General features: G+C 69.0%; 28 protein-coding genes (1 of these 28 cut by a window edge). 12 read left to right on the forward strand and 16 right to left on the reverse strand.

The features are described 5' to 3' along the window. The 3 genes from ACN469_RS37020 to ACN469_RS37030 form a co-directional block, all read left to right on the forward strand. A protein-coding gene (locus ACN469_RS37020; RefSeq protein WP_498775992.1) for a PIG-L family deacetylase crosses the window boundary here: on the forward strand, positions 1-1,790 show its 3' portion. The gene continues 661 nt to the left of window position 1, outside the view; the window shows 1,790 of its 2,451 coding nt (coding positions 662-2,451); the start codon falls outside the window, past its left edge; its stop codon occupies positions 1,788-1,790. 163 nt (positions 1,791-1,953) lie between these two features. After that, the gene (locus ACN469_RS37025) at positions 1,954-3,666 is read left to right on the forward strand and encodes a sodium:solute symporter family protein (RefSeq protein ID WP_498775994.1); all 1,713 of its coding nucleotides are present in this window, start codon (positions 1,954-1,956) and stop codon (positions 3,664-3,666) included. A gap of 172 nt (positions 3,667-3,838) precedes the next feature. Beyond that, entirely contained in the window at positions 3,839-6,169 is a 2,331-nt protein-coding gene (locus ACN469_RS37030; RefSeq protein WP_498775996.1) for a hypothetical protein, read from the forward strand. Between the two features lie 58 nt (positions 6,170-6,227). Here ACN469_RS37030 and ACN469_RS37035 read toward each other — a convergent pair whose 3' ends face one another. Further along, on the reverse strand, positions 6,228-7,154 hold the full coding sequence (locus tag ACN469_RS37035; RefSeq protein ID WP_498775998.1) for an FG-GAP repeat domain-containing protein: 927 nt from the start codon (positions 7,152-7,154) through the stop codon (positions 6,228-6,230). Between the two features lie 104 nt (positions 7,155-7,258). Further along, a complete protein-coding gene (locus ACN469_RS37040) occupies positions 7,259-8,314 on the reverse strand; it encodes an FG-GAP repeat domain-containing protein (RefSeq protein ID WP_498775999.1) in 1,056 nt (351 codons plus the stop codon). A gap of 218 nt (positions 8,315-8,532) precedes the next feature. Here ACN469_RS37040 and ACN469_RS37045 point away from each other — a divergent pair, with 218 nt between their 5' ends. The 3 genes from ACN469_RS37045 to ACN469_RS37055 all read left to right on the forward strand — a co-directional run bounded on the left by ACN469_RS37045 (position 8,533) and on the right by ACN469_RS37055 (position 11,046). Continuing rightward, positions 8,533-9,633, forward strand: coding sequence for a trypsin-like serine protease (locus tag ACN469_RS37045; RefSeq protein WP_498776001.1), 1,101 nt, complete (start codon positions 8,533-8,535; stop codon positions 9,631-9,633). A gap of 100 nt (positions 9,634-9,733) precedes the next feature. Continuing rightward, positions 9,734-10,165, forward strand: a complete 432-nt coding sequence (locus ACN469_RS37050; RefSeq protein ID WP_498776003.1) for an ArsR/SmtB family transcription factor — start codon at positions 9,734-9,736, stop codon at positions 10,163-10,165. Continuing rightward, on the forward strand, positions 10,162-11,046 hold the full coding sequence (locus ACN469_RS37055) for an SRPBCC family protein (protein ID WP_498776005.1): 885 nt from the start codon (positions 10,162-10,164) through the stop codon (positions 11,044-11,046). Before ACN469_RS37050 ends, ACN469_RS37055 begins: the two co-directional genes overlap by 4 nt. Before the next feature lie 81 nt (positions 11,047-11,127). Here the strand turns inward: ACN469_RS37055 and ACN469_RS37060 are convergent, their stop codons facing one another. The 6 genes from ACN469_RS37060 to ACN469_RS37085 form a co-directional block, all read right to left on the reverse strand. Then, complete coding sequence (locus ACN469_RS37060; protein WP_498776007.1) at positions 11,128-12,843, reverse strand: esterase/lipase family protein; 1,716 nt, start codon at positions 12,841-12,843, stop codon at positions 11,128-11,130. Between the two features lie 391 nt (positions 12,844-13,234). Next, positions 13,235-14,002 carry a hypothetical protein gene (locus tag ACN469_RS37065; RefSeq protein WP_498776009.1) on the reverse strand — a complete coding sequence of 256 codons (768 nt, stop codon included), beginning with the start codon at positions 14,000-14,002 and terminating at the stop codon, positions 13,235-13,237. A gap of 85 nt (positions 14,003-14,087) precedes the next feature. After that, positions 14,088-14,960: an AraC family ligand binding domain-containing protein gene (locus ACN469_RS37070; protein ID WP_498776011.1), complete on the reverse strand. Its 873-nt coding sequence runs from the start codon at positions 14,958-14,960 to the stop codon at positions 14,088-14,090. Positions 14,961-15,178: 218 nt separating this feature from the next. Next, the gene (locus tag ACN469_RS37075) at positions 15,179-16,585 is read right to left on the reverse strand and encodes a family 2B encapsulin nanocompartment shell protein (RefSeq protein WP_498776013.1); all 1,407 of its coding nucleotides are present in this window, start codon (positions 16,583-16,585) and stop codon (positions 15,179-15,181) included. Positions 16,586-16,600: 15 nt separating this feature from the next. Further along, a complete protein-coding gene (locus ACN469_RS37080; RefSeq protein WP_498776014.1) occupies positions 16,601-18,010 on the reverse strand; it encodes a family 2B encapsulin nanocompartment shell protein in 1,410 nt (469 codons plus the stop codon). Positions 18,011-18,069: 59 nt separating this feature from the next. Beyond that, the gene (locus ACN469_RS37085; RefSeq protein WP_498776016.1) at positions 18,070-20,328 is read right to left on the reverse strand and encodes a family 2 encapsulin nanocompartment cargo protein terpene cyclase; all 2,259 of its coding nucleotides are present in this window, start codon (positions 20,326-20,328) and stop codon (positions 18,070-18,072) included. 291 nt (positions 20,329-20,619) lie between these two features. Here ACN469_RS37085 and ACN469_RS37090 point away from each other — a divergent pair, with 291 nt between their 5' ends. The 5 genes from ACN469_RS37090 to ACN469_RS37110 all read left to right on the forward strand — a co-directional run bounded on the left by ACN469_RS37090 (position 20,620) and on the right by ACN469_RS37110 (position 32,516). Next, on the forward strand, positions 20,620-21,111 hold the full coding sequence (locus ACN469_RS37090; protein WP_498776018.1) for a GNAT family N-acetyltransferase: 492 nt from the start codon (positions 20,620-20,622) through the stop codon (positions 21,109-21,111). 75 nt (positions 21,112-21,186) lie between these two features. Further along, a complete protein-coding gene (locus tag ACN469_RS37095) occupies positions 21,187-22,485 on the forward strand; it encodes a serine/threonine-protein kinase (protein WP_498776020.1) in 1,299 nt (432 codons plus the stop codon). A 306-nt stretch (positions 22,486-22,791) separates the two neighbouring features. Further along, positions 22,792-28,767, forward strand: coding sequence for an alpha-2-macroglobulin family protein (locus ACN469_RS37100; RefSeq protein WP_498776022.1), 5,976 nt, complete (start codon positions 22,792-22,794; stop codon positions 28,765-28,767). Next, the gene (pbpC, locus tag ACN469_RS37105; protein WP_498776023.1) at positions 28,764-31,076 is read left to right on the forward strand and encodes a penicillin-binding protein 1C; all 2,313 of its coding nucleotides are present in this window, start codon (positions 28,764-28,766) and stop codon (positions 31,074-31,076) included. The genes ACN469_RS37100 and pbpC overlap by 4 nt, the downstream gene beginning before the upstream one ends. Before the next feature lie 33 nt (positions 31,077-31,109). Further along, a complete protein-coding gene (locus tag ACN469_RS37110) occupies positions 31,110-32,516 on the forward strand; it encodes a hypothetical protein (RefSeq protein ID WP_498776025.1) in 1,407 nt (468 codons plus the stop codon). Positions 32,517-32,518: 2 nt separating this feature from the next. Here the strand turns inward: ACN469_RS37110 and ACN469_RS37115 are convergent, their stop codons facing one another. The 3 genes from ACN469_RS37115 to ACN469_RS37125 form a co-directional block, all read right to left on the reverse strand. After that, positions 32,519-34,660, reverse strand: coding sequence for a catalase (locus ACN469_RS37115; protein WP_498776026.1), 2,142 nt, complete (start codon positions 34,658-34,660; stop codon positions 32,519-32,521). Between the two features lie 254 nt (positions 34,661-34,914). Beyond that, positions 34,915-35,592: an SRPBCC family protein gene (locus ACN469_RS37120; RefSeq protein ID WP_498776027.1), complete on the reverse strand. Its 678-nt coding sequence runs from the start codon at positions 35,590-35,592 to the stop codon at positions 34,915-34,917. 208 nt (positions 35,593-35,800) lie between these two features. Then, entirely contained in the window at positions 35,801-39,175 is a 3,375-nt protein-coding gene (locus ACN469_RS37125) for a DUF4082 domain-containing protein (RefSeq protein ID WP_498776029.1), read from the reverse strand. A gap of 847 nt (positions 39,176-40,022) precedes the next feature. On the opposite strand from ACN469_RS37125, the gene ACN469_RS37130 reads away from it, so the two are divergent. Then, positions 40,023-41,474 carry a TcdA/TcdB catalytic glycosyltransferase domain-containing protein gene (locus tag ACN469_RS37130; protein WP_498776030.1) on the forward strand — a complete coding sequence of 484 codons (1,452 nt, stop codon included), beginning with the start codon at positions 40,023-40,025 and terminating at the stop codon, positions 41,472-41,474. A gap of 211 nt (positions 41,475-41,685) precedes the next feature. On the opposite strand, the gene ACN469_RS37135 is transcribed toward ACN469_RS37130, so the two are convergent. The 5 genes from ACN469_RS37135 to ACN469_RS37155 form a co-directional block, all read right to left on the reverse strand. Continuing rightward, on the reverse strand, positions 41,686-42,507 hold the full coding sequence (locus tag ACN469_RS37135; RefSeq protein ID WP_498776032.1) for a carbonic anhydrase: 822 nt from the start codon (positions 42,505-42,507) through the stop codon (positions 41,686-41,688). A gap of 329 nt (positions 42,508-42,836) precedes the next feature. Beyond that, a complete protein-coding gene (locus ACN469_RS37140; protein ID WP_498776033.1) occupies positions 42,837-43,127 on the reverse strand; it encodes a hypothetical protein in 291 nt (96 codons plus the stop codon). Positions 43,128-43,131: 4 nt separating this feature from the next. Further along, positions 43,132-44,658, reverse strand: coding sequence for a DUF4331 domain-containing protein (locus ACN469_RS37145; protein WP_498776035.1), 1,527 nt, complete (start codon positions 44,656-44,658; stop codon positions 43,132-43,134). 105 nt (positions 44,659-44,763) lie between these two features. Beyond that, entirely contained in the window at positions 44,764-45,888 is a 1,125-nt protein-coding gene (locus ACN469_RS37150) for a HupE/UreJ family protein (protein WP_498776036.1), read from the reverse strand. Further along, positions 45,885-47,054 (reverse strand): tetratricopeptide repeat protein, encoded by a 1,170-nt coding sequence (locus ACN469_RS37155; RefSeq protein WP_498776037.1) that lies wholly within the window; start codon positions 47,052-47,054, stop codon positions 45,885-45,887. The genes ACN469_RS37150 and ACN469_RS37155 overlap by 4 nt, the downstream gene beginning before the upstream one ends. Between the last annotated feature and the right edge of the window lie 318 nt (positions 47,055-47,372).

Here is a 47,372-nt window from a genome sequence, read left to right on the forward strand (position 1 = left end):
ACGCGCTGCTCGGCCGCTCCTGGGGAGAAATCTCCGCGGAGAGCCGCAGCCAGCACAAGAGCCAGGGCTTCGGTGTCCCGGCCGAGCGCGGTCCGCTGCTGGAGTACTTCACGCCGCTCGACGGCACGAGCCCGAAGGCCGACGTGTTCGAGGGCCTGGACCTGTCCTGGCGTCGCTGGAAGGGCACGGAGGCCGTGGCCCGCGCGGTGGACGACGCGGTGAAGGGCTTCGATGCGCGCGCCCCCTCTCGCACCGTGCCCGCGCTGCTGCGCGTGCATGAGGCGCTGTCCGCGCTGCCCCAGGACAACCCGTGGAAGGCGCTCAAGCTGCGCGAGACGGAGGCGCTCATCGCCGCGTGCGCGGGGCTGTTCCTGGAGGCGCGCGCTCCGGAAGCCACGGGCGTGCCGGGCGCTCCGGTGTCACTGAGCCTGTTCGCGCTGAACCGCTCGCCCGCCGCGCTTCGACTGGTGAGCGTGACGCTCCCAGGCGGAGAGAACGTGCCGGTGAACGCGGCGCTCGCCGAGCACACGCCCTTCAAGCTGGAGAAGAAGGTGACGTTGCCGGAGGACGCGGCCATCACCACGCCGTATTGGCTGCGCAAGCCCATCTCTGGAGGACTCTTCGCGCTGGAGGACTCGGACCGCGCGCTGACGGGGTTGCCCGAGGGTGGCCCCGCGTTGACGGTGACCTTCGTCTATGAGGCCGGAGGCCGGCGCATCACCGTGACGCGGCCGGTGGTGCATGTGTGGACGGACCCGGTGCGTGGCGAGCTGTACCGGGCTTTCGAAGTCGTGCCCGCCGTCACCGCGACGCTGGAGCGCGACAGGGTGATGTTCCCCAACGGGACGCCGCAGGCCATCTCCGTGGTGCTGGGGGCAGGCCGCGCGGAGGCCACGGGCAAGGTGCGGCTGGAGCTGCCCCAGGGCTGGCGCTCGGAGCCGGTGGAGCACGCCTTCCAGCTCGCCGCGCGCGGTGACGAGCGCACCGTCCAGTTCCGGGTGACGCCGCCCAAGGGCGCCACGGAGAAGGGCCGCCTGCGCGTCGTCGTGGACAGCGGAGCTCGCTCCGAGTCGTGGCGCGTGCGCAACGTCGCCTACGAGCACCTGCCGCCCCTCGCGGTGCGCCAGCCCTCCGAGGCGACGCTGATTCCCTTCGCGCTCGCGACGAAGGTGAAGCGCCTGGGCTACATCCCCGGCCCCGGTGACCGCGTGGCGGAGAGCCTGGCTGCGGTGGGCTACGAGGTGACGGTGCTCCCCGAGGAGCGGCTCGGCTCCGAGAAGCTGGAGCGCTTCGACGCCATCCTCGTCGGCGTGCGTGCCTTCAACGCGAACCCCCGCCTCGCCGTGCACCGCGAGCGGCTGCTCGACTACGTGAAGCAGGGAGGGCGCCTGGTGGTGCAGTACAACACCAACAGCCGCGTGGGCCCGCTGGCCGCCTTCGTCGGGCCGTACCCGCTGGAGATTGGCCGCGAGCGCGTGACGGACGAGACGGCGGTGATGACGCCCGTGTCACCGGACGAGCCGCTGTTGCGCACGCCCAACCGACTCACGGCCGCGGACTTCGACGGCTGGGTCCAGGAGCGCGGTCTCTACTTCGCGTCGAAGTGGGATGACCACTACCGCCCGGTGTTCGAGCTGAACGACGCGGGTGAAGCGCCCCTGCGTGGCTCGCTGCTCGTCACCCGTCACGGCAAGGGCGTGTTCGTCTACACGGGCCTGGCCTTCTTCCGTCAGCTCCCCGCCGGAGTCCCCGGCGCCTACCGCCTCCTGGCGAACGTCCTCGCGCAATGAGCCTTCCTCCGAACCCGTCTCCCTCCCCGACACCGCCCGAGAAGAGGCCCGAATTGGATGACGCGCCGCCGCTGCTCGGCTCGTGGCGCAACGTCTACCTGCTGGTGTTCGGCGCCTTCGTCCTGTTCCTCGCGCTGTCGTCGCTGCTCACCTGGGTGTACTCGTGACCTTGCTCGATTGGGTCGTGCTCGTCGGTACGATTGCGTTCATCGTCATCTGGGGCATGTGGAAGTCCCGGGGCGCGAAGAGCACCGAGGACTATCTGCGTGGCGCGCGCGAGCTGAAGTGGCCCACGATTGGTCTGGCGGTGATGGCCACGCAGGCGAGCGCCATCACCTTCTTGTCCGTTCCCGGGCAGGCATACGAAGACGGCATGCGCTTCGTGCAGTTCTACTTCGGACTGCCGTTCGCGATGATTCTCATCAGCGCGGTCTTCGTCCCCATCTACTACCGGCTGAACGTCATCACCGCGTACCAGTACCTGGAGTCCCGCTTCGATTTGAAGACGCGCCTGTTGGGCGCCTTCCTCTTCCTGGTGCAGCGGGGCCTTGCGGCGGGCATCACCATCTACGCCCCGTCCATCATCCTCTCCACCATCCTCGGCTGGCCGCTGGAGCCCACCGTCGTCGCCATGGGCGCGCTGGTCATCCTCTACACGGTGACGGGCGGCTCCAGCGCCGTCAGCCAGACGCAGAAGCAGCAGATGGTGGTGATGATGGGCGGCATGGTGGTGGCCGCGCTCGTCATCCTCTGGCGGCTGCCCAAGCACGTGTCGTTCGGCGACGCGGTGGACGTCGCGGGCGCGTTCGGCCGGATGAACGTGGTGAGCTTCGACTTCAACGTGCAGGACCGCTACAACTTCTGGTCCGGCATCACCGGTGGCTTCTTCCTGGCGCTGTCCTACTTCGGCACGGACCAGTCGCAGGTGGGTCGCTACCTGACGGCGCGCTCCATCACCGAGAGCCGGCTGGGACTGCTGTTCAACGGCGTCCTCAAGCTGCCGATGCAGTTCCTCATCCTCTTCGTCGGCATCCTCGTCTTCGTCTTCTACCAGTTCAGCACTCCGCCCCTGCTCTTCAACGACACGCTGGGCGAGCGCATGCGCGCGTCGACGCAGGCGGGGGAGTACGCGGCGCTGGAGGCGAAGTGGGAGCAGGTGCAGTCCGGCAAGCGCGCGGAGGTGGAGCGCTACCTGGCGGCGGGTGACTCCGGAGACGCCACCACGCAAGCGGGAGTCCGGGAGGCCCTGCGTGCCTCCTTGGGTGAGGCCAGCGCGGTCCGCAAGGAGGCCAAGGCCCTGGTGTCGCGCGCGCTGCCCGGCGCGGAGACCAAGGACTCCGACTACATCTTCATCGGCTTCGTGAAGCGGTGGCTGCCCAGCGGGCTCTTCGGGTTGCTCATCGCGGTCATCCTGTCGGCGGCCATGAGCTCCATCGCCAGCGAGCTGAACGCGCTGGGTGCCACCACCACGGTGGACTTCTATCGGCGCGTGTTCCGTCCGGAGGCGTCGGACCGGCATGTCCTCATCGCCTCCAAGCTGTTCACCGTGTTCTGGGGCCTGGTGGCCGTGGGCTTCGCGAGCTTCGCGTCGCTGCTCGACAACCTCATCCAGGCGGTGAACATCCTGGGCTCCATCTTCTACGGCACGGTGCTGGGCATCTTCCTGGTCGCCTTCTTTCTCAAGCACGTGCGGGGACACGCCGTCTTCACCGCCGCTGTCATCTCCCAGTGCACTGTGATTGGCCTCTTCATGCTCAGCGACATCGGCTACCTCTGGTTCAACGTCATCGGCTGCGCGCTCGTCGTCTCGCTCAGCCTGGCGCTCCAGGTGGTCATGCCGCGTGGGCCACAGGCCGCGCCGGCCGCTGGGGCATAGGGCTCCGAGTGGTTTCCGGGTGGGTGGGAACCGGAGGACGACGCGGGCCGTGAGCGGGTGTTCCGGGCTCCCACCCTGAGCTGATCCCCGTTCGGCAACATTTCCCCGCGTCGTCCCATAATCCCAGAGCGGCGCGTGGAGCGTTCCACGTCCGCCTCTCCGGGAGCGACTCATGACGGCGCGCGTTACAGGTGGTGGTGTCCAGACGGGAACCGCCCCGGGAAGCAACGAGGCGGCGGAGGCCTCCCGCCGCGCCGCCGAAGCCGCCCGCCGCGCCGCCGAGGAGGCCCAACGCAAGGCCCAGGAGGCCGCCGCCGCCGCGCAGCGTGCCCGCGCGGAGAGCTCCAGCTTGAAGGGCGCGGGGCCACTGAAGCAGGACCCGAAGGTGACGGTCGCCGAGACGAAGGCGAAGAAGCTCGACACCGACGCGCGCAAGGCCACCGAGCGCGCCAATGCCTCCGCGTTGGCCGCCGGCCAGCCGCTGCCATTCCCCCAGAGCGCCGCGCCCTCCGCTCGCAACACGCTGCTGTTGGACGGCGGTGACTTCTCCGCGCGCACGAAGACGTCGCTCTTCGGCAACCCCACGCTGGGCGCTGAGCCCATGAGGCTGGACGCGGAGACTCGCGCCGTCGCGCCGGCTTCTGTCACCCAGACGGCCGCCACCACGGGCGCCTCCACCGCCGAAGGGGCGCAGCAAGCGCTGGTCGATGCCAAGGAGGCCTACGAGGACGCGCACGAGAAGTCCTCCGAGCTGACGGAGAAGCTCAACCAGGAGCTGGCCAAGCTCGGCCCCGCGCTCACCGAGGAGCAGAAGCAGCAGTACGTCGCGGAGTTCCGCGCGCGCTACCCGGACGAGTACGCCGCCGAGGCCGCCGCCGCGAAGACGCTCAACGCCGCGCTCAATGACCCGAAGCTGCTGGAGGCAGCCAAGAACAACCCCGACGTCGCCAAGGAGTGCGTCGAGGCCGCCAAGCTGCTCGCGGAGTCTCCCGAGGCCAAGGGAGCGCTCGAGTGGGCGGGCAAGGCGTTGGATCCGCAGGGCCCCGCGGGCACGGCCTTCGCGCAGCTGCAGACCCAGATTGAAGACGACGTCGCGGCGCCGGCCCTGGCCACCGCCGCCGGTCAGCTGCTCGCGGAGAATGGCGGCGACGTCCAGGCGGCGCTGAAGGCGCTCGCGGACATCACCAAGCCCCTGGTGAACCTGGGCAAGGGCGGCTCGGCCATCAAGAATGGCATCGAGACCATCAAGGCCGCGCTCGCCTCGGGGGACCCCGGCCCGCTGATGAAGCTGGCGGAGGGGGGCAGCAAGCTGAGCATCGCGCTCGCGGGTGTCGGCGCGGCCTTCGGGCTCGTCAGCGCGGTGAACGACGCGCAGCGCGGCGAGTGGGGCGACTTCGTCAAGAACCTCGCCAACGCGGGCCGGGGCGGCGCGCAGGCGGCGGCGGGTGTGCTGCGCGTGCTCGGCGAGTCTGGCCGCATCGCCGCGTCGACAGGAGAGGCTGCGGCCAGCTTCCTGCTGCGGCTGGCGCCCGCGCTCGGCGTGGTGGCCAACGCCATCGTCCTCGCGGACCACTTCAAGGACTTCCTGGACGACCCCACGGTGGGCGGCGGCATCCAGGCGCTTGGCGACGCCATCGCGGTGATTGGCGCGGGCGTGGGCACGGTGGTGCCGGGTGTCGGTCAAATCATCGAAGGCGTCGGTCTGATTCTCTCGGCCTTCGGCGGCCTGTTCGCCAACAAGGAGAAGCAAGAGAAGTTGGACAACGAGTCTGAGGAGATCCTCAAGAAGATGGGGCTCGATTCCGATATCGCGGAGACGCTCGCGCACGGCGACGACCAACCGGCGCGACTGGCGGAGCAACTGGGCCTGACGCCCGCGCAGATTCAGCAACTGGCCAGGACGCACCCGCTGCTGTTCGACGCGCCAGGGTTGGGGCAGGCGGCCATCGACGCGGCCGAGGCGTGCGGCATGAAGGGCGCGGAGGCGCTGCGCTTCATGGACGAGATGGCGAAGACCGACCCGGAGTTCGCCTGGGACCTGCTGGGCGTGCAGGGCGCCTTCCAGGGCGACGGCATGCACCCGACGGCGACGGCGGACTCGTGGCGCGCGTACGTGGAGAACCGCTACCCGGAGGCGTTCGCCTACGCGAAGGACCACGCGCCGGAGTTGTTCGGTGCGAGCGCGGAGTCCCGACGCCAGGCGGACCGGGACTTCGAGCGCAACGCGGGCGTGTCCGACTTCCCGCTCGTGTACGCGCGCCTGTGCAACGAGCACAAGGGTGACGACGCGTACACCAGCGAGTTCATCCAGAACATGAAGGACAACGGCTACCTGGAGTCCTTCGTGCAGTTCATCGACCAGAACGGCCTGGACATGGACCGCGACGGCGCGAAGGTCGCCATCGAGGCGGCGCTGCGCACCGGCGTGCTCACCGAGGCGGAGCTGAAGAAGTACCTCGACGGTGAGAACGGCGACGCCTGGCGCTCCCTCCTCGGGCGCTGAGCTGTCGGTGGCGGCGAGGCCTCGCGCGGGACGTCCGAGCGAGGCCCATGCGCGCGGGCTAGCGAGGACCCACGAGGTACATGCAGGTTCCCGACGAGGGCGGCGGGGTGGCATGAGGGAACCACGGCGGGCAGCCCGAGCCCATTGTTCCGACGTGGATTGTCGCGGTCATGTTGCGTCCCGTCAGGCGCCAGATGAGGACATGGCCCGAGGCCGGGTCATGCCAGACGATGTCGGGAATGTTGTCCCTCGTGTAGTCCGCAGTGGCGCCAACATAGAAGTCCAGGGACATGCCGGGCAGGGGGATGGAGCCCATGATGGTGGCATTGTTCATGCGCAAGATGTCGTTCTGTCCCGTGTTGATGTTGCGCCAGAGCAGATCCGTCCTCCCATCTCGGTCGAAGTCCGCCGCACCCACGATGACCCAGGGCAGTCCACGGCCAAGTGTCGCGGAGACGCCGATGGGCGTGGGGCCGGACATGTACTGGTAGAAGAACTGCCCGGTGGTGCGGTTGTGCAGGACCAGGTCCGTCTGTCCGTCCAGGTTGAAGTCTCCGGACGCGGCGACGTACCAGCCGGGAGCCGGGAGGATGCTCCCGATAGCCGTCGTGCCGAACACGCCGAAGCCGCTCTGGAAGCGGATGCTCTCGCCGGTCGACCCGGGCGTGTGGAAGACGAGGTCCGGGTCCGACGTCGGCCCACCGAAGTCAGAGGCGGCCTGAACGACGAACGACGGCGATATGGGGGCGATGGCGGCCGTGCTGGCCAGTGAGAAGCCGCTCATCACCCAGATAAGCATGCTGCCCGTGGACTGGTTCCTCCACAGCAAATCGGAGTCCGAGCCGCCATTGAAGCTCACGACACTGCCGAGGATGGCCTGGGATTGGGTGCCCTCCGGCGCGACGCCCTCGTTGAGCGCTCCCTCCGGCTCGCCACAGCCCAGGACACTTCCAGCAAGACACAGCGTCAACACGGTCTTCTTCATGTTCGGTTCCCCCACGGGTGACTTCTCTTTGGAAACGACGTGACCAGGCCGCCACGGCCTCGCGCGGTAGGTCCCAGCGAGGCCCATGTGCGCAGACGCGCGGGCTAGCGAGGACCCACGAGGTACATGCAGCTTCCCGACGAGGGCGGCGGGGTGACCTGTGAGAACCACGGCGGGCAGCCCGAGCCCATGCTGCCCACGGTCATGGACGTGCCCAGGCTCATCCCCGCCATCCGCCAGATGACGACCTGCCCCGAGCTCGGGTTATGCCAGGCGATGTCCGGGATGCCATCGCGCGTGTAGTCCGCGGTGGCGCCGACATAGTAGGCCAGGGACATGACAGGCAGGGAGGCGGCGCCGATGATGGCGGTGTTGTTCATGCGCCAGATGTCATTCTGGCCCGTGGTGCGGTGGCGCCAGAGCAGGTCCGTCCTCCCATCTCCGTCGAAGTCCGCCGCGCCCACGATGTACCAGGGCAGCGAGCGAGGAAGCGGCGTGGAGATGCCGATGGGCGTGGGGCCGGACATGTACTGGTAGAAGAACTGCCCCGTGCCGCGGTTGTGCAGGACCAGGTCCGTCTGCCCGTCCAGGTTGAAGTCTCCGGACGCGGCGACGTACCAGGCCGATGACGGGAGGATGCCGCCGATGGGCGCCATGCCGAGCACGCTGAAGCTGCTGCTGAGGAAGCGGATGGCCTCGCCAGTCGACCCGGGCGTGTGGAGGACGAGGTCCGGGTCCGAGGTCGGTCCGCCGAAATTGGAGGCAGCCTGAACGACGAGCGACGGCGATACGGCCGGCATCACCGCCGTGCCAGCCAGTGAGGGGCCGGCCATCATCCAGGTGAGCATGTTGCCCGTGGACTGGTTTCTCCACAGCAGGTCGGAGTTCGGGTCGCCATTGAAGCTCACGACGGTGCCGAGGATGGCCTGGGATTGGGTGCCCTCCGGCGCGACGCCCTCATCGAGCGTTCCCTCCGGACCACCACAGCCCAGGACACTTCCAGCAAGACACAACGTCAGCACGGTCTTCTTCATGTTCAGCTCCCCCTTGGGTGACTTCGTTTGGAAACGAGATGACCAGGCGGCCACGGCCTCGGTGATGCTGAGCGCCGCCGGCGTGGTGACGATGCGCCGCGCGGGATGCACGGTGGGTGAAGTCATGGCGCGCATCTTGTCCCAGGCCCCTGACGCGAAGCCAATGGCTGCGCACACTCGCCGTCATAGGTCGGAATGTCTCAATGCGTCAGTCGCCACCGCCCGCATACGACGTCTTGGTATGAGGTTCGCATCGCAGCCGCGCCATGACCCATTCCCATCCGAGTTCATTCCCGAAGTCCGTTTCCTCATCGCGTCGCTCGCACTGGAGCTGGGGGGTCGGCGTGCTGGCCTGGCTGTGTGGCTGCGGTCCCATGGACGTGCCTCAGGCGCAGGACGCGATGCCCACGGAGCAGGAGACACAAGGCATCGAAGGGGGCACCAACGCGTCCATCGCCACCTTCCCGTGGCAGGCGGAGCTGAGGATTGTCGGCGGTACGCACCACTGCGGCGGAGCCATCCTGAGTCCTGACTACATCCTCACGGCCCGGCACTGCATCTCCGGTCGAAAGCCGAGCGATTTTCGGGTGGGCGTGGGGAGCAGCAAGCGCAGCACGCTGCCGAGCGAAGGGCAGATGCGCGACGTGGCCGACTTCATCCTTCACCCCAGCTACAACCCCAACAGCTTCAAATACGACGTCGCCTTGCTGAAGCTCGCCAGCCCGCTGACGCTCACCGGTCCCAATGCCCGGGCCATTCCGCTGGCCACCTCCGTGGACGAAGCGGCCGGTCGCACGGCGCCGGGTGCCATGGCGACCTTTACCGGCTGGGGCCAGCTCGGGGTCAACAACACCACGCTGCCGGACACCCTCCAGAAGATGACCGTGTCCGTCTTCTCCAAGGTGGCGGCGGATGCGGTGCTGCCGCCTTTGGACGCTGTCACCGTGGACCAGCTCCCGGCGGGCCATGCCCCGGGAGGCATCTGCCCGACGCGCGGAGACAGCGGAGGGCCATTGGTCGTCGACGGCGCTTCCGGAAAAATCCTCGCGGGTGTGGCGAGCCTGGGCTTCGGCTGCGGCCTGCCGAGTCTCTACGCGAAGGTGTCGCACGTCGAGCCGTGGGTGGCTGGCATCCGCGCGAGGACTCCGGTGGAGCGTGCATCGGGAACGCAGACGAACACGCTCGGAGGAGACTGGACGCACTACCTCGTCACGGTGCCCGTGGGGACCTACTCACTCAACGCACGGCTCAGCGGTGGGTCGGGGAACGCGAACCTCTACGTCCACACCTCGTCCCCCAACACGTCCACCTACACCTGCCGCTCGGTGGACTCCGGCACGGAGGAATACTGCGCCCTCTCCAATCCCGCCGCCGGTACCTGGTACGTCTCCGTGTATGGCGCCGGGCCATACGCCAACGTCTCGGTGCGAGCAGCGACCTACTGATTCACTGGCCGGCTGGGGGGGCGGCTAACGCGTAACGACTTCGTTCCGAATCTGCTTGCCCCGTCTTTGCGTGCGCTGATACGTAACGATTCGTTGACATATGAGTCCTCGCTCCGCCCACGCCCACCTGCCCACATCTTCGGGGCCGTCCTCGATGCTCGACGCGGTGTTCTTCGCGCTCGCCGACAGCACCCGGCGGGCGTTGCTGGCCCGGCTCCGGAGCTCCGAAGCGACCGCGGGGAGCCTCGCCACGGGCTTCGCGATGACCCGGCCCGCGGTGTCGCGCCACCTGCGCGTGCTGCGCCAGGCGGAGATGGTCCGCGAGGAGCGCCGGGGACGCGAGCGCGTCTACACGCTCGAGCCGCTGCGCCTGCAGCTCATCAACGATTGGCTCGAGGACTACCGCGTGTTCTGGCCCGCGCGACTCCATGACCTCAAGCAGTTCATCGAGTCGATGCCCGACGAGGCTCCCGTCCCACCCCAGGGCCCCGCGCCTCGCGCCCGACGTTCCCCCAAGAGGAGACCCCGATGAGCCCGTCGTTCGAGCACGAGTTCACCTTCAAGCTGCCGGCCCCACCCGAGCGGGTCTATCGCGCACTGACCGACCCGGCCGAGCTGCGTCACTGGTTCGCCGAGCATGCCGAGGTCGAGCCGCGCGTCGGTGGCGCCTACCGCTTCTGGGGCAAGGCCACCCTCGGCGCGCCTCGCGAGCCTGGCCGCGACCAGGTCCTGACGTCGCTCGAGCCCGGCCACGGCCTCAAGTTCAGCTGGACGATTCAAGGCGCCCCGACCGAGGTGAACTACACGCTCCAGCCAGGAGAGGGCCCGGACGCGTGTTCACTGGTGATTCGCCATGCCGTGCGAGGGCAGCTTCCGTATCGCCAGCCGCGTCATGTGATTGACGACCTGTGGCGCATCCACACCGGCAACCTCAAGGACCACCTTCGCGAGGGCACCCAGCTCACGCTGCCCGACTTCAGCAGCAGCGCCCCCGAGGTGCGCGCCTCGATAGAGATCGCCGCGCCGCCCGCCAAGGTGTACCGCGCCCTGCTCGTCCCCGAGCTGATGAACCGCTGGCTCTTTGGCGCCGCGCGTGTCGACGTGGACCGCGGTGAGATTTCATACGGATGGAGCTACACCTGCGAGGGCAGGTCCGTGGCGGGCGGCCCCACCCGCATCCTCGAGAAGGTCGAGAACGAGCGCCTGGTCACCGATTGGACCGACTGGCGGGGCGACCCGGACAAGCCGATGACGCGCGTGACGTGGCTCCTGGAGTCTCTCGAGGAGGGGCGCCGCACTCGCGTCACCGTCATCCACGACCGCTTCGAGCTGCCGGTCGACCGCAGCGACTACCAGCAGGGTTGGGCCGGGTTCCTGGGCATGCTCGCCAAGGTGGCCGCCGACGCGAGCTGAGCCCGTCGGCGAACCTCGAACGCCGCCCGCACGCGGGTACCTCCCACGAGCGGGCGGCGGATGGACGAAAGACAGCAGGCCTCAGAGCTCCGTGCAGTTGAGCGCTATCTTCCGATGCTCCAGCGCCTGCCGGATGCCGCTGTAGACCACCCCGTTCGACGCGAGCCCGACATGCTCGACGAGGTTGTCCTTGCAGAAGTCCTGCACCGTCACGTTGCACCGCAGTTCCTCCCCCGAGGGGCTCGTCCGGTCGCAGTTGTCCATCTTCCCGTTCGACTCCGCCTTGGTGAACACGTCGTGCAAGGTGTTGATGTTGGTGTAGTAGATGGGGTCGTTCGCCGGGCGCGTGTTGATCTCCGCGATGAACGCCGAGCCCGCCTTCATCTGCTTGCAGGGCAGCGGGTCCGCCGCGGTGCCGGTGCAGTTGAACAGCAGGCGCGCCACCAGGGCGAGCAGCGGGTCGTCGTTGGTGCCCTTGTGGGGCGTGCCCAGACTGATGATGCTCTCCACCGACGCGTTGCCGAAGTCGCGCACGTACGCCCGTGCCACCGCGCCACCCTGGCTGTGGCCAATGAGGTGGACCTTGCTCGCGCCCGTCTGGAGCAGCACGTCCGCCACCTTGTACTTGAGCTGGCGCGCGCTCTCGTGCAGGTCAATCAGACCGCCGCTGGGCAGCTCGAAGAAGAAGCGCTGGTAGCCATCCCGGTCCAGCCGGCTCTCCAGCGTCCAGTACAGGATTTCGCTCGCCAGCGTGCCGCCGACGATGAGCACCGGGTTCTTTCGCGCCGTCGGGGTGGGCGAGGGAGTCGGCGTCGGCGCGGGAAGCGGCGTGGTGGCGGGGACGGTGGTGATGCCGCAGCTCACCACGCTGGCCTGCGCGCTGCCCGGGTTGCTGATGAGCGGCGGGTCCGCGCCCCAGCAGGACCAGGCGCCATCCGCCTGGGGACCGTGCTGCACCATGAACTGCGCATGGGCGGAGCCATTGCCAGCGTAGGAGAAATCACAGCCACCACCGAGCACCTTGCCGGTGGCGGCGGCGAGGGCGCGCGGATAGGCCACGCCCGACGTCTTCACGCCCTGGCTCACCGCGCAGCGCAGCGCGGGCTTGGGGGTGAGCGGGGCGGCCTGCGCGGGGTCCACCGCGAGCTGACACGCGACGAGCGACGCGGTGACGGTGGCGTCCTGCGGGTGGTTCGGCGGGTCCGCGGCCTGACAGCGCCAGCCCTTGCCGTTCGCCGTGGGCTTGGAGACGACGATGTTCTCCGCGTGGATGGAGCCGTTCAGCGCATGAGAGGAATCACAGCCGCCGGAGACGACGACATAGCCCTCGGTGGCGAGCTGAGGGGTGAGGGACACCTCGGCGAGCGGATTGCGCGAGGGGCCTGTCTTCGAGCTGAGCGTCTTGCACTGCATGCGCAGGCTGCTGACATTCGGCGCGCTGGCCTTGCAGAAGGTGACGGAGGCCTTGGCCCACGCGGGATTGATGACGAGCGCGGGGTCGGCGCCCTTGCACCGCCAACCGAAGTCCCCGTCGGGAGCGTTCTGCACCATGACCTCGGCGTGCGCGGAGTCGTAGCCGAAGCGAGACACCTCGCAGCCGCCGCCCACGCGGACGTAGCCCTGTTGCTGTTTGACGAGCGGCACGGAGGCCACGGCCTTCGGATTGGCTCCGAGTCCCGTCGCGGGGGCGCGCTCCTGGAGTGTCTGACAATCGAACGTCACTTGCGCCGAGGCCATCGTGCCCACGAGCAGGAGCGCGGCGAGAAGGACTCCACGTAATCCATGTGAGGGGCTCATCGCGTGGCCTCCAGGGTGGAGGTGCGTGGGTCCTCGGAACGATGGCGACGGCAGGGCCGCGTCACGGACCGCGCCAGCGTGTGCGTGGCGGTGTGAAGCGGAACGAAGTGGGGCTGCGTCATGGAGTCATTCTCCTTGCGGCAACGAGCCAGGGCCGCGCTGCACGCGCCGAGGCATGCTGCAAGCGTTGGACCCGTGGCGACGAAGCGCACGTCCAGGAGCGAAGCGGCGTCGCGAACCGGATGCATGTCATCGACGCCGCTCGGAACGGACGCGTCACGGACACGTCAGGGCTGCTCCGTGACACGTCAGCTCGGAAGCGTCGGCGATGGCTCGGGGTGGAGAGGGCCCTGGTCTGTTGGGACCCAGCCCGGGAGCCCGTGACGCGTGGCTACAGCCCGACGTGGAGGCGATAGGTGTAGTCGATGGGATTTCCCATCGGCGAGAGGGCCGTGACGTGCACGGTGTGCCTTCCTGGCGCCAGCGCGAGCATCAGCCACCAGCCATCGCTCACGCCTTGCTGTGGCGTGCCGGTGAGGCAGGGGTCGGGGAACTGGCCCACGAGGCTCGGGTGCGCGGAGAAGGTGAACAGGGGGCTGGTGTGACGGTGGGCGGAGTAGGGCACGGGCTTGCCGTTCACCGTGACGCTCACGTTCTGGATGAGGTCATTGAAGCCGCGTGCGCCTTCGCGCAGGAACTGTTCGAGCGTCTGGCCCGGCGCGGGCTTGAAGTCGGGGTCGGGGCACGGGAAGTCATTGATGATGATCCACAGCGGTACGAGCACCAGCTTGCCGAAGGGAACGCGGCATGTGCGCTGATACGTCGTAGCGCCGTCGTAGGCCGGGACGAAGTACACGGGGCCTGACTGCTCGACACCGCAGTCCGCGTCGAGGACCAGCTCGGGGTTGCGCTCGGCGGGGACCTTGTATGTCCAATACCACCACTGCTCCGTCCACGCGGTGATGCTCCGCCCCAACACCGGCAGGGCGCGTGGGAGCACCAGGGCGCCCTGACTCGCCAGCTCCCGGGCCTCCTCGGGAGACAGCGCCAGTGGCATCACGTCCTCCGGTGTCACCGTCTCCGACGACTCCCGCGTTCCACCACAGCCCGCGACCCACACCGCGAGCACACACGACACCATCCAGCGTCCAAGCCGCATAGGACCTCTCTCCTCGAAGGTGATGGCATCCAAGGTAGAGAGGTCAGCCAGGCGCGTCTTGTACGCCGTTGCGCTCTCGTGGCCGCTACGTCCGGGAGACGCGCCGATGCGCGTGCACGGCGGAGCGGTACTCGCCCGGAGTCACCCCGAGGGTGCGGGTGAACTGCTTCACCAGATGGCTCTGGTCCACGAGGCCACAGTCGAGCGCCACTTCGCTCATCGGCATGTCCGTGGCGAGCAGCCGTTGCGCGTGACGGACCCGCAGACAGCGCAGGTACACCTGTGGCGTCTGGCCCGTCTGCTCCCGAAAGGCTCGCACGAAGTGCCACGGACTGAGCCGCGCCTCGCGCGCCAGCTCTCGCAGCGAGATGTTGCGAGTCACGCTCGCCTCGATGAGCGCCCGCGCGCGACGCACCCCTGGTGTACACGGCGTCGCTCGGGCACTCCCTCCGTGAGCGACAGCGTGCCTGCGCACCAATCCGACGAGGAGCGACAGCAGCTCCGTCTCACGCTCGAGCGTGGAGGTGCTCGGGTCGACCATTCCCTCGAACACCTGGGAGAACGCGCGCATCAGCGCGGGGTCGTCGATGAGGGGGGCCGCGAAGTCTGGCAACCCGCTCGTCTCGGACGCCGCCTCCCGCGAGGCGTCTTCCATCAACCTCGGGTCGATGTAGAGGATGCGGTACGTCCAGCCCACGCCAGGGTCCGCCGCGCTGCCCGAGTGCATCTGCCCGGGATTGATGGCGAGCAGCTGGCCCGCGGGGGCCACCACCGTGTTGCCCCGGATGAGCATCGCCTCCGCGCCCCGGTCCATGCAGACGAGCGAGAACACGTCATGCGAGTGGGGGACGAAGGTGTGTCGGGTGTAGCTCGCGTGCTGAGCCTCCAGCCCCTGTACATCCGGGCGAACCCAGAAGCGGGGCGTCGGGACAGCATGCGTTTCGGATGATGGGGCCATGGGCGGGACCTCACGGACAGGCCCTGGCCGGGATGCCAAGGCGCGGCCGGGAAGCTACCGGGGCTCGGGCCTCCCGCTGCTCGCGAGCCGCTCATGTGAAGGGTATCGCCCGGGGCTCTACGGCCCGCGTGTTACCCTGGTCGGCTTCGCCGCGCGCGGTAGCCCGCACACGGCGCGAGAGCGGGCTCCACCTTCGAGCCCGCTCCCGTGGCGAAACCTCAGCTGCCCAGCTCGACGTTCTCGAGCACTCCGAGCGCGTCCGGAATCAGGAGCGCCGCGGAGAAGTAGGTGCTGACGAGATAGGACGAGATGGCCTTCTCGCTGATGTCCATGCGACGCACGGACACGCCCGGCTCGACTTCGTCCTGGAGCCCCGTGCGGGTCAGGCCGATGACGCCCTGGTCCGACTCACCGGTGCGCATGACGATGATGGAGCTGGTGCGCTGCTCGGTGATGGGAATCTTGTCGCACGGCAGCATGGGAACGCCACGCCACGCCATGGCCTTGGTGCCCTGCACGTCCACCACCGTCGGGTACAGCCCGCGACGGGTGCACTCCCGACCGAACGCGGCGATGGTGCGCGGGTGGGCCAGGAAGAAGCGCGACTTCCGGCGCCGGCTCAGCAGCTCGTCCATGTCGTCCGGCGTCGGAGGGCCGGAGCGGGTGTGGATGCGCTGCTTCAGGTCGGCGTTGTGGAGCAGACCGAAGTCGCGGTTGTTGATGAGCTCGTGCTCCTGCCGCTCCTTCAGCGCCTCAATCGTCAGGCGGAGCTGCTGCTCCGTCTGGTTCATCGGCCCGTTGAACAGGTCCGCGACGCGGGTGTGCACGCGGAGCACTGTCTGCGCCACGCTCAGCTCGTACTCGCGCGGGGCCAGCTCGTAGTCCACGTAGCCGCCGTGAATCGACGGCTCGCCGGAGTGACCCGCGGCCAGCGGAATCGCCGCCTGCCCCATCTTGTCCTGGGGCTTCTTCAGGCGCTCCTTGTACCGCTCGACGTGCGCCTGCAGCGCGGGCGACTGCAGGATGAGGGTCTCGAACACCTGCTGCGGCAGCGCCAGCACCGTGCAGGCCGTGGTCGCCTTGACGGTGAAGGCCCAGTGGTCGTTCGACTCCACCACCGCCTGGTCACCGAAGTGGTCGCCGTCCGCGAGCGTGTCCAGCGTCAGCTCGTCCCCGTACTTGCCCTTGCCCAGCTTCTTCGCCTTGCCGTGGGCCAGCAGGAACACGTGCTCGGCGGGAGTCCCCGCCTCGACGATGGACTCCCCGGCCTTGTACTCCTTCTGGACGAAGCGGCTCGCCAGGGCCTGGAACACCGCGTTGTCACCCTCGAAGCCGCGCAGCAACGGCAGCTTGTGGAGCTCCTGGGCAGGCACTTCCACCCGGGCGCCCACGTTGCCGAAGTTGAGCCGGTCGTCTCCCACCGCGTAGCTCAGGCGACGGTTGACGCGGTACGTGCCGCCCGTCACCTCCACCCACGGCAGCATGCGCAACAGCCACCGGGGGGTGATGCCCTGCATCTGCGGGACGGTCTTGGTCGTCGTCGCGAGCTGGCGAGCACCCGCGGTGCTCAAGCTCGTCAGCTGCGAGTCCAAACCACCACCGCCTGGATTGATTGGGTTCGTCATGGCGTGGGCCTTTCGTTACTCCGAGCGGCCAATCTCGACGCTCTCCAGGATGCCCAGCGCGTCAGGGATGAGGACGGCGGCGGAGAAGTACGAGCTGACCAGGTAGTTGATGATGGCCTTCTCGTTGATGCCCATGAAGCGCACGGAGAGGCTGGGCTCGATTTCGTCGGGGATGCCGGCCTGGTGCAGACCGACGACGCCCTGGTTCTTCTCACCCGCGCGCATCAGCAGGATGGAGCTGGTGCGGGAGTCGGAGACGGGAATCTTGTTGCACGGGAAGATGGGGATGCCACGCCACGCGGGCACCATGTTGCCGTTGAGCTCCACGCTCGTGGGGTAGATGCCCCGGCGGTTGCACTCCTGGCCGAACGCGGCGATGGCGCGCGGGTGGGCCAGGAAGAAGGACGGGTCCTTCCACACGGTGGAGAGCAGCTCGTCCATGTCGTCCGGCGTCGGAGGGCCGGAGCGGGTGTGGATGCGCTGCTTCAGGTCGGCGTTGTGCAAGAGGCCGAAGTCACGGTTGTTGATGAGCTCGTGCTCCTTGCGCTCCTTCAGGGCCTCCACCGTCAGGCGCAGCTGCTGCTCCGTCTGGTTCATCGGCTCGTTGAAGAGGTCCGCGACGCGGCTGTGAATCTGGAGCACCGTCTGCGCGACGCTCAGCTCGTACTCGCGCGGGGACGTCTCGTAGTCCACGTACGTGCCCGGCAGCACCGGCTCGCCCGTGTGGCCCGCGGCCAGCTCGATGGCGGCCTGGCCCGACGTGTCCTGCTTCTTCTTCGAGAGCGCCTTGAACTGCTCGATGTGCTTCTGGAGCGAGGGCGACAGGGCGACCACCGCCTCGAACGCCGACTGCTGGAGCATCAGCACGGTGCAGGGCGTGACGGCCTTCGCCGTGAAGGTCCAGTAGTCCTGCGACTCCAGCAGCGCCTGGAAGCTGTAGTGGTCGCCGTCGGCGAGCACGCCAATCACCGTCTCGTCGCCGTACTTGCCGGCGCCAATCTGGTTCACCTTGCCGTGGGCGATGAGGCAGATGGAGTCCGCCTCCTGGCCCTTCGCGGTGATGACCTCGCCCGCCTTGAACTCCTTCTGCTCGAAGCGGTTGGCCAGGGCCTGCAGCACCTCCACGTCGTCGAACCCGCGCAGCAGGGGCAGCTCACACAGCTCCTGGGGGATGACCTGGACCTTCGCGCCCGCGGTGGTGAACGTGACGCGGCCATCACCCACCGCGTACGTCATGCGGCGGTTGACGCGGTACACGCCACCGGACACCTGCACCCACGGCAGCAGCTTGAGCAGCCACCGGGAGGAGATGCCCTGCATCTGCGGAACGGACTTGGTCGTCGTCGCGAGCTGCCGCGCCGCCGCCGTCCCGAGGCTCAACAGTTGGTTCTCAGCTTCGTTGCCGGGCTTGATCGGATTCGCCATGAGGACACCTTGTCTTTCAGAGGTGGGGAGACTGGGAAGAGGTTGGGGTTACGAATGAGTCAGGATTGGCGGAGGCCGCTGAACATCGAGGCGACTCGCGCCGCGGAGGTGCCCAGCCCCGTGGGGCCGTGCACGTGAGGCATGGGCTTGCGGCTGCCCTGCAGCTCGAACTCCTTGTACCGGTCCACCGTCTGGTGCCAGATGAGCACACCGGCCATCCAGTTCTGGAGCTTCTCCACGTACAGCTTCAGCTTCTCCTGGGCCCGCGAGTCCAGGTTGAAGTTGCGGATGAGCGACGGCAGCTCGTTGGAGAGCGTGTGCTGGAACTGCTCCATCCGCGCGGTCATCAAGTCATTGACGACCTCCACCGCCTGCGTGGGCGACAGGTCCAGGAAGCGCTGGACGACGAGGACGCCGTTGTTCAGCTCGCCCTCGTACTCAATCTCCTTTTGATAGGAGAAGACGTCATTGGTGAGGCAGGCGTAGTCGGCCGCCGAGTTCTCCAGCGAGCGGATGGGCCGGGTGTGGAAGATCTCCGCCGGAATCGCGTCGCCGTGGGACAGCCGCGACAGGCTCATGGTGAGGTCCGAGCCGAACGTCTTGCGGCGCATCTCCACGTAGTCGACCGGGTCCGGGACTCGGTTCTGTATCTGATTGGCCAGCTCCCACAGCCAGCTCTCCGTCATGTCCTGGATGGCCTTGCGGAACAGGTTGCGCGCGCTCGGCGTCAGGTTGGCCGCGGTGCGCGCCCACAGGTCGGCCAGGCCCCGCTCCACCGGGTTGGTGGCGACCGCGGTGCTGGTGGCCGGGTCATCCGGCATGAAGGCCGTCAGCCGGGCGTTGAAGAGCTTCGCCCCGGTCATGTCCTTGGTGTAGCCGTAGAAGGCCGGGAAGTAGTCGTCCGCGTAGGTGCCCCAGACGAGCCAGCCCGACGTCAGGTTCAGCTCGGCGGCGGTGGCGTCCGGATGAATCAGCGCGCCGCACAGCGCCACGTCCGCGACGTCGAACTTGTGGTCATCCCAGATGTACACGCCGGGTAGCCCGGGCAGCGCGTCCAGCATGCCCATGCGCCGCGCCCACGCCTTGGAGTCCTTGCGCGCGCCGTCCAGGTGGGGGCTGCGCCCCGTGGTGTACGGCATGTAGAACTTCGGCGGCACCAGGTGGCCCACCGGCTGGTAGGGCACGTGGGTGAAGCTCTTGAAGCGCTTGAGCCCCAGGGCGCCGGGCGTCGTGGGGAGGCGCAACACGGAGGCGCCCAGGCCCGGGATGTTCAGCTCGGTGCCGGGGCCGCCCGAGGCGGGCTTCGTGTAGCGGCTGGAGCGCAGGTGCCACTCGTGGCCTCCGGACTGCCAGTCCTGGAGCCCCCGGAGGTAGACGAGGACGTTGGCCTGCTCCACCGGGTTGAGGCCATGCTCCGCGAAGAGCGAGGGCAGCTCCGTCAGCGCCGTGTTCTCGAACTGCTGGAGCCGCGACGTGAGCACGTCGTTGACCAGGTGGGCCGCCGCCTGCGGGGTGATGTCCAGGAAGCGCTCCATGACGAGCACGCCGTTGGACAGCTCGCCCTCCTCGAGGATTTCGCGCTCGTAGGAGAACAAGTCGTTGCGCAGGTGGACCGCGTCCGCGAACGAGTGCTTCAGCACCAGCATCGCCCGGCTGGCGGCGATGCGGTCCGGCACCTCGGCGAAGACGGCGTGCTCCACCAGGTCCGCGGACCAGGGCGCCCCGCCGACCTTGCGGCGCATCTCGATGTACTCAATCGGGTTGGAGACCCGGGCCTCGCTGATGTTGTCCAGCTCCCACGTGGACTCGTCCAGGAGCGCCTTGGTGCTCTCGAAGAAGCGCTTGCGCCACTCCAACGACTTGGTGGGCACCGTGCGCATCCACAGGTCCGCCAGGCCCGCCTCCACCGGGTTGGTGGGCTTGGGCATGGGCGTGGACAGGTCCACCGGCATGAACATGGGCAGCCGGTCCAGGTACGCCTTGGAGCCCTCGCGGTCCTGGGGGCGCTTGTAGATTTCGAGGAAGTGGTCGTCGAAGTAGAAGACCCAGACGTACCAGTCGGTGATGAGGTCCAGCTCCGGGCTCGGCGCCTCCGGATGGGTGTAGGCGCACAGGAGCGCGTAATCCATCGCGTCGAACTTCCGCTCGCTCCAGATCTCCGGCGCGCTGCCGTCCTTGGGCGCGCCGATGATGCCCAGCTCGCGCGCCCAGGCCTTGGAGTGCACCCGCGCTGCCTCGAGGTTCGGATTCAGACGCGCCGGCCAGGGGACATAGAAATCCGGCAATACAAAAGGTTGCTTGTCTCGCGCCTTGGCCATGGGTGCCCCTCGTAATGACCGGCGCTTTGTAGAGTGTTCAAAATGACGAATCTAGGAATTACTTGGTCAACAGAGAAAATCGAAGGAACGCGGTCTTTCCTGAGCCTCCAGACTGGGTAAGCTTGCACCCGGCGGCAGTGATTGGGCTCGTTTTCTCAGTGAAGGAGAGAAACATCAAAGACATTTATCAGCGGGGCTGGGAGTGTTCTCGGAATTGTTGCTTGTGATTGAGGCCGTGGCGGCCTGGGCTCGCGCATTCCGGGCTTGCGTGGCTGCTTCGGACTGGGAAGCATGTCGCTCATGACCCAGCAAGCGGTGTCTCCCGCCATGTCCGAGGTGTATGTGGTTCCTGGCCAGGACGGTCTCGTCATCTCCGACGACTCCGCCCGCATCGACGTGGACGTGGTGCATGGCTACCTGACGCGCTCGTACTGGAGCCCGGGTATCTCTCGCGCGCTGGTGGAGAAGGGCCTGCGTCACTCGCTCGTCTTCGGTGTGTATGGCGCGGACGGCGCGCAGGTGGGCTATGCGCGCGTCGTCACGGACCGGATGTCGTTCGCCTATCTCTGCGACGTGTTCATCCTGGAGACGCAGCAGGGCAAGGGACTGGGCAAGTGGCTGATGCAGGCGGTCTTCGCCCATCCGGACCTCCAGGGGCTGCGGCGCTTCCTGCTGGCCACTCGCGACGCCCATGGCCTGTATGCCCAGTATGGCTTCACGCCGCTGAAGAACCCGGACCGGTTCATGGAGCGGCATGACCCGGACGTGTACAGCCGGACGTAGCGGAACGCGGGTGGCCCACGGTTCGCATTCGTCTCGTGGGACTCAGTAGGCTGGAGTCCTCGCGGGAGGTGTGGAGTGGAGCGCGTTCAGGCCTTTTCGGCGCGGCATGGGGACGAAGCGGCGACGGCGTGCGTGGTGTGTGACGCACTGCTCGAAGGTGCTCGCTGCGCCCATTGCGGCGCGGCCATGGCACCCGGCGGGTATCGCGTGCTGCGGCTCATCTCGCAGTCTCCGCATGGCCGCGTGTACCTGGCGGTGGATGGACAGGGGGCGCGTGTAGCGCTCAAGGAGCTGCTGTTCGCGTTGGTGCCCGGGGTGGAGCAGTTGGACGCCTTCGAGCGTGAGGCCGCCGTGCTGCGCTCGCTGGAGCACCCGGACATTCCGCGCTTCGTCGCGAGCTTCAAGGAAGGCAGCGGGGTGGGGACGCGCCTCTATCTCGCGCAGGAGCTGCTCGAAGGAGAGACGCTGCTCCAGCGCATCTCGCGCCGCCGGCTGGACGAGGCGGAGGCGTGGACGCTGGCGGAGCAGGTGCTCCAGACGCTCTCCGCGCTGCATCAACGCACGCCCGCGCTGGTGCACCGCGACGTGAAGCCCGCGAACCTCATCCTGCGGCCGGAGGGACGCGCGGCGCTGGTGGACTTCGGCGCGGCCCGCCACCTGGCGCGCGATGTGACGCACGGGTCCACGCTGGTGGGGACGTTCGGGTACATGCCGCCCGAGCAGCTCGGTGGCACGGTGGAGCCCTCCAGCGACCTCTACGCGCTGGGCGCGACGCTGGTGCATGCCCTCAGTGGACGCGAGCCCGCGGACCTCGTCGACGAGGGACTGGTGCTCTCGTTCGAGCAGCACCTCCAGGTCTCCGAGCCGCTCCGCGTGTTCCTGGGCAGGCTGCTCGCGCCGAAGCGCTCGGCTCGGTTCGCATCGGCGATGGAGGCGCTCTCCGCGCTGAAGAGGGCCTCGGGCGAAGGACAGGGGCTGAGTGGTGCGCGTCCAGGCGACGAGGCCCCCACGGATGCAGCGGCACGGACCGATGCGGAGGTCCCGAGCGGTGAGGCGCCCTCCCTCCTGGTAGAGGACTCGCGGGCGCTCCCTCCAGCCGCCGCTGAAGGCGTGGCGGCCTCAGTGGCCACGCCTCTCTCCGCGCGCCGGAGGAAGCTGCGCTGGGCCTTGGCCGCCCTTTCCGCGGCGGCGTTGCTCATGGGCGTGCTTCGACTCGTGGCGGCCCAGGGAGGCAGCGCGGTGGTGGTCACCGACTCACCTGACTGGGGTCGTCCGTCCCAGGCCGCGCCACCCGCCCAACCCGCGATGCCCTCCGGGGAGGGCAACCACCGCAACTTCCGCACGCCCTGGTCGGGTGAATCCGGCTCGCGCTGAAGGGACTGAAGCAAGGCGCCCTGCCTGCTGAATCGGGTTGCCATCGCCTGGCGCTCTGCTCGACGTCGCGCAGCCGTCCACGCCCGTGCGGCGAGTGGCCCGCCCTCCTGAGTCATTTTCGTCTCGGGTGAGCGGCCTGCCAGCCGCGCGCGGGCGGAGACTCGTGGCTCCTCGCGCACGGGACGCGTGGCCATCCGTACACAGCCCCCGGTTTCAGTTTCACCCGGTCATCGTGGTTACATCGCGACGCGCTGGCCCCGTGCTTGCTCTCTCGTCGGGCTGGCTCCCGCCGCCGCACAACACCCCATGTCCTCAAACGAATCCGAACCCACCCCGCCGAGACCTCGGCTCGCTCGCCGCATCGCTCGCCACCTCTTCGGTGAGCTTCGCTGGACGCCTCCCGCCTGGGCCGTCGCGCTGGGCCACGCGCTCGCCCGGTTCGCGCGCGCCCTGGTCGGCTGGGTCCGCCGCAATCCCAAGCGAATCGCCCTGTCGATTGTCGCCCTGTGTGTGCTCGTCGTCGGGGCGGATGCCGCCTGGCGCTGGTATCAGAGCCGGCCGCAGCCGGTGCGCTACTCGCTCAGCGCCACGTCTCCCTCGCTGACGCCGCTCGATGACGGCACGCCTCGGTGGGATTCGGTGCACGTGCGGTTCACCGGCTCGGTGGCCCCGCTGGAAGCCATTGGCAAGCCGGTGACGGCGGGAATCACCCTCAAGCCCGAGCACCCTGGCACGTGGCGCTGGTCCAATGACCGGACGCTCTCCTTCGTTCCCGGTGCGGACTGGGGCGTGGGACAGGAGTACCGCGTCACGCTGGACCGCTCGCTCTTCCCCGAGCACATCCTGCTCGAGTCCCACGAGACGACGTTCCAGTCGCAGCCCTTCACCGCGTCCATCAACAGCCTGGAGTTCTACGAGGACCCGCGCAATCCCAAGGAGAAGCGCGTGGTGTCCACGCTGTCCTTCTCGCATCCGGTGGACCCGGCCTCGCTCGTGCGCAACCTCTCGCTGCGCTTCGACGTGCCCCGTGAAGGACTGCTGGGCTCCCGCCCGCCGGAGCACAAGTTCAACGTCACCTACGACAAGCTGAAGGGACAGGCCTACATCCAATCGGACCTCATCCCCATCCCCGACAAGGAAGCCGCCATGGTGTTGCGGATGGCGCCCGGCGTCCAGGCCGCGCGGGGAGGCAAGGGGATCGAGGGGATACAGGAGCGACAGGTCACCATCCCCGGCATGTTCAGCTACTTCCGCGTGTCGGGCACCAACGTGTCGCTGGTGCGCAATGACCGCTACGAGCCCGAGCAGGTGCTCATCGTCAACCTGACGACGGGCGTCACCGAGGCGGAGCTGCGAAAGAACCTCCAGGTCTGGGTGCTGCCCAAGGACAAGCCCGCCACCCGGGAGGAGACCGCGGACCCCAACCATTCCTGGAACAACGTGCGGGCCATCGGCGACGAGCTGCTCGCGAATGCGGAGAAGCTGGCGCTGGACCCGGTGCCCACGGACAGGGAGCACGCCACGCTGCACAGCTTCCGCATCCGCGCGGACGTGGGCCGCTATCTCTACATCCGGCTCAAGAAGGGCACCCTCTCCGCCGGTGGCTACGTGCTGGCCGAGGAGTTCAACAGCACCGAGGCGGTGCCGCGCTTCCCCGAGGAGGTGAGCATCCTCCACGAGGGCGCCCTGCTCAGCCTCGCGGGCGAGAAGAAGGTCACCGTCCTCTCGCGTGACGTCCAGGCGCTGCGCTTCGAGCTCGGCCGCGTGCTGCCGGACCAGCTCAACCACCTGGTGAGCCAGACGGAGGGACGCTTCGCGCACCCCAGCTTCAACAACTACCGCTTCGACGAGCAGAACATCACGGAGAGCTTCTCCGTGGTGCGCCCGCTGGAGGGCGTGGGGCGGGGCAAGGCGCAGTACGCCGCCTTCGATTTGACGGAGTACCTCACCCCCGCGAACAGCCCGTCCGCGCGGCGGGGCCTCTTCTTCTTCAAGGTGCGCAGCTGGGACCCGACGTACAATCGGTCGACGGGCAAGGAAGACTCCCGGCTCCTGCTGGTGACGGACCTGGGCCTGGTGGTGAAGGACAGCGCGGACGGCTCGCATGACCTCTTCGTGCAGTCGCTGGGCACGGGGCTCCCGGCGGAGGGTGTCACGGTGAGCGTGCTCGGCAAGAACGGCCTGCCGGTGCTCAGCGCCACCACGGACGCGGACGGCCATGTGGCCTTCCCCAGGTTGACCGACTTCACGCGCGAGCAGACGCCCATCGCGTACCTGGCGCGCAAGGGCGAGGACTTCGCCTTCCTGCCCTTCAACCGCTCGGACCGGCAGCTCAACTTCAGCCGCTTCGACGTGGGCGGCATGACGAGCGGCACCACGCCGGAGCGCCTGACGGCCTTCCTCTTCTCGGACCGGGGCCTCTACCGCCCTGGCGACACCTTCCACGTCGCCATGGTGGTGAAGCCCTCCGACTGGAGCCAGCCGCCCACGGGGGTGCCGCTGGAGGCGTCCGTCACGGACCCTCGCGGCCTGGAGGTGCACAAGCAGAAGCTCTCCCTCTCCGCGACCGGACTGGAGGCGCTCCGGTACACGACGGAGGAGACGTCCCCCACGGGCCACTACGCGGTGAACCTGTACGTGGTGAAGGATGGGCTGCGCGGCAGCCTGCTCGGCTCCACGCAGGTGCGCGTGGAGGAGTTCCTCCCGGACCGGATGCGCATCACCACGCGCTTCGACACCGACTGGCTCGAAGGCTGGGTGCCGCCCGAGGGGCTCAAGGGCAAGGTGACGTTGAAGAACCTCTTCGGCATCGCCGCGGCGGACCGGCGCGTGTCCGCGGAGCTGTCCTTCAGCCCGGGGTACCCCAGCTTCCGTCAGCACCCGGGCTACACCTTCCACGACCCGATGATGGCGACGCGCACCTTCAGCGAGCGCCTGGAGGACTCCACCACCGACGAAGAGGGCGAGGTGGAGCTGGAGCTGGGGCTGGAGAAGTTCGAGAAGGCGACGTGGCGCGTGTCGCTGCTCGCGGAGGGCTACGAGGCCGAGGGCGGACGGGGCGTGTCCTCGGAGGCCTCCATCCTGGTGTCGCCGCTGCCGTACCTCATTGGCTTCAAGCCGGATGGCGGATTGACCTATCTGAACCAGGGCTCGGCGCGCTCGGTGGACTTCATCGCCGTGGACCCGACGCTGAAGAAGAAGGCCGTGCAGGGACTCAAGGCGGAGCTCGTCGAGCGGCGCTGGGTGTCGGTCCTCACGCAGCAGCCCAATGGCACGTACGCCTACCAGTCCGCGCGCCGCGACACCGTGGTGCGCACGCGCGAGCTGGCCCTCACCGAGGCGGGCTTCAAGTACGCGCTGTCCACGGAGCAGCCCGGCGACTTCGTGGTGGTGGTGAAGGACGCGGAGGGCACGGAGCTCAGCCGCGTGGACTACACCGTGGCTGGACACGCCAACCTCACGCGCACGCTGGAGAAGAACGCGGAGCTGGAGGTGAAGCTCTCCCGCCAGGACTACGCGCCCGGCGACGAAATCGAGCTGAACATCAAGGCGCCGTACACCGGCGCGGGCCTCATCACCCTGGAGCGCGAGCGCGTCCACGCGTGGGCCTGGTTCAAGGCGGACGCCACCAGCACCGTGCAGAAGATTCGCCTGCCGCCGGGCCTGGAGGGCAACGGGTACGTCAACGTGACGTTCGTGCGCGCCATGGACTCGCAGGAAATCTTCATGAGCCCGCTGAGCTACGGCGTGGTGCCGTTCTCCGTGAGCAAGGACAGCCGCGTCCTGCAGGTGACGCTGACGAGCGCGGAGAAGGGGCGGCCGGGAGAGCCGTACCGCATCCGCTACAAGGGCAACAAGCCGGGCCGCGCCGTCGTGTACGCGGTGGACGAGGGCATCCTCCAGGTGGCGGGCTACTCGACGCCGGATCCGCTGGCGCACTTCTTCAAGAAGCGCGCGCTGGAGGTGCGCACGGGCCAGATTCTGGACCTGCTCCTGCCGGAGTTCTCCGTGTCGAAGGCCGTGTCCTCCATGGGCGGCGACGACGAGGGCATGGCCGCCATCGGCAAGAACCTCAACCCCTTCAAGCGCAAGCGCGACAAGCCGGTGGCGTACTGGTCCGGCGTCGTCGACATCGACGAGACGGAGCGCGAGCTCGTCTACCCCGTGCCTGACAGCTTCAACGGGGAGCTGCGGGTGATGGCGGTCGCCGTGGGGGAGGGGTCCGTGGGCGCCTCGACTCGCCGCGCTGTCATCCGGGGGCCCTTCGTCATCACCCCGAGCGTGCCCACCTTCGTCGCCCCTGGAGACGAGTTCAACGTGGGCGTCGCGGTGGCCAACAGCGTGGAGGGCGCGGGCAAGGGGAGCGAAGTGACGCTGGAGCTGAAGACCTCCGAGCACCTGGAGGTGCTGGACGAGGCCCGGCGCACGCTGAAAATCGATGAGGGCCGCGAGGGGAGCACCACCTTCCGGGTGCGCGCGAAGTCCGTCCTCGGCTCGGGGACGCTGGCCTTCACCGCGTCGCTGGGCAAGGAGAAGGCGCGTCAGTCCGTGGACCTGAGCGTCCGTCCGGCGGTGCCCTACCTGACGTCCGTGAAGGGCGGCTATGTGAAGGACGGCGAGGTGGACCTCGCGGTGTCCCGGAAGATGCACGACGCCTTCCGCACGCTGGAGGTGAGCGCGTCCCCGATGCCGCTGGGGCTGGCGCGCGGCCTGGCCACCTATCTGGAGAAGTACCCCTACGGCTGCACCGAGCAGCTCGTCAGCCGGGCCTTCCCGGCCGTGGCGCTGAAGGGCCGCCGCGAGCTCTTGGGCCAGGGGCCGCAGGTGGCCGACGCCAGCTTCGCCGCGGCGGTCCACACGCTGCGCACCCGGCAGAACGACGAGGGCGCCTTCGGTTTGTGGGCGGCCAACTCGTATGCGCCCGTGCTGCCGAGCATCTACGCGCTGCACTTCCTCACCGAGGCGAAGGAGCGCGGCTTCGCGGTGCCCGTCGACATGCTGAACCGGGGCCTCACCTGGCTGGCCACGCTGGCGGCGCGCGAGCCGCAGGACCTCACGCAGGCGCGCAACGTGGCCTATGCGCAGTACGTGCTCACCCGCAACGGCAAGGTGCCCGGCTCGGCGGTGAATGTCCTGCGCGAGTGGCTGGACGCGAACGTCGCGGAGGAGTGGCCGAAGGACCTGACGGCGGCGTACGTCGGCGCGACGTACAAGCTGCTCAAGCAGGAGAAGGAGGCCACGCGCGCGATGAAGAAGGTGCGCATCGGCGAGGCTCAGGCGGACGACTACGAGGCGCTCTACGACGGGCTCGTCTACGACGCGCAGGTGCTCTACCTGATGTCGCGCCACTTCCCGGAGAAGCTCCCCGGCATCACCGGAGAGATGCTGGTGGCGCTGGCGAAGCCGCTCGCCGAGGAGCGCTTCAACACGCTGTCCTCCGCGTACGCCATCCTCGGCCTGGAGGCCTACGCGAAGGCGCTGGGCGAGCAGGGCACTCCGTCTCGCGCGGGCGTGGCGCTGCTGGAGAAGGTGGCGGACACGCTTCGTCCGCTGACGGTGCCGGAGGGCCTCTTCCCCAAGGTCGCCTTCTCCGAGCAGGCCACCGCCGTCCGGGTGAAGAGCGGGGCGAGCGCGCCGCTGTTCTTCCAGGTGACGCAGGCGGGCTACGACGCGCAGGTGCCCACGACGCCCATCATCGAGCGACTGGAGGTGCAGCGCGAGCTGCGGAGCCTGGACGGCAAGGTGGTGACGGACGTCCCGCTGGGCGGAGAGGTGGAGGTGCACCTCAAGCTTCGCGGGCTGCAGGGCAACACGTCCCACATCGCCATCACCGACCTGCTACCGGGTGGCTTCGAGGTGGTGCTGGAGCGGCCCACGCCTCCCGAGCCGGAGCCTGAGCCCGAGTCGGAGCCGGAGGGCGACTCCGAGTACAGCGAGGGTGACAGCTCCTCCGAAGGAGACGAGTCCTACGAGGGCGGCGGGTCCGACGACGAGCCGCCGGACAACTCGTATCGGGAGCCGGAGCCCGCGCCCGTGGCCGGTGGGTGGCTGCCGCCGGTGGGCAGCGACCGCTCCAGCTTCAGCCCCGAGTACGTGGACGTGCGCGAGGACCGGGTGGTGCTCTACGGCACGGCGGGCACCACCGTCACGGAGTTCATCTATCGCATCAAGGCGACCAACTCGGGCCGCTTCGTGATGCCGCCGGCCTTCGCCGAGGGCATGTATGACCGGAGCGTCCGCGCCCGCTCGGTGGCGACGCAGGTGACGGTGACAGCGCCGTGATTCGGCGGGGGTGGCGCAAGGTGTTGGTGGTGATGCTGGGGCTCGCGGCGCTGTACGTCGCGGTGCCCCGGCCGCCGCTGCGCGAGGGGCTGGGCTTCTCGCAGGCGGTGTTCGACCACGAGGGCCGGCTCTTGCGCCTCACCCTGTCCCCGGACGAGAAGTACCGGCTGTGGGTGCCGCTGGAACGAATCCCAGCCACCCTGGTGGAGGCCACGCTGCTCCACGAGGACCAGCACTTCCGCTCGCACCCGGGCATCAACCCCGTGGCCCTGGGGCGCGCGGTGCGGAGCACGTACCTGTCGGGCGGGCGGCGCATGGGCGGCTCCACGCTCACCATGCAGCTGGCGCGCATCCGCTACGGCATCGAGTCGCGCACGCCCGGCGGCAAGCTCCGGCAGATGCTGCGGGCGCTGCAACTGGAGTGCACGTACTCCAAGGACGAAATCCTGGAGGCGTACCTCAACCTCGCGCCCTACGGCCGCAACGTGGAGGGCGTGGGCGCGGCCAGCCTCGTGTACTTCGGCCGGGACGTGGCGCGGCTGACGCTGGGCGAGTCGCTCACCCTGGCCGTCATTCCGCAGAGCCCGGCGCGCAGGGACCCGGGCCGGGACTCGGGGGCGCTGACGGAGGCGCGGCTGCGCCTCTTCGAGCGCTGGCAGGCGCGGCACCCCGAGGACACGGAGCGCCGGCCGCTGCTGGCCCAGCCGCTCCCGGTGCACCGGCCGGAGGACCTGCCCTTCCTCGCGCCGCACTTCGTGGGCAGCGTGCTGCGGCGAGCCCCCGTGGGCGCGAGCCTGACGAGCACGTTGGATTTGCCGCTCCAGCGACTGCTGGAGCGCCACGTCCGGCAGTACGTGGAGCGGCGCCGCGACATGGGCCTCCGCAACGCGGTGGCGATGCTGGTGGACTGGCGGTCGATGGAGGTGCGCGCGGCGGTGGGCTCGGCGGACTTCTTCGATGCGCGCATCGACGGGCAGGTGGACGGCACGCACGCGAAGCGCTCGCCGGGCTCCGCGCTCAAGCCGTTCATCTACGGGCTGGGCTTCGACGAGGGCCTGCTGCACCCGCGCACCATGTTGAAGGACTCGCCGCTGGGCTTCCGGGGGTATGACCCGGAGAACTTCGACGGGGAGTTCGCGGGCCCGCTCCCTGCGGTGGAGGCGCTGGTGCGCAGCCGCAACGTGCCGGCGGTGGCGCTGACGAAGCAGCTCCGCGCGCCGGGCCTGCATGGCTTCCTGCGCAAGGCGGGCGTGACGGACCTTCGCGACGAGTCGCACTATGGCCTCTCGCTGGCGCTGGGCTCCGCCGAGGTCACCATGGCGGAGCTGGTGGAGCTGTACGCGATGCTGGGCCACGGCGGGCACCTGCGCCCGCTGCGCTGGACGGTGGACGCTCCCGTGGAAGAGGGCGTGAAGCTGCTGAGCCCGGAGGCCAGCTTCCTGGTGCTGGAGTCGCTGGCCATGGCGAATCGGCCCTCGCAGTCTTTTCGTTCCGAGTGGACGCGCGACACGGTGCCCGTGGCGTGGAAGACGGGGACGTCCACCGGCTTCCGGGATGCGTGGAGCGTGGGCGTGGTGGGGCCCTATGTCGTGGCGGTGTGGGTGGGGAACTTCGACGGCCAGCCCAACCCGGCCTTCGTGGGACAGACGGCCGCCGCGCCGCTGATGTTCGAGCTGGTGGACTCGGTCCGCTCGCGTGACTCGGACGTGCGCCGCGTGCGCCAGACGGCTCCGGCGGGCGTCAGTCGCGTGCGCGTGTGCGCGCTGTCCGGGGGGCTGCCGGGGCCGCACTGCTCGCGCAAGGTCGACACGTGGTTCATCCCGGGCACCTCGCCCATCCACACCTGCGACGTGCACCGCGAGGTGTGGGTGGACACTCGCACGGGCCTGAGGGCGTGTGGACCGGGGCCCTCCGTTCGCGCGGAGGTGTTCGAGTTCTGGCCGTCGGACCTGCTGCGCCTGTTCCAGAAGGCGGGCCTGCCCAGGCGCGTGCCGCCTCCGGAGGGCGCGGACTGCGGCCTGGAGCACAGCGCCAGCACGGGCACCGCGCCGCGCATCACCACGCCCGAGGAAGGCGTGGACTACAACCTGCGGGCGGCGTCGGAGTCCGCGCGCGCGGTGCCGCTGTCGGCGGTGACGGACGCGGACGTGCGGCGGGTGTTCTGGTTCGTGGACGAGCAGCTCGTGGGTACGGCCTCGCGGGGGGAGCCACTTCAGTGGGACGCGAAACCAGGGACGTACGTGGTACGGGCGGTGGATGACCGGGGGCGCTCGGATGCCAGGACGCTGCGGGTTCGCGTGGTGCGCTGACCCAACGTATCCTCGGCGGGACGAGGAGTGGCCATGGCGAACGGACAGAGGCGGGGCGGTGGGCCCGGCCGGGGTGAGGAGCTGCGCGGCGCGCCCGAGGAGGATGAGGACGCGACGCGGGACATCCCGTCGTCCTATCGCCCCGAGGAGACGCGCCTGGCGCCTCCGGAGCCCTCCCCGCTCGAGACGCGCATCGGCCCGCTCGATGAGCAGCAAGAAATCATCACCGATGTGCGTAAGGGCCAGGCCGCGGAGGCTCGTGGTGGCCGTGCCGCCGGAGCCCGTCCGCCCGAGCCGCGCTCAGGTGGCCGAGGCGCCTCGGACGACCGGAGCGGCCGGGGCCAGGAGGTCATCGTCACGGAGGCCCGCGCGGCAAAGGCCAGCGGGGCCCCGGAGTCACGCGGCGGACGAGGGCAGGAGGTCATCCAGACGGAAGCGCGAGCACCCGGCCGAGGCGCGGCGGGGCGCGGTCAGGAGGTCATCGTCACGGAGGCGCGAAGCACCGGTCGGGGTGCCACGGGCGCACGAAGACGGGGGCCCGAGGTCTCCGCCCTGGATGATGACGACGAGGACACCTCCGCGGCGGCGGTGAAGGGCGGCGACGAGGAGTACCAGCTCTTCACCACCGGAGAGAGCCGCGGTGACGAGGCCCCGCCGCCCTTCGCCACCGAGCTTCGGGGCAGTGGAGCCCCGGCCGCCCCCGCCACGGAGCTGCGTCCACCCGCGCCGCCCGTGCTCAGGCCGGAGAAGGCCAAGCCCTCCGCGCCCCCGAAGCCGCCCCCGGCCGCGAAGGGCACGGGCTGGCTGTCGAAGGGGGGCGAGAAGCCTCCCTCTTCCAGCCTCAGCGCGGGCGTGGTGCGGCTCAGCCCGCTGGAGCCCGCCGCGGGCAAGGTGGCCGCCGCCGCCGAGGACGGCCCCGCGCTGCGGACGATGTTCGCCAACCACTCCGCGCTGCTCGCGGAGCAGCTTCGCGAAGCCCTGTCGAAGAAGATGTACGGGCGCGGGCCGCATCGCGTGCTGCGCATCGACGACCCCGAGGGCCCGAGCACGGCGGGCGGCAAGCTGGCCCGCCAGTCCATCTCCCTGGTGCCGCGCAAGGGCTCCGGCCCGTCCGTCGTGTGCGGCTGGGTGGACGTGTCGAAGCGCGAGGCCCAGCTCCGGAGCTTCGAGGGCGTGGCCAGGCGCTACGAGTCCCACCACGGCGAGCCCCTGGAGCTGGCGCCCGAGGAGTACGAGCGCTTCCTCCATGACGTGGAGGAGGTGCTCGTCAAGGCCGTCATCAAGGTCCGCCTCATCGTCCCCGAGGAGCAGGCCGGCGCGGGACTGGCGGCGCCGGCCGTGAAGGCCCCGGCGCGAGGCGGCGTCCCCATGATTCTCGTGCTGCTCCTCATGGGGGCGGCCTTCGCGCTGGGCCTCTTCGTGGGACGGACGCCCGGCTGAAGCTACGCCGGGGGCGGCGCCTCGCGCACCCAGTGGCGGTGCGCGGCGATGGCCTTGGCGAACATCTGCCCGAAGCCTCGCGTCTCGTTCTTGGCGCTGCGCACGACGCCCATCGCGTCATCCAACCCCTTGGCCATGGGCTGCGACAGGCCCGCCGCGTCCAGCAGGGTGGTGGCCGGGCCGGACAGCGCCAGCGCCTTGCAGTGGACGTAGGCCTCCCGCACGAAGTCCACCGCGAGGGGCAGCTTCTTCAGCGTGGCCACGCTCTTGTCCCCGCCGGGGACGTAGACGGCGTCGAAGAGCACGGACGACGTGTTCTGGAACGTCTTCACCGGCGTCACCTTCTCGCCTTCGGCGCTGGAGACCGGGGCGAGCGTGGGGCCCACGATTTCCAGCTGGGCCCCCAGCCCCTCCAGCGTCTTGCGCACCTGGGACAGCTCCCGGCCCGCGAAGCCGTCCGCGACGAGCACCGCCACCTTGCGCGTCTTGATGGAGTCGTGCGGCGTGTTCTCCATGCTGAGCGACGGGGACACCTTCGTCAGCTTGGGCGCGGGCTTGCCCGCCACCAGGTCCGAGGCCTTGGGCGGCTTCGGGGGAGCGACACCCACCGCGCGCGCCACCCGCTCCGCCATCTGCCGGTCGATGTTCACCAGCACCTGGTTCACCACGCGCTCGCGAATCTCCACGCGCTCCACCTTGCTCACCTCGAACTCGAGCGCCGAGATGAGGTGCTCGCGCTCCGGCTTCGACAGGCTGTTGAGGAAGAGCGTGGCCTGGCTGAAGTGGTCCCCGAAGCTTCCGCTGCGCGCGCGAATCTTGTGCCCCTCCACGCGCTCCTGCCGGTGGACGAAGGCCGACTTGGGGTTGGCCAGCATCGGACAGCCGCCGCCAATGGAGTTGGGGTGGTAGTTGGCCCGGTTGGTGTTGATGGTCTGCCGGCCGAAGCCATCCTGCTGGTGGTTGTTCACCGGGGAGACGGGCTTGTTGATGGGCAGCTCCGCGAAGTTGGGCCCGCCCAGGCGCGTGAGCTGCGTGTCCAGGTAGGAGAAGAGTCGCGCCTGGAGCAACGGGTCGTTGGTGAAGTCGATGCCCGGGACGACATTGGACACGCAGAAGGCCACCTGCTCGGTCTCCGCGAAGAAGTTGTCCGGGTTGCGGTCCAGCACCAGCTTGCCGACCTTCAGCACCGGCACCTGCTCCTCGGGCAAGAGCTTCGTCGCGTCCAGCAAGTCAAACCCATACTTCAGCTCGTCGCCCTCGGGCACCAGCTGGAGGCCCAGCTCGTACTCGGGGAAGTTCCCCTGCTCAATCGCATCCCACAAGTCGCGGCGGTGGAAGTCCGGGTCCTTGCCTGACACCTTCTGCGCCTCGTCCCAGACGAGCGAGTGCGTGCCCAGCACCGGCTTCCAGTGGAACTTCACCAGCGTGGCCTTGCCCTTGGCGTTGACCAGCCGGAAGGTGTGGACGCCAAAGCCTTCCATGTGCCGGAAGCTGCGCGGAATGGCCCGGTCCGACATGAGCCACATCACCATGTGCGCCGTCTCCGGCACCAGCGAGACGAAGTCCCACAGCGAGTCGTGCGCGGAGGACGCCTGCGGAATCTCGTTGTGGGGCTCCGGCTTCACCGCGTGGACGAAGTCGGGGAACTTGATGCCGTCCTGGATGAAGAAGACGGGCATGTTGTTGCCCACCAGGTCGTAGTTGCCCTCGGGCGTGTAGAACTTGGTGGCGAAGCCGCGCACGTCGCGCACGGTGTCCGCGGAGCCGCGTGAGCCTCCCACGGTGGAGAAGCGCACGAAGACGGGCGTGCGCAGGCTGGGGTCGGTGAGGAAGCGCGCCTGGGTGAAGCGCTCCAGTGACTCGTAGACCTGGAAGTAGCCATGGGCGCCCGCGCCGCGCGCATGGACGGCGCGCTCGGGGATGCGCTCATGGTCGAAGCGCGTCATCTTTTCCCGGAGGTGGAAGTCCTCCAGCAGCGTGGGCCCACGCAGGCCCGCCTTCAGCGAGTTGTCCGTCTCGGAGATGGGGATGCCCTGGTCCGTCGTCAGCACCGTGTCTTCCTGGCGTGCGCGGTAGGCCTCCAACTGCTCGTTCTTGCTGGGCGGTGGCGGGGTCGGCTTGGACGGAGTCTTTCGCGGCGGCATGAGCGCTCCCAGGGGGAAGGAAATGCGCCGGGACATGGCGCGCTCGCGGTCTACGCCCGCCGTCGTGTGCCAGGGAAAGAGAGGCTCCGCGGAAGGTCGCGAGCGTTCACCACCTGCCACGTCGGGTCCTCCGAGGTGTCAGCGGTCGACACTGCATGCGGCGGACACGAAGACGCCCCCACGCGCGGGCCGGGTGGACCGCGACGCGGAGGCGTCGAGAGGACTGCCCGAGGGCAGTCAGGCTGGGGCGGCGACTACGGCGTGGGCTGCGCCGCCATGGCCGGCTGGATGCCAGCGGCGGCTTCGGCGGCGGCGGCGGCCTCGGCGGCGGCCTTCTCCGCCTCCGCCTTCGCGACGGCGGCCACGCGCGCGGCCTCGGCCTCGGCTTCGGCGCGCTTCTTCGCCTCCGCCTCCACCACCGTCTTCATGCTGGCGAGGCCCGCCTCGAAGTCCTTGCCCACCATCGCGTCCATGTCCATGACCAGGCACATCGCCTTGGAGATGAAGTTGTGGGTGCCGCTCATGGCCCAGACGACCTCGGTGCCACCCTGCACGGGCTTGAAGTCGAAGGTGGTGGTGTTGGTGGCGGCGAAGGGCTTGATGAACTCCAGCTTGATGCGGACGTGCTCGGAGGGCTTGCTCTCCTCGAGCGTCATCCGGCCCTCGCCCGCCTGGTCGTTACCCGCCCACGCGTAGACGGCGCCGGTGCCGGACTCCGCCCCCGAGTACGTCGCCTTCATGTTCGGGTCCAGCTTCGCCCACGGAGACCACGCGGCCCACGCGTGAAAGTCATTCACCTGCGCGAAGGCGATGTCCGCGGCCGCCGGCAGCGTCGCCGTGCGCTTCACGGTGAACTCCGAGGGGCGCGTGGCGATGATGCCCACCAGGAGGAGCAGCAGGGCGGCGAGGCCGACGAGAATCTTCTTGAGCATGGGGTGTGGAGTCCTTGTTCGGGGGGCCGCGAGCGAGGGGCCCACCCGGTGGCGCGTCATACGGGCTGCGGGCCGTCCGACGCAAGGCACCCCACGTCAGGGTCAAAACCTCCCAGGTTTCATCGGAGCTGAAAGCAAACGGGGCCCGACGCGGATGCAATGCGTCGAGCCCCGGGGAGTGTGTCCGCGCCTTGGGGGCGCGGGTGCCTCAGTTGTAGGTGGCGGTGTAGGTGCCGGCCAGGGCGCCGTCGATGAAGGCGAAGTCCACGCCCTTGATGGTGCGTGCCACCGTCGTCACGGCGGAGCCCGCGCGGGTGACGGACAGCAGCGTGCGGCCCGTCGTGGTGCGCCGGGGCACCATGAGGGACAGGTTGCGCGCGGGGCTCGTCAGGTTGAAGGTGAGCACGGTGCCGCTGAAGGCCACGGTGGACACCTGGGTGGCCTCGCGGGCGTCGAGCCACTCCAGGAGCTGCTTCGCGGTGATGACCGACACGCCGTCACGCTTGGCGGACGCGACGATGGCGGCCGAGCCGGTGGAGCCCGCCGACGGCTGCGAGTCGACGTGCATGTTGGCGTTGAACGCGCCGTAGTAGCCCTTGGTGCCCAGCGCGTTGGCGAGCAGCGTGTCGATGTGCAGCGGATAGGACTGGCCGGACTCGTCCGTCATCTGCGTGGCGAGCTGGTAGACGTCCAGCGGCGTGCCGTCCACGTCCGCGAAGCGCATGGCCAGGCCGGAGCCGGTGAACATGCCCGGGCGGTCCTGCACCCAGTAGTCGGGCCAGTAGTAGTAGTTGGTGTCCATGCGGATGCCGTGCAGGCGCGACACCTTGGGCTGGGTGGCCCAGTCGCTGAACGCGATGCAGTGCGTGCGATTGGTGACGGGCGCGGGGACGGCGGGGAAGGCGGTCGTGAAGCTGGCGAGCTGCGGGGTGAAGAAGTTCGGATCCAACGTGTTGGCCGTGTAGTCCGCGCAGCCGGTGTTGATGTGCAGCGCGTACTCGAAGCCCTGCGCCACGTAGCTGTTGGCCTGGGTGGTGCTCAGGCCGCCCACGTAGTCGTAGACGGTGCCTCGGATGCACGCCCAGTCGGCCACGTTGCACCCGGTGGTGCTGTCCGCGAGGTGCTGGTTCCAGCGCTGGGTGGTGGCGCCGCCCGGGTGTCCGTCGGCCGTCATCACCACGACGGCCTTCTTGGAGCTGGGGAAGTACCAGAGGCGCGGCAGCGGCGTGGTGCTCGTCTGGTGCAGCACGTTGGCGAGCAGGCGCTGCTGCTCGTCCGCCTGGGGAATCTGGACCTTGGCCAGGTTCACCCAGTCCGGCTGCGGGTCGAAGGACGCGTTGCCATAGAACATGTCGCTGGCGCGCGCGCCCGGGCCAATGGAGGAGCCGTCCCGGTTCTGTCCCTGCCAGGCCGGGTTGCCCTGCCGCGTGTAGATGACGGACTTCGCCAGGTCATACATGAAGGCGGTGGCGGTGCCGGTGCCCACGGTGCGCTGGCTGACGGCGGTGAACGTCGTCGCGTTGGTGGCGTCCGAGTAGAGCGTGGCGACGGTGCGCGTGCCGGCGACGACGGTGCGCTTGTCCGCGAGGCCGTGGTACTGCATCGTCTCCGCGGTGATGCCCGTGCCCGGGGCCTGGGTGGCGTCGACCAGGATGTAGCCATTGGCCTGCGTACCCTGAGAGGCATTGAGGCCGAGCAGGGACTGGAGGTTCGCCGCGGGCCGCAGGGCGATGAGGCTGCCGCCAGCGGTGACCCAGTTGGTGATGAGCGTCACCTGGGCCGCGCTCAGCGTCTGCTCGCCGAGCACCAGCACCTTGTAGTCATTGAGGGTGACGGAGACGCCCAGGTTGCCGGCGTCGGTGGTGGCGAAGGCGGCGATGCCCTCGGCCTCCAGGATTTCGCGCAGGTAGTCGGTGAAGGGGTTGCCGGGGGCGGTGGCCACCAGCACGGGGCCCGCGCCCTGGACACCCGGACGCGGCGGCGGCCCGTAGGTCTCGAAGACGACGTCCACCCAGTAGTTGGAGTTCTGGTAGCTGCCGTTGGGGAACGTGGACGTGGAGCCATAGACGAAGACGCCGTTGCCGCCCGGGGTGGTGGCGCCGGGCAGGGCGTGCAGCGGAGGGACATCCACGCCGGTGGCCAGGCCGTTGTTGTCGAACGAGTAGCCGCCGAGCGGCGCGAAGTACGACGCCACGTAGGTGGTGCCGGCGGTGATGGCGACGGGGGTGGTGAACGTCACCTCCTGCCAGCCGACGGCCGTCTCACCGGTGAAGGTGGCGGAGGCCAGGGGCGCGCCGGCGGCGCTCCACAAGTTGCCCACGTGGGTGCCGCTGTTGCCGCTGCCCTTGTAGAAGCGCACGCCCTTGATGAGGCCGTCCACGTCCGCGCGGAACTTCACGCCCACTTCGATGGCGGCGGTGTCATTGGCGGTGGCGGTGCCGGGGGCGGCGGTGGGGGCGAAGAGGCGGAAGGTGTTGCCCGGGGGCTGCGTGGGCGGCTGGGCGCCGGTGGCCTGGAAGACGACGTCCACCCAGTAGTTGGAGTTGCCGAAGCTGTTGATGGGGAAGGAGCCCGCGGCGCCGTAGGTGAAGACGCCGTTGCCGCCGCTGGTGCTGCCAGGCAGCGCGAAGAGGGGCGCGTTGTCCTCGCCGCTGGCGAGGCCGCCGTTGTCGAAGGCGTAGGCGCCGACGGGGGCGTGGTACGAGGCGACATAGACGGTGTTGGCGGCGATGGCGACGGGGGTGGAGAACGTCACCTGCTGCCAGCCGGTGGCCGTCTCGGAGGTGAAGGTCGCGAACGCGAGGCGCTGTCCGTTGGCGCTCCAGAGGCTGCCCACGTGGGTGCCGGTGTTGGCGGCGCCCTTGTAGAAGCGAACACCCAGCACGTTGCCGCTCACGTTCGTCAGGAACTTCACGCCCAGCTCCACGGGGATGGCGTCATTGGTGACGGAGGCGACGGCGGGCGTGGCGGAGGAGGGCCACAGGGTGACGGGGGCGGCGGGGCGGAAGACGACGTCCACCCAGTAGTTGGAGTTGCCGAAGCTGGTCGACGGGAAGGTGCCAGCGGCGCCGTAGCCGAAGACGCCGTTGCCGCCGCTGGTGCCGCCCGCGAGCGCATGCAGGGGAGGGGAGTCCACGGCGGAGGCCAGGCCCGCGCTGGTGAAGCCGTAGGCGCCGCCGGGCGCGTGGTACGAGGCGACGTACGTGGTGCCGGCGCTGATGCGCACGGGCGTGGAGAACGTCACCTGCTGCCAGCCGGAGGCCGTCTCACCGGTGAAGGTGGCGAAGGCGAGGCGCACGCCCGCGGCGCTCCAGAGGCTGCCCACGTGGGTGCCGGTGTTGGCGGTGCCCTTGTAGAAGCGGATGCCGAGGATGTCTCCCTCGACGTCGGACTGGAACTTCACGCCGAGCTCCACGGCGGAGAAGTCGTTGGTGACGGAGGGGACCGCCGGGGTGGAGGCGGGGGCGAACAGCGTGTACGTCGGCTGGGCGCGCGCGGCGGTGGGGAGTACGAGCAGGACGGCCGCGAGCAGGGCCAGCGCATGGACGCGTGACGTGCTCGAGACCTGGTGGGGTCGCGACATCGAGGGTGTCATTCAGACTTCTCCTGGGGGGGCACGATGAGACAGGGGGGCCTCGGAAACCGAGGCATCTTGCTGTCTGTCTCTGACACCGACAATGCCGTGAGTCGAGGTCTCACAGGGTGTTGCCGTCTTGCTCGATTTTTCTGTGTGCACGCCGCCGCGTGCGTTCCCTGGAGACGCCGCCTCGTCCCCCGAGGACGCACGTGCCCCGCGCGCCGTCGTCAGGGCGGCTCGGCTTCCCTCTGGCGCGCTGTCATGGCGTCGGGCTTGCAGTCGCCTGAGCGTGGACGGCCACGCGAAGCGCTCTCGTGTCGCTTCCCGCAGGGTGTCCGACCTTGAGCGACCCGCCAGGACCGCCATGAGTGGTTACCACTGTCGCAGATGTGGCCTGAACAACGGCAGGGGCAACCCCATCGACCACTGTCCCATGTGTCGGGAGGCGATGTCGGCGTACTGCTCGGGCTGCGAGAGCAGCAGTACCGCGAGCAGCATCAACACGAAGTGTTGGTGCGGAGGGACGTTCGTCGAGGATCCTGATTACAGGACCCGCATCGAGGCCGAGGCGGAGCGCCTCTTCGGGGACGGACACCCACCTCCCCCCAGGCGTGACAGCCCGCCTCCTCTCAGGCTGCCTGTTCCCTTCGCCTCGCCGAGACCTCCGAGTCCGCCACCCGCCCCGCCGAAGCCTCCGGGTCCGTCACCCGCCCCGCGGAGGAGGCCCGGGCTGCGCCCCATTCCCAAGATCATCCACGGGACCTGGGCGGGTGGAGGGCCTATCGCGACGACGAAGACCCTCCAGGGAATCACCAGCTGGCTGGAGGCGACCCGGCACACGCCGGACTATCAGGTGTGGATCTGGTGGGACGACGCGCACGTCTACAACATGCACTTGCGCAAGGTCCTGAAGAAGTACCCCCTGGCGCGCGCGCACTACGAACTCAGCGCCGCTCAAGACCCCCTGCACGTGCGCGGGACGGTCCGCCATGGGCGTGACCTGCACAACCTGCGATTCCTCTCGAAAGGAATGTCCCCGGGCGAGAAGCAAGCCCTCGCCATGGACCTCATCAACGAAGCGGCCGATGACCTGGCGCCCCTGCGTGCGCTGGAGCGCGCGCACCCCGAGCGCTTCAGACTCTGCAACCTGCGCTCCCACGAGTTCCTGACGGGCATGCACTTCCTCAACATGGATGCCTACGACCAGGAGCTGACCCTGCGCGGAATGTTCGCGGCCTCGGCGTCCGACATCCTCCGCTACGAGGTGCTCTACAATTACGGAGGGGTCTACATGGACGTGGACATCGACATGCTCTCCACGCTCGGAACCCTCGCGGTCGATGAGTCGGGCGCCCTGGTGGGAATCACCCCGGACCGCAAGGGCCTGGCGTCCGAGGCCGACTGGCCCGACCGCGAGTTGATCGCCACGACCAAGGCCTACGCCGGCAAGAGCCTCTATCTCAGCAACTGCATCGTGGCGGCGGCTCCCCGCAGTCCGCTCATTGATGCCATGCGCCAGACCATTCGTCTGGCCTACCGACTCATCGGGTGGAGGGCCCCCCGGGAGACGTTCGAGCTCGATCCCCACCATCAGCTCGAGGGCTATTGGAAGAACAACACCACCCGCTCCACCCTCGATTTGACCGGGCCCAACATGGTGCGCGACCTGCTCTGGATGTGCTCCAGGAACGTCCCTTGGGGAGAGATGCCGGGTGCTTGCATCTCCCGGCTCTGCGCCACCCTGGTGCCAGCCAAGGCACCGACGAAAGCGGCGCCGTCGTCATCGTCATCGTCATCGTCTTCGTCTTCGTCTTCGTCTTCGTCTTCGTCATCGTCATCGTCATCGTCATCGTCATCGTCTTCGGGTGCTCCCGTCCGCGTATCCCCGCCCTTTGATCGTGTCGCCGCCGTCTGGCGGGACGATGTGCCCGAACACGTCCCGTTCTGGCGGTGGGTCGCGGTGAATGCGTCCTTCCCCATGCACCATGTCAGATGCGATACGGCCGCCGCGGACGTGAGTGATTGCGATGCGGCGAATCTCCAGGTGGTGTCCGCGAAGGCACCCAAGGCCCCGGAGAGGGAGCCCTTCCACTTCGCGCACTTCCCGGGCATCCCCAGGGGTGGCGTCCTCAAAGGCATCCTGAATGAGCTCCACACGAATCACAAAGTGGAGACGCCGTTGCCCGACGACCTGAAGGTGGGCGACAAACTCCTCTGGGGCGCCGTTCGCTGGGAGGTCGCCGAGGTGGGCAAGCAGAAGGGCCTCATCTCCGGCCGGAAGCCCATCACGCTGATACGCCTCTGACCCGGTTCCAAGGGGGCCTGGAGGGAAGCGGGCACCTGACGTGTCATCCAGCGCGTGTGGCCGCTGCTCGAGCTTCCCCCCGTCCAGGTGAAGGGGAAGCAGGAGCCGCTGACGCTGTATCGCGTGGACTGGCGCGCGATACAGCGCTGACTCCTCTCCAGGGCTGTCAGGTCTGGGAAGGTGTGGCGGCCCCGAGGCCGCGTCCGCGAGGCTAGTGGGCGGACTGCGCGCCCACCGTGCGGCCGTTCAGCGGCTGCACCGGACGGTTGTTCGGGTTGATGTGCGGAATGCGCTCGAACGCGGCGATCTGCGCGTCGGACATCTGGATGGGGTTCTTCATCACGAACCACTGGAGCCCCTCGCTGCAGGGGGGCGTGGTGAGCGAGCCCGCGTACTGGAAGAAGGCGCGGTTGAAGGGCAAGAGCGCGCTGGCGTTGATGAGCGCGCCGGCCGGGGCGCTCTCCTCGCCCTCGTGGCGGGGCAAGTGGCGGAAGGCGGTGAACAGCGACGCGTTCAGCAAGCCCTCCTCGATGAGGACGCCCACGACGGCCTTGGGCGTGCCATTGGCGTCGGTGTGCACCAGGTGCACCTCGAGCGGATAGCTCACGCCGTCCTTGGTGTGCTCGCTGGGGGTGTGGAAGTGGAACTGCGCGAGCTTGTACTCGTTGGAGCCGAGGGTGATGGTGCTGCCCGCGTCATAGTTGAACACCACGGTGTGGCCGTTGTTGACCATGCGCACCCGGCTGGTGCCGTAGTGGAAGCTGGGCGCGGCCACGTTCGTGTGCGCGGAGCCCGACGTGGACAGCGCCACGGGGGATTGCTGCACGCCCGTCGAGCACTGCGACGCGCCGGCGACCTCGTCCCAGTGCTCGGGGCTCAGCGTCTGCGCATAGCCCCAGTGGGCCTCTTCGCTGCTCGTGGCGGCGGAGGGCTCTCGCTGTGTGTCATTGGCGAGGGCAGCCGAGCCGAGGCACACGGAGGAGAGCAACGCGCCCTGGAGAGCGCGCATGGAGAGGGTTCTGATGGGGGACATGGATGCGAATTCCTTGTTGCATGCAGGCCTCCGACACCCGTGGGGCATGTATGGCTCACGCCAGACACGTCCCCTGCACGGGGTGTGCTTCGTCGGGTATCGTGCCGTTGCCGGCACCTGCGTCTCGGGTTGGGTCCTGTAGTTAACCCGTCGGGAATTCTCCGGAATGTTTTGAAATAATGCGTAATGAAACGGAGATGTGACGCCGCGTCGCGCAATAACTCTCTGTTTCTTGTTGTGCGGGGTGTGAGACGGAAATGAGAAAGGGCCACGGACACATGGGTGTCCGTGGCCCCGGGTACTTCATGTCGGGTGAGGCGTGGGTGGGCTCAGGGCTGGAAGAACGCCGGGGCGAACGCGTCCGCGGGCGCGCTGTCCACGAAGTTCTTGTCGTCGAGCGTCACCGGCGTCGTGGTGTCGGCGGTCTGGTTGATGACCAGGTCCCTGACGAAGGCGGTGAACTCCACGCCCGCGTCGGTCCCCGCGTCCGTTCCGGCGTCCGTGTTCGTTCCCGCGTCCGGGTTGGGCGGGAAGGGCGGCTGGTCGTCGTTGGTGCAGCCCGTGTAGGCGAGGACAGTCCCAAGGACGGCGACACAGGCCACTGCTCGGAGCGTGCTCATGGGCTCACGTCCCGTCGCCGTTGGCACCCGCCTGAGGCGTGGTGAGGTAGGGGAAGACGGCGTCGAACTGCGAGGCATCCTGGAGCACCGCGTCGTGGAACGGGAGGCTGCGCGAGGGGGCCTGCGTGTCGTTCGCGAGCAGGTATCCCATGGCCACGCGCAGCGCCACGTCCACCACGTCGTCGCCGGGCCGGCGACCGTTGGGGAAGCCCGCCGGGTCACACCCCGGGTTGTTCAGGGTGAGCTGGCCGTTGACGAAGCACGCGGCGGCGCCCAGGTTGTTCTGCCCGGCCTTCGCCGTGGCGGGCAGCGCGGTGTTGAGGCGCTGCATCTCCGCGGTGGAGCCGTTCGCATTCACGTTGGGCACGCCGGTGAGGAAGGCGGCCACCAGGTCCGCGCGCGGGAAGACGGTGGGCGCCCTCACGCCATCCTCCTTGAAGAGCTGCTCCAGGATGGCGGGCAGCGTGGGATGGGTGACGTAGTCGGCGAACTGGGCGTCGTCCTTCGGCTGGCTGGCGTTGAAGCGGTCCTTGTCCTTGATGCCGATGACGACCTCATTGACCAGCGGCATGCCCAGGCGGCTCACCTGCGTCCATGCGCCCCCCTCGCGCGAGGGCGCCGTGTACGTGGCGGTGGGGTTGATGGCGCGCGCCTGACGGACGCTGGCGGAGGTCCACGCGCCGAGGACGTCCTGGGTGCCCGCCTTGAGGCAGGAGATGGGGACCTCGAGCGCCAAGGTGGTGATGTTCTTCTTCGCCAGCGGATTGGGGACGGCGGCGCGCGCGTTCGGGTCGATGATGACCGAGGCCGGCGCGTTCACCAGGTCGAACACGGGGCCCAGGTTCACCGCGAAGGGCTCACGGCGCTGGCCCACGAACAGCTTCGCGGTGCCGGTGCAGCCGGGGATGTTGACGTTGTGGATGTGCTGGCGGGCGTAGGTCTCGTACGTGATGGCGTTGCCCAGCGACTTGGTGCCCACGTAGTCCGCCGGCTTGGCGAAGACGGTGGCGCCACCCGCGGTGTTCGTCACGTCCTGCCCGGCCGCCGCGCGGCGGGGGCCCCGGACGAGCTTGACGGTGTAGTTCTCCTGGACGTTCTGCGCGCTCCTGTCCGCCGAGGTGATGGGCCCCAGGTTGGTGAAGGGCACCGACACGCTCTTGGTGTTGCCGGCCGGGCCCACGTTCAGGGTGAGGCCGTTGGCGCCGTTCAGGTTGTTGGTGAAGCGGAACTGGAAGGTGAGGTCCTCGATGGCATCCCCGGTGTTGTCGACGTGGATTTCGTAGAGGGCCTCCGGGTCCAACGAGAAGTAGTTGGGGCCGCCGTACGCATCCTGGAGGGGCAGGTAGTTGGCGATGAGGGTGACGAAGTCTCCGCGGTCCGGCTCGTAGCTGCGGAACAGGTAGAAGTCGGTGGCGTCGACCTTGGGCATCCGGGTGATGAAGGGGGCCTCACGGTGGCTGGAGGCCTGGGCGGTGGGTACAAGTAGCGCCGCCGCGAGCGCCAGCGCGCTCCCGAGTTGTCGTCTTGGCATGCGTGTCTCCACACTACGTTGGGGGGCAAGGCCCACCGGCGGGCTCAGACGGCGCCGCGCATCCGGTGGTGCAGGTATTACGGCGGTGCGAGGCCATTGGATGGGTCAGAGCGGCAGGACGCTCAGCTCCAGGGCCCGCTCCGCGAGCCATACACAGGCGATGAGCCCGATGGCCGCCGAGCCGCCGACGAGAATCGCGCGCCGATACACCGTCGCTCCGCGCAGCATGAAGGCGACGGGCAGGAAGACGGCGACACACGCGAGCTGCCCCAGCTCCACGCCCACGTTGAAGCCCAGCAGCGTCGTGGCGAGGCCCTCGGCGGGGAGGCCCAGGTCGGCGAGCACCGACGCGAAGCCGAAGCCATGCAGCAGGCCCAGCGCGAAGGCGACGGCCCAGCGGGTGCCTCGGAGATAGGGAAAGACGTTGTTGGCCGCCGCCAGGATGACGCTCACCGCGATGGCGGACTCGACGAGCCGGGAGGGCAGCGCCACCAGCCCGAGCGCGGCGATGCTCAGCGTGAGCGAGTGGGCCACGGTGAAGGCCGAGACGACCTTCACCACGTCTCGCAGCGCGGGGCCGAACTGGTCCACGGGCTCCCAGCCGCCCTCGGGTGAGCGCCTCAGGACGGAGGGCAAGAGCAGCGCCAGCAGGAACAGCAGGTGGTCCAGGCCCGCCCAGATGTGCTCGATTCCAGAGCGCACCATGCCGCCGAAGTGGCTCCAGGCGGACAGGTTCGCGAGGGGCACGTCCACGGTGTGGTGGGACGCGGAGAGCACGAGGGTGCCCTGTCCCTGTCCGCCGGCCACCTGGATGATGCCTCGGTGCTGCGGGTCGCGGTCGAACAGCAGGGTGTAATCCAGCGTCAGCGCGGAGGGCTGGGTAGGGCAGGCCGCCTGGAAGTCGAGCACCGCATAGGCCCCGTCGGAGTGCCGCACCACGCGAAGCTCGCCTTCGGCGGTGGTGGGGCAGGGGGCTCCGGCCGTACCCACGGACAGCCGCGAGAGGACGTGACGGGTGATGTCCTGCTGTCGGGCGCGCACCTCGCCCCAGGCCAGGGCGCCGTCTCCATTGGAGTCGAGCCCGAGCACCGCGTCGAGGTCCCTGAGCGCCACGTCCCAGCGGCCGGTGAAGCCGTGTGGGGCGCGTTCGAGGCGCAGGTAGCTGTCGCTCGGCTTGTGGGCCAGGGCCAGGGAGGGGAGCAGCGCGAGCAGGGCGAGGATGCGCTTCATGGCGCGGCCTTCTTCAGGCGCGTGGCCAGGGCCAGCAGTCCCGGGTCCTCGCAGGCGATGGCTTCGAGATAGGCGAGGGCGGGCTTCGCGGCGTCGGGTGTTCCGGCGGCGAGCGCGGACTCCAGCAGGATGCGCACGTCCCAGGGCTCGCGCTGCGCCTCCCAGTTGGCCTGGGCGAGCGACAGGGCCTTGTTCGCGTCCTTCTCCACGTGCAGCGCGAACCGGGCCTCTTCCCTCCCGTGCAGTGTGTCTCCCCGCAGTCTGCTGGCCGCGTAGCGCGAGGCCAGCTCGGTGGTGAGCGCCGCGGCCTCCGCCGAGCCCAGCGCCGTCTCGGCGAGCACGCGGCGCAGCAAGTGGCCGTCATCCGTGGAGTGGTCCTTCATCAGCCGCGAGGCCTCGGCCGGCCGGTTCAAATCCAACAGCAGGTCCGCGAGCGCCCCGCGGGTGTAGGCATCATCCGGGTCGGCCGCGAGCGCCTGTTCATAGAGCAGCTCCGCGCGTCGCGTGTCTCCCGAGCGAGCCGCGGCCTCCCCCAGGGTGGACAGCGCCCACGCCTGCTCTTCGGGGCTGCCCAGGGCCCCGCGGCGAGACAGGGCTTCGGAGAGCCGCGCATAGGCGCGCCCCGAGTGTCCCGCGACGCTGTCCACCTGCGCGCGGCACACGGTGGCGGTGAGCGCTCCGGCGAGGGTGTCCAGCGGCGCGCAGCTCTTCTCCGCCTCGGCGTGCTGGCCCCGGACGCTCAGCACCACGGCGCGCGTCAGCCAGGCCTGGGCGTCCCTCGGGTCCTCGCGCACGGCGACGTCCAGGTCCGCGAGGGCCGCGTCGAACTCATGGCGGCTCTGGCGCAGGGTGGCGCGCAGCAAGCGGACCTCGTGTGGCGGCTGGGGCTCGTCCCACCAGGGCGCGAGCGCGGCCTGGGCCCACCCGAGGTGCCGTGGGTCTCCCCGGGCGCGTCCCTCCTTCAGCTCCAGACGGGCCAGTCGCACCGCCAGCTCCAACTGGCGAGGCCGGGCGTCCAGCTCCTGGCGCAGGGCCGCGCGCTCGCGGGCCCGGGCGTCGGTGGCCCGGGCGGGCACCTGCTCCAGGACCTCCGTGTCACTGTGGGGCGTGAAGGGCGTGGACGCGGTGTCAGGTCCCCGGCTGCAACCACAGGCCAATGCGAGCACGACACCAAGGACGCCGTGATGGGGCCGCGTGACGGAGCGCATTGCCCCTCACTACGGCCCTGTGTCGTCCCTGGATTTCACCCCGATTATCAGGAGTGCGCGCCGGAGGGCCCCCCACGTCGCCCGGCTCGGGTGACCGGGGACGCCGCGTCGCTCCGTATTCCTCGCGTGCCTGTCTCGGCTCCCCGCGAGGGGGCCGGGTCCCCTGTTCTGGCGCCTTGTGTCATAAACGACGGCGCCCCTGCCTCTTGGAGCTGTGTTCTTGAGACTCTCCTCCCTCCTCGCCAAAGACGGCCTCCAGCGATTGCCCGCCCGTGT

Origin of the sequence: Corallococcus terminator (genome assembly GCF_049194865.1) — a bacterium.
Taxonomy (GTDB): Bacteria; Myxococcota; Myxococcia; order Myxococcales; family Myxococcaceae; genus Myxococcus; species Myxococcus terminator_A.

Coding starts and splice junctions, on each gene's coding strand:
- ACN469_RS37120 (WP_498776027.1), bottom strand. CDS start 35,592: ATGCTCAAGAAGATTCTCGTCGGCCTCGCCGCCCTGCTGCTCCTCCTG.
- ACN469_RS37115 (WP_498776026.1), bottom strand. CDS start 34,660: ATGCCGCCGCGAAAGACTCCGTCCAAGCCGACCCCGCCACCGCCCAGC.
- ACN469_RS37055 (WP_498776005.1), top strand. CDS start 10,162: ATGAGCCCGTCGTTCGAGCACGAGTTCACCTTCAAGCTGCCGGCCCCA.
- ACN469_RS37100 (WP_498776022.1), top strand. CDS start 22,792: ATGTCCTCAAACGAATCCGAACCCACCCCGCCGAGACCTCGGCTCGCT.
- ACN469_RS37070 (WP_498776011.1), bottom strand. CDS start 14,960: ATGGCCCCATCATCCGAAACGCATGCTGTCCCGACGCCCCGCTTCTGG.
- ACN469_RS37075 (WP_498776013.1), bottom strand. CDS start 16,585: ATGACGAACCCAATCAATCCAGGCGGTGGTGGTTTGGACTCGCAGCTG.
- ACN469_RS37050 (WP_498776003.1), top strand. CDS start 9,734: ATGAGTCCTCGCTCCGCCCACGCCCACCTGCCCACATCTTCGGGGCCG.
- ACN469_RS37030 (WP_498775996.1), top strand. CDS start 3,839: ATGACGGCGCGCGTTACAGGTGGTGGTGTCCAGACGGGAACCGCCCCG.
- ACN469_RS37140 (WP_498776033.1), bottom strand. CDS start 43,127: ATGAGCACGCTCCGAGCAGTGGCCTGTGTCGCCGTCCTTGGGACTGTC.
- ACN469_RS37040 (WP_498775999.1), bottom strand. CDS start 8,314: ATGACTTCACCCACCGTGCATCCCGCGCGGCGCATCGTCACCACGCCG.
- ACN469_RS37150 (WP_498776036.1), bottom strand. CDS start 45,888: ATGAAGCGCATCCTCGCCCTGCTCGCGCTGCTCCCCTCCCTGGCCCTG.
- ACN469_RS37035 (WP_498775998.1), bottom strand. CDS start 7,154: ATGAAGAAGACCGTGTTGACGCTGTGTCTTGCTGGAAGTGTCCTGGGC.
- ACN469_RS37090 (WP_498776018.1), top strand. CDS start 20,620: ATGTCGCTCATGACCCAGCAAGCGGTGTCTCCCGCCATGTCCGAGGTG.
- ACN469_RS37125 (WP_498776029.1), bottom strand. CDS start 39,175: ATGTCGCGACCCCACCAGGTCTCGAGCACGTCACGCGTCCATGCGCTG.
- ACN469_RS37110 (WP_498776025.1), top strand. CDS start 31,110: ATGGCGAACGGACAGAGGCGGGGCGGTGGGCCCGGCCGGGGTGAGGAG.
- ACN469_RS37080 (WP_498776014.1), bottom strand. CDS start 18,010: ATGGCGAATCCGATCAAGCCCGGCAACGAAGCTGAGAACCAACTGTTG.
- ACN469_RS37065 (WP_498776009.1), bottom strand. CDS start 14,002: ATGCGGCTTGGACGCTGGATGGTGTCGTGTGTGCTCGCGGTGTGGGTC.
- ACN469_RS37060 (WP_498776007.1), bottom strand. CDS start 12,843: ATGAGCCCCTCACATGGATTACGTGGAGTCCTTCTCGCCGCGCTCCTG.
- ACN469_RS37085 (WP_498776016.1), bottom strand. CDS start 20,328: ATGGCCAAGGCGCGAGACAAGCAACCTTTTGTATTGCCGGATTTCTAT.
- ACN469_RS37135 (WP_498776032.1), bottom strand. CDS start 42,507: ATGTCCCCCATCAGAACCCTCTCCATGCGCGCTCTCCAGGGCGCGTTG.
- ACN469_RS37145 (WP_498776035.1), bottom strand. CDS start 44,658: ATGCCAAGACGACAACTCGGGAGCGCGCTGGCGCTCGCGGCGGCGCTA.